41 protein-coding genes and 1 pseudogene (1 of these 42 cut by a window edge) are annotated in these 43,348 nt (G+C 57.3%); 15 read left to right on the top strand and 27 right to left on the bottom strand.

Features of this window, described 5'->3' with window-relative positions; genetic code table 11:
- The first annotated feature begins 154 nt into the window (after positions 1-154).
- The 3 genes from K0F88_RS04660 (at position 155) to K0F88_RS04650 (ending at position 1,828) form a co-directional block, all read left to right on the top strand.
- On the top strand, positions 155-457 hold the full coding sequence (locus K0F88_RS04660) for a helix-turn-helix transcriptional regulator (protein ID WP_219094273.1): 303 nt from the start codon (positions 155-157) through the stop codon (positions 455-457).
- 61 nt (positions 458-518) lie between these two features.
- Positions 519-1,493: a zinc-dependent alcohol dehydrogenase family protein gene (locus K0F88_RS04655; protein ID WP_219094272.1), complete on the top strand. Its 975-nt coding sequence runs from the start codon at positions 519-521 to the stop codon at positions 1,491-1,493.
- A 41-nt stretch (positions 1,494-1,534) separates the two neighbouring features.
- Positions 1,535-1,828: an antibiotic biosynthesis monooxygenase gene (locus tag K0F88_RS04650; protein WP_219094271.1), complete on the top strand. Its 294-nt coding sequence runs from the start codon at positions 1,535-1,537 to the stop codon at positions 1,826-1,828.
- Between the two features lie 9 nt (positions 1,829-1,837).
- On the opposite strand, the pseudogene K0F88_RS04645 reads toward K0F88_RS04650, so the two are convergent.
- Both K0F88_RS04645 and K0F88_RS04640 read right to left on the bottom strand, forming a co-directional pair.
- Positions 1,838-2,035: pseudogene (locus K0F88_RS04645) on the bottom strand (IS5/IS1182 family transposase); the annotation flags it as partial.
- 125 nt (positions 2,036-2,160) lie between these two features.
- Positions 2,161-3,351 (bottom strand): MFS transporter, encoded by a 1,191-nt coding sequence (locus K0F88_RS04640; RefSeq protein ID WP_219094270.1) that lies wholly within the window; start codon positions 3,349-3,351, stop codon positions 2,161-2,163.
- Positions 3,352-3,463: 112 nt separating this feature from the next.
- On the opposite strand from K0F88_RS04640, the gene K0F88_RS04635 reads away from it, so the two are divergent.
- Positions 3,464-3,874, top strand: coding sequence for a helix-turn-helix domain-containing protein (locus K0F88_RS04635; protein WP_219094268.1), 411 nt, complete (start codon positions 3,464-3,466; stop codon positions 3,872-3,874).
- A gap of 127 nt (positions 3,875-4,001) precedes the next feature.
- Here K0F88_RS04635 and K0F88_RS04630 read toward each other — a convergent pair whose 3' ends face one another.
- The 4 genes from K0F88_RS04630 to K0F88_RS04615 form a co-directional block, all read right to left on the bottom strand.
- A complete protein-coding gene (locus tag K0F88_RS04630) occupies positions 4,002-4,346 on the bottom strand; it encodes a hypothetical protein (protein ID WP_219094266.1) in 345 nt (114 codons plus the stop codon).
- 169 nt (positions 4,347-4,515) lie between these two features.
- Positions 4,516-5,964, bottom strand: coding sequence for an ethanolamine permease (gene eat / locus K0F88_RS04625; protein ID WP_219094264.1), 1,449 nt, complete (start codon positions 5,962-5,964; stop codon positions 4,516-4,518).
- 82 nt (positions 5,965-6,046) lie between these two features.
- Positions 6,047-7,567 carry an aldehyde dehydrogenase family protein gene (locus K0F88_RS04620; protein WP_219094262.1) on the bottom strand — a complete coding sequence of 507 codons (1,521 nt, stop codon included), beginning with the start codon at positions 7,565-7,567 and terminating at the stop codon, positions 6,047-6,049.
- A 55-nt stretch (positions 7,568-7,622) separates the two neighbouring features.
- Positions 7,623-8,933: an aspartate aminotransferase family protein gene (locus K0F88_RS04615; protein WP_219094260.1), complete on the bottom strand. Its 1,311-nt coding sequence runs from the start codon at positions 8,931-8,933 to the stop codon at positions 7,623-7,625.
- A gap of 253 nt (positions 8,934-9,186) precedes the next feature.
- Here K0F88_RS04615 and K0F88_RS04610 point away from each other — a divergent pair, with 253 nt between their 5' ends.
- Positions 9,187-10,197, top strand: a complete 1,011-nt coding sequence (locus K0F88_RS04610) for a phosphotransferase enzyme family protein (RefSeq protein ID WP_219094258.1) — start codon at positions 9,187-9,189, stop codon at positions 10,195-10,197.
- A 182-nt stretch (positions 10,198-10,379) separates the two neighbouring features.
- Positions 10,380-11,474, top strand: a complete 1,095-nt coding sequence (locus K0F88_RS04605; RefSeq protein ID WP_219094294.1) for an AraC family transcriptional regulator — start codon at positions 10,380-10,382, stop codon at positions 11,472-11,474.
- 21 nt (positions 11,475-11,495) lie between these two features.
- On the opposite strand, the gene K0F88_RS04600 is transcribed toward K0F88_RS04605, so the two are convergent.
- A complete protein-coding gene (locus K0F88_RS04600) occupies positions 11,496-12,548 on the bottom strand; it encodes an AraC family transcriptional regulator (RefSeq protein ID WP_219094256.1) in 1,053 nt (350 codons plus the stop codon).
- A 613-nt stretch (positions 12,549-13,161) separates the two neighbouring features.
- Here K0F88_RS04600 and fabG point away from each other — a divergent pair.
- Positions 13,162-13,935, top strand: a complete 774-nt coding sequence (fabG, locus tag K0F88_RS04595; protein WP_219094254.1) for a 3-oxoacyl-ACP reductase FabG — start codon at positions 13,162-13,164, stop codon at positions 13,933-13,935.
- Positions 13,936-13,963: 28 nt separating this feature from the next.
- Positions 13,964-15,499, top strand: coding sequence for an APC family permease (locus K0F88_RS04590; protein WP_257605185.1), 1,536 nt, complete (start codon positions 13,964-13,966; stop codon positions 15,497-15,499).
- Between the two features lie 402 nt (positions 15,500-15,901).
- On the opposite strand, the gene map is transcribed toward K0F88_RS04590, so the two are convergent.
- From map to K0F88_RS04565, 5 genes are all read right to left on the bottom strand, one after another.
- Complete coding sequence (map, locus tag K0F88_RS04585) at positions 15,902-16,690, bottom strand: type I methionyl aminopeptidase (protein ID WP_219094249.1); 789 nt, start codon at positions 16,688-16,690, stop codon at positions 15,902-15,904.
- On the bottom strand, positions 16,687-16,953 hold the full coding sequence (locus tag K0F88_RS04580) for a ParD-like family protein (RefSeq protein WP_219094247.1): 267 nt from the start codon (positions 16,951-16,953) through the stop codon (positions 16,687-16,689). The genes map and K0F88_RS04580 overlap by 4 nt, the downstream gene beginning before the upstream one ends.
- A gap of 155 nt (positions 16,954-17,108) precedes the next feature.
- A complete protein-coding gene (locus K0F88_RS04575) occupies positions 17,109-18,218 on the bottom strand; it encodes an alkene reductase (protein ID WP_219094245.1) in 1,110 nt (369 codons plus the stop codon).
- 95 nt (positions 18,219-18,313) lie between these two features.
- Positions 18,314-19,264 (bottom strand): alpha/beta fold hydrolase, encoded by a 951-nt coding sequence (locus K0F88_RS04570; protein WP_219094243.1) that lies wholly within the window; start codon positions 19,262-19,264, stop codon positions 18,314-18,316.
- Positions 19,265-19,335: 71 nt separating this feature from the next.
- The gene (locus K0F88_RS04565) at positions 19,336-19,977 is read right to left on the bottom strand and encodes a hydrolase (RefSeq protein ID WP_219094241.1); all 642 of its coding nucleotides are present in this window, start codon (positions 19,975-19,977) and stop codon (positions 19,336-19,338) included.
- Between the two features lie 305 nt (positions 19,978-20,282).
- Between K0F88_RS04565 and K0F88_RS04560 the strand changes: the two genes are divergently transcribed.
- Complete coding sequence (locus K0F88_RS04560) at positions 20,283-20,444, top strand: hypothetical protein (protein WP_219094239.1); 162 nt, start codon at positions 20,283-20,285, stop codon at positions 20,442-20,444.
- A gap of 2 nt (positions 20,445-20,446) precedes the next feature.
- Here K0F88_RS04560 and K0F88_RS04555 read toward each other — a convergent pair whose 3' ends face one another.
- A complete protein-coding gene (locus K0F88_RS04555; protein WP_219094238.1) occupies positions 20,447-21,322 on the bottom strand; it encodes a LysR substrate-binding domain-containing protein in 876 nt (291 codons plus the stop codon).
- A gap of 193 nt (positions 21,323-21,515) precedes the next feature.
- On the opposite strand from K0F88_RS04555, the gene K0F88_RS04550 reads away from it, so the two are divergent.
- Positions 21,516-21,806 carry a hypothetical protein gene (locus K0F88_RS04550; protein ID WP_219094237.1) on the top strand — a complete coding sequence of 97 codons (291 nt, stop codon included), beginning with the start codon at positions 21,516-21,518 and terminating at the stop codon, positions 21,804-21,806.
- 42 nt (positions 21,807-21,848) lie between these two features.
- Here the strand turns inward: K0F88_RS04550 and K0F88_RS04545 are convergent, their stop codons facing one another.
- The 5 genes from K0F88_RS04545 to K0F88_RS04525 all read right to left on the bottom strand — a co-directional run bounded on the left by K0F88_RS04545 (position 21,849) and on the right by K0F88_RS04525 (position 28,255).
- On the bottom strand, positions 21,849-22,625 hold the full coding sequence (locus K0F88_RS04545; protein ID WP_219094236.1) for a cytochrome c oxidase assembly protein: 777 nt from the start codon (positions 22,623-22,625) through the stop codon (positions 21,849-21,851).
- A 57-nt stretch (positions 22,626-22,682) separates the two neighbouring features.
- Positions 22,683-24,659: a primary-amine oxidase gene (locus K0F88_RS04540; RefSeq protein ID WP_219094235.1), complete on the bottom strand. Its 1,977-nt coding sequence runs from the start codon at positions 24,657-24,659 to the stop codon at positions 22,683-22,685.
- Between the two features lie 186 nt (positions 24,660-24,845).
- A complete protein-coding gene (locus tag K0F88_RS04535; RefSeq protein WP_219094234.1) occupies positions 24,846-26,252 on the bottom strand; it encodes an APC family permease in 1,407 nt (468 codons plus the stop codon).
- A gap of 85 nt (positions 26,253-26,337) precedes the next feature.
- A complete protein-coding gene (gene ucpA, locus K0F88_RS04530; RefSeq protein WP_219094233.1) occupies positions 26,338-27,132 on the bottom strand; it encodes an SDR family oxidoreductase UcpA in 795 nt (264 codons plus the stop codon).
- An 82-nt stretch (positions 27,133-27,214) separates the two neighbouring features.
- Positions 27,215-28,255 carry a helix-turn-helix domain-containing protein gene (locus tag K0F88_RS04525; protein ID WP_219094231.1) on the bottom strand — a complete coding sequence of 347 codons (1,041 nt, stop codon included), beginning with the start codon at positions 28,253-28,255 and terminating at the stop codon, positions 27,215-27,217.
- 385 nt (positions 28,256-28,640) lie between these two features.
- Here K0F88_RS04525 and K0F88_RS04520 point away from each other — a divergent pair, with 385 nt between their 5' ends.
- Positions 28,641-29,540: a LysR family transcriptional regulator gene (locus tag K0F88_RS04520; RefSeq protein ID WP_219094229.1), complete on the top strand. Its 900-nt coding sequence runs from the start codon at positions 28,641-28,643 to the stop codon at positions 29,538-29,540.
- Between the two features lie 39 nt (positions 29,541-29,579).
- On the opposite strand, the gene K0F88_RS04515 is transcribed toward K0F88_RS04520, so the two are convergent.
- Positions 29,580-30,329, bottom strand: coding sequence for a glucose 1-dehydrogenase (locus K0F88_RS04515; protein ID WP_219094227.1), 750 nt, complete (start codon positions 30,327-30,329; stop codon positions 29,580-29,582).
- A gap of 395 nt (positions 30,330-30,724) precedes the next feature.
- On the opposite strand from K0F88_RS04515, the gene K0F88_RS04510 reads away from it, so the two are divergent.
- Complete coding sequence (locus K0F88_RS04510) at positions 30,725-31,162, top strand: nuclear transport factor 2 family protein (RefSeq protein WP_219094225.1); 438 nt, start codon at positions 30,725-30,727, stop codon at positions 31,160-31,162.
- Between the two features lie 404 nt (positions 31,163-31,566).
- Here the strand turns inward: K0F88_RS04510 and K0F88_RS04505 are convergent, their stop codons facing one another.
- From K0F88_RS04505 to K0F88_RS04490, 4 genes are all read right to left on the bottom strand, one after another.
- Positions 31,567-33,189, bottom strand: coding sequence for an acyl-CoA synthetase (locus K0F88_RS04505; RefSeq protein WP_219094223.1), 1,623 nt, complete (start codon positions 33,187-33,189; stop codon positions 31,567-31,569).
- A gap of 123 nt (positions 33,190-33,312) precedes the next feature.
- The gene (gene gcvPB, locus K0F88_RS04500) at positions 33,313-34,869 is read right to left on the bottom strand and encodes an aminomethyl-transferring glycine dehydrogenase subunit GcvPB (protein WP_219094221.1); all 1,557 of its coding nucleotides are present in this window, start codon (positions 34,867-34,869) and stop codon (positions 33,313-33,315) included.
- On the bottom strand, positions 34,866-36,269 hold the full coding sequence (gene gcvPA / locus K0F88_RS04495) for an aminomethyl-transferring glycine dehydrogenase subunit GcvPA (RefSeq protein WP_219094219.1): 1,404 nt from the start codon (positions 36,267-36,269) through the stop codon (positions 34,866-34,868). Before gcvPA ends, gcvPB begins: the two co-directional genes overlap by 4 nt.
- 35 nt (positions 36,270-36,304) lie before the next feature.
- The gene (locus K0F88_RS04490; RefSeq protein WP_219094217.1) at positions 36,305-37,471 is read right to left on the bottom strand and encodes an ATP-NAD kinase family protein; all 1,167 of its coding nucleotides are present in this window, start codon (positions 37,469-37,471) and stop codon (positions 36,305-36,307) included.
- A gap of 160 nt (positions 37,472-37,631) precedes the next feature.
- On the opposite strand from K0F88_RS04490, the gene K0F88_RS04485 reads away from it, so the two are divergent.
- Positions 37,632-38,312, top strand: coding sequence for a TetR/AcrR family transcriptional regulator (locus K0F88_RS04485; RefSeq protein WP_257605184.1), 681 nt, complete (start codon positions 37,632-37,634; stop codon positions 38,310-38,312).
- Between the two features lie 71 nt (positions 38,313-38,383).
- Here the strand turns inward: K0F88_RS04485 and K0F88_RS04480 are convergent, their stop codons facing one another.
- Positions 38,384-39,298 carry a LysR family transcriptional regulator gene (locus tag K0F88_RS04480; RefSeq protein ID WP_219094215.1) on the bottom strand — a complete coding sequence of 305 codons (915 nt, stop codon included), beginning with the start codon at positions 39,296-39,298 and terminating at the stop codon, positions 38,384-38,386.
- 140 nt (positions 39,299-39,438) lie between these two features.
- Here K0F88_RS04480 and K0F88_RS04475 point away from each other — a divergent pair, with 140 nt between their 5' ends.
- Positions 39,439-39,834: a RidA family protein gene (locus tag K0F88_RS04475; RefSeq protein ID WP_219094213.1), complete on the top strand. Its 396-nt coding sequence runs from the start codon at positions 39,439-39,441 to the stop codon at positions 39,832-39,834.
- Positions 39,835-40,063: 229 nt separating this feature from the next.
- Here K0F88_RS04475 and K0F88_RS04470 read toward each other — a convergent pair whose 3' ends face one another.
- The gene (locus tag K0F88_RS04470; protein WP_219094211.1) at positions 40,064-41,014 is read right to left on the bottom strand and encodes an alpha/beta fold hydrolase; all 951 of its coding nucleotides are present in this window, start codon (positions 41,012-41,014) and stop codon (positions 40,064-40,066) included.
- A gap of 61 nt (positions 41,015-41,075) precedes the next feature.
- Positions 41,076-42,281, bottom strand: a complete 1,206-nt coding sequence (locus K0F88_RS04465; protein ID WP_219094209.1) for an MFS transporter — start codon at positions 42,279-42,281, stop codon at positions 41,076-41,078.
- Positions 42,282-42,386: 105 nt separating this feature from the next.
- On the opposite strand from K0F88_RS04465, the gene K0F88_RS04460 reads away from it, so the two are divergent.
- The gene (locus K0F88_RS04460) at positions 42,387-43,037 is read left to right on the top strand and encodes a TetR/AcrR family transcriptional regulator (RefSeq protein ID WP_219094207.1); all 651 of its coding nucleotides are present in this window, start codon (positions 42,387-42,389) and stop codon (positions 43,035-43,037) included.
- 208 nt (positions 43,038-43,245) lie between these two features.
- Here K0F88_RS04460 and K0F88_RS04455 read toward each other — a convergent pair whose 3' ends face one another.
- Positions 43,246-43,348: the 3' portion of a polysaccharide lyase family 7 protein gene (locus K0F88_RS04455; protein WP_219094205.1), read on the bottom strand. Its footprint extends 563 nt past the window's final position; the window shows 103 of its 666 coding nt (coding positions 564-666); the start codon falls outside the window, past its right edge; it ends in the stop codon at positions 43,246-43,248.

Genomic DNA, 43,348 nt, shown 5'->3' with positions numbered 1-43,348 from the left:
TGGCCGCAATGAGTAGCACTCGGCCCTCTTTTAAAGGCACCGATCGGCCAGAAGCAGACACTCGGTCTAGTCTACGAAAGCGCCAGCAATCGAAGCCCAAGATTGTTCTAATCTCTCGCATTGACATATCGGTAAATCTCGATATCATCAGCTTATGGAATTGATCGAAATATTCAAAGCCCTCTCAAACCCTACGCGTCTTGAAATCTTGAAAGGTTTGAAGGACCCCGCAAAGAACTTCCCTCCGCAGAATGAGGGTGACGTTCTCACGGTCGGCGTCTGCGTCAGCAGTATTCAAGAAGGTATCGGACTGTCGCAGTCAACGGTGTCCAGTTATCTGGCCACGTTGCAGCGAGTGGGCCTGGTCGAAGTCAGGCGCATCGGTCAGTGGACCTACTACAAGCGCAATGAAGCAACCATCAGTGCTCTTGCCGAGATCATCGGGAAAGATCTGTAATTTTTTACCGCAATATATCGAGATATCTCGATATTCCTTTTTATAGATGCGAGGATTTACTATGAAAGCGATGATACTTAGATCATTTGGCGGCCCGGAATCGTTCGAACTCTGCGACGTGCCCAAGCCGGTGCCGGGTGCGGGACAAGTCCTGGTGCGGGTGCACGCAACCTCCATCAACCCCTTGGATTATCAGGTTCGGCGTGGAGATTACTCCGACCTGGTGCCACTGCCGGCCATTACCGGACACGACGTATCCGGCGTTGTCGAAGAAGTTGGGCCAGGCGTGACGACCTTCGTTCCAGGAGACGAAGTCTGGTACACCCCGCAAATTTTCGACGGGCCAGGCAGTTATGCCGAGTACCACGTGGCGGCCGAAAGCATTATCGGGAAGAAGCCGCCATCACTGAGCCATCTTGAGGCAGCAAGTCTGACCCTGGTTGGCGGGACGGTGTGGGAAGCGCTGACCGTGCGTGCAGCGCTCAGAGTGGGAGAAAGCATTCTGATCCACGGCGGCGCGGGAGGCGTAGGTCATGTAGCGATACAGGTAGCAAAATCCATTGGAGCGCGAGTCTTCACGACCGTGCGCGAAGCAAACTTTGAGTTCGCACGCCGCATGGGGGCCGATGTACTCATCGACTACGAAAAGGAAGATTACGTCGACGCCATCCTGCGGGAAACCGGCGGCCACGGCGTGGATGTGGTGTTCGACACCATCGGCGGCAACACACTGTCGCGCAGCCCCGACGTGCTCGCTCAACTTGGCCGGGTGGTCTCGATTGTGGACATTGCCCATCCGCAAAACCTCGTTCAGGCGTGGGGCAAGAACGCGAGTTATCACTTCGTTTTCACCCGACAAAACCGCGGCAAGCTTGATGAACTGAGCACACTGGTAGAGCGCGGTCAGCTGCGCCCACACGTTGGCGCTGTCTATTCGCTTGCAGACCTTGGGCTCGCCCATGCCCGGCTGGAGAGTCCCAACAACGGCATTCAAGGAAAAATCGTGATTGCCGTCGAGCCATCGCTCATCTCGTAAGTGCGTACTTTTAATCGTTCAAGTCAATTTTAAGGAACATCATGATCTATGAAATCGCTCTGCTCCCCGTTCACAAAGAACGGATTGATATGTTCCGACATGCATTTGCCGAGGTCGCTCCTTTGCTCACCCGCGCAAAAGGTTACGGCGGCCACTTGCTCGCGCAAGGGATCGAAAGCCCAGAGATGTTCAACCTGATCGTGCGCTGGGCTTCACTTGAGGATCACACGCCGGGCTTCGAAGCGAGTGAGGACCATCGGCTGTTCATGATAGGCCTGGAGGAATATTTTTCGGACGAACCGAAGGTCTTCCATATTGAGGGGGGAAACTTTTAGGACTGACGAACCGTAGCAATAGCCCACGCCCAGCATGCGGATCATCAGCTCAGGGTCAAAAGAAGGACGCCCAATTGGGCTGTAAAAATCGATGAGGTAATGGAACAAGTCGCTCAGATAGAGACATCGATCAATGCTGCACAGAAGGTGATTCGCAGGGATGTGGTTTTCAAGGTTGAACGAGTAAAGCAGTCGCTCTTGCCCCACTCGATAACTATCCCATCATGCTGCGTACTTCCCTGCTGGCCAATGTAGAGACTTTGCCGCAAGCCAGACAGGGGAGCTACTTTTTCAACAGAATCGGCCATGAGCAGCCAATGGAGGATATTGGCTCAACCCACAGAATGCGCGAGGGCTCCCTTGCGCTTGGCAAGATGAGAAACGGTGAGCCAGCCAGAAGCCAACGCCAGTAGCAATGCACTCGTCGACAGAATCCCGCCTACCCAATTAGGCGCTGCATAACCCAAGCCTTGGGCGATCACCCAACCGCCCAGCCAGGCGCCGATCGCGTTGCCCAGATTAAACAACCCGATGTTCACGGATGCCGCCAGGTTGGGCGCACCGGCGGCACGCGCCTTGTCCATTACAAGACGCTGAATCGGCGACACACTGGCAAAGCCGAAGCCGGCCATCAGGAATACACACAAGGCTGATGCAACGCGGCTTTCCACGACGAAGAAGAACGCGAACAGCACCAGCGCCTGCCCCGCCAGGGTCACGTACAACAACGGCATCAGCGCGCGGTCAGCCAGTTTTCCGCCCAGCAAGTTGCCGATGAACAGCCCCAGACCGAACAAAAAGAGGATGCCGGTCACCCCGTGATCGGTGTAGCCCGTCAACTCCGTCATCATGGGCGAAATGTAGGTGATTGCTGTGAAGAATGCGGCGGGGCCGAGCACGGTAATGCCCATCGCCAGCAAAACATGCACGTCGATGAAGGCTGAAAACTCGTGGCGCAAACTGGGAGCCTGATGCTGCTTGACCTTCGGTACCAGCATCGCCACCGCCAGCATCGCCACGACACCGATCACCGTGATCGCCAGAAAGGTCGCGCGCCAGGACACCATCTGTCCCAGCCAGGTGCCGGCCGGCGTGCCGATCAGATTCGCCAGCGTCAGACCGCTGAACATGAAGGCAATGGCACTGGTGCGGCGGTTAGGTGCCACCAGCTCTGAAGCGAGGATCGAGCCGATGCCGATAAAAGCGCCGTGTGTCAGCGAAGTAACGACTCGACCGGTTAGGGCCCAAGCAAACGTCGGAGCGAGCGCCGTCAATAAATTGCCCACGATAAAGAATCCCATGAGCGACACCAGCATGGTTTTCTGAGGCAACCGCGCGCCCAGAATGATCAGCAGTGGCGCCCCTACAAACACCCCCAGTGCATAACTGGTCGCCATATAGGCGGCAACGGGTATGGAAAGGTTGAACTCGGCAGCGATCCCGGGTAACAAACCGACGATGACGAACTCGGTGACACCAATGCCGAACGTAGCAATGGCCAGAGCCCAAATGGCAGCAGGCATGACAAGTCCCTCTCAATTGAAGTGCGTAGTCGATGGGGGACTGTATAGGCATAGTTCCTGAATGGAAATTAGGTACTATAAAGGGACATAGATACCAATTGGTAACCATAAAATGCCGAAAATCGATGATATTCATCTGGTGTTTGACGCCAACTGCGCACCCCGCCGGATCATGGGGCTCTTCGCTGTGAAGTGGGTCAGCATCGTGCTGCACGCCCTTGATCGCTGGCCGGGCGGACGTTGTCGTACCGGGCAATTACAGAGGGCGTTACCCGGTATTTCCAAGAAAATGCTGGTACAGACATTGCGCGACGTGGAGGCCCGGGGCTTGGTCACGCGGCACATTCACACCGTCGTGCCGCCCAAAGTGGAATACGAACTCACGCCCTTGGGTAAAACCTTTGCCGAAGCCGTGGAAATGCTCTATCGCTGGGGAGAGGAACATCAGCACGCACTGGACGACGTTGAAGCGAACCTGGCCAGCGCCCTGGTCAATCTCGACCCTTCGTTGGAAAAAAGTTGAAAGGCCTCCTTCTCAACGGTATGGAAGGCGGCCCGGCAGATTTACCGCGACGCGTCTTGGCTGAACTGCCCAGCCATGATCAGCTTCTTGCGACCGGTCTGCTTGACCGCACTATTTAATTTCATGCTTATGACTTTTGGCCGATGCCCAAAGCCTGTTCACGCTCGCACGCGTCGAAAGCATAACTGTTCAGATACTCAGCGCTGGCCGCATTCGCTGCCTCGATCGCATCGGCCAACGCCCCCTCCCCGACCAGATTTGTGATTGCGCGTACAAGCCGATCGGCAAAGATTTGACTGTAAATCGTGACTAAATTTTGCGCCTCGCCGCGGTATCCCTTCTCGGCTACGCCTGCCGCTACCCGATTCGCGTAGGCCTTGTAGTGCAAATAATCTTCCAAGGCATCGACTTCATAACCACTGAGTCCCAGAGATATCGGGGTATTGCGGGGCTTCTTCAGTTCGTCGCTCATTGTCATTGCCTTGATGTTAGCGGACGCGAATCCCGCACCCTGGTACTGAATATGCCGCCGACCGATGGTGGGCTGTTTGCAAGCAGCGCTCCAGTTAGCTGGCTAGCAGTAGTAAAAGAAAGCTCACGTACTATTCGATGCTGCATGGCCGGTCTTTCAATAGGGGTCACTAAAGAGGCGTTTCTTCGGTTTTCTGGATGGCTGCGAACTCTTCCTCGGGAGTGCCGGACACCAAATGGTGGCGGCTGTATAACGCAAAGTAGGCAATGAACAGGGCGTAGATTGCCGCCGTACCCAACATCACTTTCGGATCTACCAGGAAGCCGGCGACCAGGGCGACCGCGGCCAGTACCAGGGCGAATGATGAGGTGACGATGCCACCCGGTGTGCGATACGGACGCTGCATGTCCGGGCGACGTATGCGCAGGGAAATATGCGCCGCCATCATCAGCACGTAAGACAATGTCGCGCCGAACACCGCTACCAGGATCAGCAGGTCACCTTGTCCCGTCAGCGACAGACCGAAACCGATGATCCCCGGTACTACCAGTGCGTAGACCGGTGCCTTGTTGCGGTTGGTAACCGACAGTTTGCGTGGCAGATAGCCCGCTCTCGACAACGCGAAGATCTGCCGCGAATAGGCATAGATCACCGAGAAGAAACTGGCAATCAGGCCGGCCAGGCCAACCAGATTGACGAACTGGCTCATCCAGGTCGAACCACCATAGACCGCCTCCAGAGCCGCCACCAGCGGGTTTCCGGAATCCAACAGTGCCTTGGCACCCGCAGCACCCGGGCCTACCGTCAGAATGAGCGCGGCAAAGATGAGCAGCACCAGCATGGCGCCGATCAAGCCTCGTGGCAGGTCGCGTGTTGGATTCTTGGTTTCCTCAGCGGCCAGAGCTACCCCCTCTACGGCGAGGAAGAGCCACATCGCGTAGGGAATGGCGGCCCAGATTCCGACATAACCAAATGGCAGGAAGCTGCTGGCCCCCTTCGCTTCGGTCACCGGGATATCGAAAAGGTTGGCGACTTCAAAGTGTGGAATCATCGCCACAATGAACAGGCCAAGCGCAATGGCCGCCACCGCCGTAATGACGAACATCAGCTTCAAGGCCTCTCCTGCGCCGAGGACATGGATACCGATGAACACCGTGTAGAACGCCAGATAGACCGGCCAGCCGCCAACGCCGAACAGTGATTCACAGTAGGCACCGATGAAGCAGGCAATTGCTGCTGGAGCGATGGCGTACTCAAGGAGGATCGCAGCCCCGGCGAAGAACCCACCCCAAGGTCCGAAGGCTGTACGGACGAAACCGTAGCCACCACCTGCGGTCGGAATCATCGAAGACAGCTCCGCCATGGAGAAGCACATGCACATGTACATGGCGGCCATAAGCAAGGTGGCGAGAAACATTCCACCCCAACCGCCTTGGGCCAAGCCAAAGTTCCAGCCTGCAAAGTCCCCGGAGATTACGTAGGCCACACCGAGGCCGATAAGCAGCACCCATCCTGCGGCGCCTTGTTTCAACTGTCGACTCTGGAAGTATTCTGCATTGACACTTTCAGTCCCGACGCCGTGCGCGAGGCTGACTGTGTGGTTTTTTTGAATGGACATGAGCAAGGCCCTCTTCTTCATGACGACCGCCGTGAAACCGGACGGTGGCGTGAGGCGGATTCGTTAGTGGCTAAGGCAGTACTTAGAAAAATCCCATTGGGTTGATGTCATAGCTGATCAGCAGGTTTTTGGTCTGCTGATAGTGGTCAAGCATCATCTTGTGAGTCTCACGCCCAATGCCGGACTTTTTGTAACCGCCGAACGCGGCATGCGCCGGGTACAGGTGGTAGCAATTGGTCCAGACACGACCGGCCTTGATCGCCCGGCCCACGCGGTAGGCGCGGTTGATGTCGCGGGTCCACAGGCCGGCACCGAGGCCGAACTCGGTGTCGTTGGCGATGGCCAGGGCTTCGGCTTCGTCCTTGAACGTGGTGATGCTCACCACCGGGCCAAAGATTTCTTCCTGGAACACACGCATTTTGTTGGTGCCCTTGAGCAGGGTCGGCTGGATGTAATACCCGGTCGCCAGGCTGCCCTCGAGTTTCTCGATCTTGCCACCAGTCAGCAGTTCGGCACCTTCGCCATTGGCGATTTCCAGGTACGAAAGAATTTTGTCGAATTGCTGCTCGGACGCCTGAGCGCCGACCATGGTGTCGGTGTCCAGCGGGTCGCCACGTTTTATCGACAGGACTTTTTTCATCACCACTTTCATGAAGTCGTCGTAGATCGACTCTTGCACGAGCGCTCGGGATGGGCTGGAGCACACCTCACCCTGGTTGAAGAAGGCCAGCACTAAACCTTCGGCGGCTTTTTCGATAAAGGCGGGCTCGGCGTTCATGATGTCTTCGAAGAAAATGTTCGGCGACTTGCCGCCAAGTTCCACGGTCGACGGAATGATGTTCTCTGCGGCGCACTTGAGAATGTGCGATCCCACTGGGGTGGAGCCAGTGAACGCAATCTTTGCGATACGCTTGCTGGTGGCCAGGGCCTCACCGGCTTCGCGGCCAAAGCCTTGGACTACGTTGAGCACGCCCGGCGGCAGCAGATCGCCAATCAGCTCCATCAACAGGGTAATCGACAGCGGCGTCTGTTCGGCTGGCTTCAAAATCACACAGTTGCCGGCGGCCAGGGCCGGAGCGAGTTTCCAGGCCGCCATCAACAACGGGAAGTTCCACGGGATTATCTGGCCGACCACGCCCAGTGGCTCGTGAAAGTGATAGGCGGCGGTGTGTTCGTCGATCTCGGCAGCGCTGCCTTCCTGGGCACGGATGCACCCGGCGTAGTAACGAAAGTGGTCGGCTGCTAGGGGGATGTCGGCGTTCAGGGTTTCACGTATGGCCTTACCGTTGTCCCAGGTTTCGGCCACGGCCAGTAGTTCGAGGTTGGCTTCGATGCGGTCGGCAATTTTCAGCAGCACCAGCGCGCGTTTTTGCACCGAAGTTTTGCCCCAGGCGTCGGCGGCGGCATGGGCGGCATCCAGGGCCAGTCCGATATCTTCGGTACTGGAGCGGGGGAATTCACCGATTACTGAGGCATCAACCGGGCTGGTGTTGGTGAAGTACATACCTTTGACCGGCGCAATGAATTCGCCACCGATGTAGTTGGCGTACCGTGGCTTGAGTTTGACAGCAGCATCTTGTGTTCCGGGTTTTGCGTAGATCATGTTTTTCTCCGTGACATTGTTATTGTGATTGTCGAGCGCAGTTCCGCTGCGCCGGTCAGAGTCGCTCGATCACTCGCTCCAGGCTGTTGAGGAAAATCTCTGCGTGCTCACGCTGGAATACCAACGGTGGCCGGACCTTGAGGGTATTGGCGTGTGGACCGGCGGCGCCGATCAGCACTTTTTCCTCTCGCAGACCGTTGACCACTTTTGCCGCGGTCGAGGCATCAGGAGTGCCGTCCGGGGCCGTGAAGTCGACAGCGGCGTACAGCCCCATGCCGCGAACATCACCGATGACCGTGTGGCGTGCGGCCAAGCTCTTGAGGCCATCGAGCATGAACTTGCCGGTCTCACCGGCATTGGCGATGAGGTTTTCCCGCTCGATCACCTCCAATACCGCCAGCCCGACAGCGGACGAAACCGGATTGCCGGCAAAGGTGTTGAAGTAGCCGGACTCGCTGGCGAAACGATGCAGGATTTCAGGCTTGATGGTGAGGCCAGCCGTTGGGTGACCGTTGCCCATCGGCTTGCCAAGGGTGACGATGTCCGGGATCAGGTCATGACACTGAAAGCCCCACATATGGCGACCTGATCGCCCGAAGCCCGGCTGAACTTCGTCGGCGATATACAGGCCACCGACCTCTCGCACAGCCTCAACGGCTTCGCGCAAGAAACCTGGCGGCTCGAAGAATCCGCCGTCACTGGTAAAGAATGTATCCAGTAGCAGGGCCGCTGGTTTGATACCGTGCCGGCGCATATCGGCCAGGGCCGCACGGACGTCGGCGGCAAATCGACGGCCGACTTCTTCGGGGTTTTTCGGGTTATGAATCGGTGCCGCAACCGTGCGCGCATCACGGTTCGCTGCGATCTGCGGAAACTGCGAGGAGGACAGTTCCGCAATACTGGCGGTCAGTCCGTGATAGGCGTAGTTCGTAACTATCACACCGGTACCGCCGGTGTAGTCACGGGCGATACGCACGGCCAAATCGTTGGCCTCGCTGCCAGTGCAGGTGAACATCGCCTGACTCAGTTCACCAGGCATGGTTCCCAGCAGTTTTTCGGCGAAATCCAGCACGTTGTCGTGCAGGTAACGGGTGTGCGTATTAAGGAGGCGAGCCTGACGACACAAGGCATCGACTACATGCGGATGGCAATGTCCGACTGACGGCACGTTGTTATAGACGTCCAAGTAGCGCTGCCCTTCGACATCGTAAACCCAGACACCTTCACCACGAACCAGGTGCAGCGGGTTCTGATAGAACAGTTGATAGCCTGGGCCGAGCAAACGCCGCCGCCGCTCGATCATCTCTCGGTTGCGTGGCGAGAGTGTATGACTGTTTTCCTGCGAAAAAGCGTTGGTTTTCAGCATGGTGCCTCCCTAGGCATGCAAAGAGTGCGATGCGCGGCATCCGCGTATCAGATGCTTGCCAGAGATAGTGCCGCTGGTTTCTTCGCACGACTTGACCTGGGGAGATTCGTTATCTGGTCTGCGGTCAACTTTTAGTCCGGGAGCCTGTAATTGTCCTCTGCAGTCAAATTCACTCATCCTGCGGTCAAGCGCATCCACAACAGTCTCTCCATCCTGATTCTGACTTTTCATCAGAACACTCTGGAGCTGACCTATGAGCACGGCAAAACAAGAAGAAATCGGCGTTCAGACCCTGCACGATGTGGCTGTCCGCACGCTCGCCCGTTGCTATCCACCCCGTGTGCAAGGGCAAGTAACGTTACTGTGTCATTCAGAGAACGCCACCTATCGTGTCGATACGCCGGGTGGGCAACGATATGCCTTGCGCGTGCACAAGCTGGGTTATCACCGAAAGACCGATATCGAGAGCGAGCTGAACTGGCTGAATGCTCTGCAAGAGTCAGGCATCCAAGTCCCGCGCCCCGTTGCTGGCCTTGATGGGCATTATGTGCAGCAAGCTCAGGTTAGTGTCGACGAAGACCTTAATCTGGTGCTGTTCAATTGGGTTGATGGGGCCGAGCCCACAGCAGATGTCGACCTGAGTGCTTTCAAGCGGCTAGGCGCCATCACCGCAAAGTTGCATCAGCACAGCCAGGAATGGCAGCGCCCAGCTGATTTTTGCCGAATTATCTGGGATCACCAAAGCATGGTCGGACCTCAGGGACAATGGGGAAACTGGCGAGATGCGGTCAATCTGGACAGACGCGATTTGGGCCTGATAGAGGGCGCGTTGCAACGCGTGGATCGCGAGTTGGCAAGCTATGGTCAGGACGATAAGCGGTACGGTTTGATCCATGCCGATCTGCGTCTGGCCAATCTGCTAGTCGATCATGAGCAGACGCATGTGATCGATTTCGACGACTGCGGTTTTGGCTGGTACATGCATGATCTGGCCGCAGCCCTGAGCTTTTACGAGCACCACGAGCGGCTGAATGACTGGATCGAACACTGGCTGGCCGGCTATGCGACCGTCAGGCTTTTGAGTGCACACGACATCGCCATGATTCCGACCTTTATCATTCAGCGGCGAATCCAGGTTCTGGCCTGGACCGGCACCCACGCTGACACGCTGCAAGCGCGTAGCCTCAGTGCGGACTGGGCGCAGCAAAGTGTTGACTTGTGCCGGCGATATTTAATGGATGAGCTCGCTCAGGTCGTCGTTTGATGAAGACTCACGAGGGAGAGTAGAAGTTGCTAAAGAACTCACTACTGACCTAAGGTGGGTACAGACACCGTTGGATACCATTGTGCAGCACGGTTGAGAGTCAAAATATTTGGTCTTGAGCGGTTTTTGTCTTTTGGTGTGATAGTCGCGTATTAACGCGGTTCATATGAGGAAAGGTCATGATGGGCTCATACCTCGCTCAAGACTCCGATCTGTCCAGGCAACTGGCATCAACGGTTGGCAACCGTAACACTGGCGTTTTGGCAGCGGCAGCGACGGGTCTCTGTACGTTCATCAAGGAGCATGGCGGAGATGCTGACCGAATTCTGGGAATGTCAGGCATCAACCCGGAAGACTTGCAACATCCGACCCAAAGCCTGGGCTTGGCGAACTACTGTCAGGTCTTTGAAGAGGCCGCCCATCAGTCGCGCTGCGATAACTTTGGCCTTTACTATGGCCACCAGTTCCAACCCCAGGCCTTGGGGCTTCTTGGTTATATCGGGCTGTGTTCACCTACGGTCGAGCAGGCATTGATCAATGTAGCCCGCGCTTTTCCCTACCATCAACAAAATAGCCTCATATGCCTGGTCGACGAGGGCGAGTGTTACCGGTTTGACTATCAAGTGCGACACCGCGCCATTCTCAGCAAGCGCCAGGATGCAGAGCTGTCCCTGGGGATCATAAACAACCTGATACGGCATGTGCTGGGCAGCCAGTGGGCCCCTCGCGCGGTGCACTTCGAGCATCCACGACCCGAGTCCTGGCACGAACACTGCCGCCTGTTCAATGCCCCGGTCTATTTCGAGCAGCCATGCAATTCTCTGATCATTCCCAAGCTAAATCTGGGGCGCAGAATGCCAGCCAGCGATCCTACGCTGCTAATCGTTATGCAGGACGCCATTCGTCAGTTGAACACTCAGGAAAAGACGCTCCCCAATATCGTGGACGACACTATCGTGCAGGTACGCAACCAGTTGTTAAGTGGTGAGCCGGTCATGGAAGTTGTTGCAGAAAAGATGGGGTTGAGTAGTTGCTCTTTGCAGCGTCGTCTGCGCGATCAAGGTGTGTCCTTTACCGTCATAGTGGACAAGACCCGTTGTGAACTGGCAACGCATTATCTGTTGCAACATCATTTGCCGATCTCCGAGCTTGCTCCTTTGCTCGGCTACTCCGAAGCTAGCGCCTTCTCCCGGGCGTTCCGCCGCTGGTTTGGCATTAGTCCACGGCAGTGGCGACAGCATAGAGAGCCCGTTGAAAAGCGCAGCCTGGCGCATTAAATAGTCACTAGACAATACGGATTATGAGCCAGACTTACGCCACTGATTCGGACTCACTCCGTTCCATCGGCGGAAAGCTCGTGAGAAAGCACTGACTTCTGAATATCCAAGGAGAAGTGCGAGTTCCGAAATTGGCAATCTTGTCTGAGTCAAATAGTACTGAGCTTGTTCTTGGCGCACCTTATCAACCAGGCTAGAAAAGGTTAACCCTATCTCGCCAAGCCGACGTTGCAGGCTCCAACTTGTAGTTTTCAGTAGTTCTGCCACTTGATTAAGACTAGGGTCACCCTTAGCGAACTGAATTCGGATCTGCGCCTGAACATCATTAATGATGCCATGCCCTCCCTGCCTTTCGCCCCCCTGCCGCGCCAGCAAGTCCATGCTTTCCATGACGATGGCTAAAAGCCGACTATCACGACCGGGCATCACTTTATCAAGGGCACTCCTCCTGAACACCAGTGAATTACACGGCTGACCAAAGAAGACCGGAGCATCGAAGGCTTTACAGTGCTCGTGCCAGGCCTCTGGCTGGGGGTGTTCAAAATGAACACGCTCAGGTGCCCACCGTTGCCCGATGGAGTGACGCATCAAGTTGGTGAACATTCCCAGAGAAAGTTCGGCGTCCTGACGCTTGCGAAAGATTGCGCCGTACTGAACCTGGTAATCGAGACGACACCACTCACTCTCCACCTCAAGTCGCAGCAGACTGCCTTGCTGATGTATAGGAAACACCTTCACTACATTGCGCAACGCGTCTCCCAGGGTTTCCGAACACATGCCGACATATCCGAGCATACCCAGGCTGTCCGGTTTGAACTGGTTGCCGTAACGCAAACCAAAGTTGCCATCTTGAGTCTGGCGAGCGGCCTCTTCGAAAACTGCACAATACTGATCAAGATCCAGTCTCAAAGTGGGATGCTGCAGATGCTCCGGATTGAGCCCCGCATGACCAAGAATTCGGTCTGCATCCCCGCCTTTCTGCCGAATAAACTCAATCAAACCTGTTGCGGCCGAACTGAGAACTCCGATTGATTGAGGCTGATCGGCGAGTCGCCGTGTTGTGGCGAGTTGCATGGCAACCTCTCACACAGTTGCGGATGGGGGCGTTATGACCTTTTGGACAAGCACAATACTCAAGCAAATTCCATGCCGTTCTAGAGGCGCGCGCTCTGAGCACTCCGAGCAGCACTCCGAGCAGCACTCCGAGCAGCACTCCGAGCAGCACTCCGAGCAGCGCTCGATTGCGTGAGAGCGCTGTTTCATAGTGCACCCCAAACGGTTTGGGAGGTTGTTGGTGCACACATGAGTACGCGGTAGGGGTTATGAACTGATCACTTCAATCTGCTCAATCAGCGACTACTGATTTCTTTGCAAGTGCGGCGCGTGTTTCCAATGACCCCAATGGGCGACCACTAGTTTTTTGCAAGCGCGGCGCATGTTCCCAATAACCCCAATGGGCGTATACACGGCATAAGTGGCATTTTCTGATCGCCAAGGAAGATTGACTTTCCCCCCTGTTGAAAATTATCGCTGGCACCTCGAGGCAAGTCGTTGACTGGCGAGCACAAACCAAAACCCTTTTATTGATGATTTGATGGTTGGGTACAAAAAATGTGCTCGGCGGTCAAGTCGTACATGAAGGCTTAACTCACTATCAAGCCTCCCTCATTTGATAGGAGCTGCGCAGATGTTCACGTCCTTAAGTGGTAAGAGTGTCCTGGTCACTGGTGCCAGCACCGGCATAGGCCTTGGAATTGCCAGGCAGTTTGCTATTCAGGGCGCAAAAGTGCTGATTACCGCCCGCAACGCAGACAAGGTCGAAGCAGTCGCTGCCGGTATGCGCGCTGAAGGGCTTCAAGTACAGGGGCTGGCCTCCGATGTGGCTGATGCCGCTTCTGTGGTGGCGCTCATGCGCACCCTGGAGGTGATGCACGGCGGCCTCGATGTGCTGTGCTGCAATGCTGGCATTTTCCCCAACTCTGCATTGGAAAGCTTGACTGAGGCAGAGTGGGATCGGGTGATGGGCACCAATGCCAAAGGCACATTCCTGTGCGTGCAAGCCGCTCTGCCCCTCCTGCGACTTGCCGAATACGGTCGGGTGATCCTCACCTCATCTATTACAGGCCCCATCACCGGGTCTCCTGGCTGGGTACATTACGGCGCGAGCAAGGCGGCGCAGTTGGGGTTCATGCGTACTGCGGCGATCGAGTTGGCCAAGGACGGCATCACCGTCAACGCGATACTACCTGGCAATATTGTCACTGAAGGCTTCCTGGACGTGGATGCTGAGTATCAAGCGGGCGTGGCGGCCTCCATCCCGCTCAAACGGTTGGGCACTTCCGAGGACGTTGCCAGCGCTGTCCTGTTCTTTGCCAGCCGCGAAGCCGGCTACATCACGGGGCAAAGCCTGATCATCGACGGTGGCCAGGTCCTGCCCGAATCACTTCAAGCCCTTGTTTGAACAACCACCCTGAACAAGGAATATGCCCATGAACACAATTATCACTGCTTCTCCACCGGACCTCACGGCATCTGCCGGCGTGCAGCGCTTACGCAAGAACTCCGTAGGGTTGTTTGGCGTGTTATTCATGACGATCGCCACGGCGGCGCCGATCACCGCCATGCTGGGTAATGTGCCGATTGCCGTGGGTAGCGGTAATGGACAATTCGCCCCCGCAGGTTACCTGGTGGCGACGGTCATCTTGGCGTTGTTCGCACTGGGCTATTCGCAGATGGCCAAGTACATCACCGCGACTGGAGCCTTTTACGGCTTCATCTCCCATGGGTTGGGCCGGGTTGTTGGTATGTCATCGGGCATTACTGTCACCTTGACCTACATTGTATTTGAAGCCGCGCTGGTGGGGATTTTTGCCTTTTTCTGCCAGGAGTTCGTGCAGAGCGTACTCGGCTTTCAAGTCCATTGGCTGGTATTCGCGCTGTTGATGCTCGCGGCGAATGGCATCCTTTGTTATTTCGACCTCAGTCTGGCAGCCAAGCTGCTAGGCGGCTGCCTGATCCTGGAAATTCTTATGTTGGGGGTGACTGCGTTCGCGGTGCTGCTACATGGCGGCGATGCGCAGGGCTTGCACGTGGAGTCGATCAACCCTCTCAACGCATTCAAACCGGCCGAGGGCGTTGTCGGCGCTAGCGCGGGTCTGGGATTGTTTTTCGCTTTTTGGTCATGGGTCGGATTCGAGTCCACCGCCATGTATGGTGAAGAGTCCCGAGATCCCAAGCGCATCATTCCCCTGGCCACAATGATGGCGGTGATCGGCGTGGGAGTGTTCTATGTCTTTGTCTCCTGGATGGCCATCGCTGGAACAGGCCCAGCCAACGCCATTCAACTGGCCCAGAATCCGGCAACTGCTGCCGAATTGTTTTACGGTCCGGCGCGTACTTATCTGGGGGAGTGGGCGGTGACCTTGTTCAAGGTGTTGGTAATCACCGGTTCCTTCGCCTGCGCCATGGCTTTTCACAACTGCGCGTCGCGCTACCTGTACGCGCTTGGGCGCGAAAATCTGTTTGAATGCCTAGGCCGTAGTATTGGCCATACTCACCCAAAACACGGCTCTCCGCACGTGGCGTCTACTGTGCAGACTGTAATCGCCACGCTGATCGTGTTTGCATTCTGGCAGCAGGGCAAGGATCCCTACGCGGACATGTTCACCTTGCTAGCCATTCTTGGCACCATGGGCATTATGATCGTCCAGGCGCTCTGTGCTTTCGCGGTCATCGCCTGGTTCCATTTCGATCCTGCGAACCGCCAAAAGGCGCACTGGTTCAAGACCTTCCTGGCACCACTAATTGGCGGTCTGGCGATGCTGTACGTGGTCTATCTGCTCTGGATCAACATGGGCTTCGCCGCTGGTAATGCCGTCAACTCGCTGCTCTACCAACTCATTCCCTACATCGTGCTGGCCAGCTTCCTGCTCGGTGCTGGTATTGCCTTGTATTTCAAATACTTCGATACCGACAAGTATCAGGTCATCGGCCGTATTGTCATGGACGAGCAACGTCACGTTTGAGGAGTTTGCGATGTTAAAAGTCAATGCCTTTGATCGTAACCAAGCGCCATGTTACAGGCCGACCAGCGTCGTTAGCGTCTGCTGCCGGTAATAAGCCTCGGCCCACGTTAATTGTGTGATGCGGTGAATCACACGGATATCGATGGGTCGCTACTATTTGCATTAAAAGCGCTGCTAGAAGTGTGCAACGTCACACGAGAGGCGACCTCGTTAGGGATCAGCCAAGCCTGGATCATCTCGCTGCTTGGTCCTTGCGACTGTCCGCTTTGACCCCTGCAATGCTGCACGACTCAACCGCGAACCTTTCAGAGATTGCCCTCCCCTACGATTTCAATTCCCAGGGGCGCAGGCAACCGCCTTCAAGCAACACCCTGGTGTGAGTCCGGCGCAGTTGCGTAGAGGTTAGATGGCAGGAAATTCATCGATATTGTCGGGCCAGGCAGACAGCACTTGAAAGCCGTCCTCCGTGACCGCAACCATGTGCTCCCACTGTGCCGAGAGTGAGTTGTCCCGAGTGACCACTGCCCAGCCGTCCGCCAGGGTTTTCACATGACGCTTGCCCGCGTTCAGCATGGGCTCGATGGTGAAAATCATGCCCGCTTTGAGCTTCAGTCCCTGGCCCGGATAGCCGTAATGCAGGATCTGCGGCTCATCGTGATAGACCTTGCCAATCCCGTGACCGCAGTATTCGCGGACAACGCTGAATCCGTCTTTTTCCGCAACCGTTTGAATCGCATGACCGATGTCGCCCAGCGTTGCACCGGGGCGAACGACACGAATGCCGGCGCACATCGCGTCGTAGGTCGTCTTGACCAGACGTCGCGCCTCCTGGCTGGGCTCGCCGACAAAGTACATGCGACTGGTGTCGCCGTACCACCCGTCCTTTTTCACCGCGATGTCGATGTTCACAATGTCGCCATCCTGCAACACTGCGGCCGACGGCAGGCCGTGGCAGACCACGTGGTTGACCGAGGTCAGCACGGTTTTCGGGTAGCCGAGATAGCCAATATTGCCCGGAATGGCTTTCTGCACATTGACGATGTAGTCGTGGCAGAGCCGATCTAATTCGTCGGTGGTCACCCCCGCTTTCACATGGGGCTTGATCATGGCCAGCACCTCGGCAGCCAGCACTGCGGCAACACGTGACTGGGCAATTTCCGCCGAAGACTTGATCGGAACATTCGTCTTCATTGCTTCGCTCCGCCAGCTACATGAAGCTGAGGGCTTGGGGAGCTGTCCGCAAGGGCGCAGAGCTTTTCCAGGTCAAGACCACCTTCCAGCTCTGCACGAACCAACATGCGGCAGATGTCGCTGTGATCGAGGTTGGGGTGCAGTTCCGCAAGCATCCCGATACGCATCCAATGCTCTGCCTGGGCATTGATCGAACGGCTCAACGCATTGCTGGCGACACGCAAATGCTCATGCATGTCTTCTGAGATTTTCACGATTCCCATGGCCACCAACTATATGAAATGTACATAGATCGTATATTAGCGAGTTTGATCGCGAAATCAAATTTGCGGGTTTGTGTGGCCGGTCCCTTTACTAAGAACGAAGCCATGAGTGGCGCGAGGCGGCTCAACGGCACCACGCGCTGATCGTTAGCCGGCTAGTTGGATAATTCGGCATAGACTGGATAATCCACGTAGCCCTCCTCGCCGCCGCCATAAAGCGTCGGGCGGTCAGGTGAGGCCAAAGGCAGATCACGCTGTAGCCGGTCAACCAGGTCCGGATTGGCGATAAAGGGTTGTCCGAAGGCTGCCAGATCGATCAGGCCCGCCTCCAACATCTGCGTCGCGTGCTCACGGGTCAAACCGCCTGCAAGAATGACGGTGCCGCCGAAAGCTGTCTTGAAGCGTTTAAGGAAGTCGTGGGTCAGCAGCGATTCCCCTTGTCCCCGGTTGTCCACCAGATGAACGTAGGCGATGCCGCGCTTGCCCAGTTCCGCTGCGAGGTAGAGATAGGTTGCCTGGTTTTCCGGGTAATCCGGCACGAACAACTGGCTGTTGGGCGAGAGCCGAATGCCAACCTTATGGGCACCAATATTGGCCACCACCTGATCTACCGTTTCCAGGGTAAGGCGTGCGCGGTTCTCAACCGACCCACCATAGCGATCCTGACGAACGTTCAAGTCGGCATTGAGGAACTGCTCCAGCAGGTAGCCATTGGCACCGTGGATTTCGACGCCATCAAAGCCTGCCTTCATGGCATTGATAGCGGCGTTGACGAAATCTTCTTCGATGGCGGGGATTTCAGCGGTGGAAAGCGCACGGGGCGGCGTCGGGTCCGCTGGCCCACGGCCGCCCTCGGGAAGGTTGATGAACACACGGTTGCCGGGACTGCTTTCTACTGGCTTATCGCTCGGGCCGACGGGAGCAGCTGCGTCAGGTTGAAGAGTGGCATGGGACATACGCCCCACATGCCAGATTTGCGCGAAGATGATGCCACCCGCTTCATGCGCAGCCTCGGTGACGAGGCTCCAGCCCTCGACGTGTGCATCGGAATAGATTGCCGGAACGGCCAGGTAGCCCTGTCCTTGCGCAGAAATGGGCGTGCCCTCGGTGATGACCAGACCTGCACTGGACCGCTGCCGGTAGTAGCGTGCATTGAGCGCGTTGGCCACAAAACCCTCGCTTCTCGAACGGGTCATGGGCGCCATCACGATGCGGTTACGCAGCATCTGGCCTGCCAGTTCGTAGGTATCGAATAATTGGCTCATAGGATTTCTCTGAGGCATTCCTATGTCATTTCCATAGGATGCAAAAAGTAAGAAAGGTGTGCGCGAAGCACATTCATCGCGTTCGCGAACGAAAGCTAAACGCCGAACTGATTGCCTTGTTCGTCGAAAAAATTCAGCAGCTGCTCGGTGACGAACTCCGGCTGCTCCATGACGATGAAATGACCGCTGTCTTCCACCTTCTCCAGGCGGAAGTCCGTTGCATGCTGCGCAGTGATCTGCAGCCAGTGCCAACCGGTGTGTTCAGCGCCAAGCCCGAGCACCGGCATTGTCAACCTGGCATAGGCTTTCTGGTCGTTGATGTCTCGTGGCCAGGCCCGATACCACGCATGGCCGGCCCTGATGCCGTCGGTGCTCGAGTACGCATCGCCATAGACGGCAAGATCGATCGGATCGATCCGGGAACGGTTCGCCAGCATGTAGTTGAAAAGCCAGGCGATGTAGTTGCGCATTCCATTGCCGCTGAGGAGGCTCTCACCCAGCCCTTGAACCTGATGAAATGCGAACCACCACGGGTAGGGAGGATGTTCGGCATCGATCTTGTCGCCGAATGTTCCCTCTCTCGGCAACATCGAAAATTCGAACCAGCTTTCGTCCGGATGCGGCACGTCGAGCAGCGCAAGCCGTGTCACCACCTCCGGATGGTTCGCGGCCAGGCTGAAGGCGACCATCGCCCCGATGTCATGCCCTGCGATGTTGACTGCCGTGAAGCCGAGGCTTGCGATCAGCTGAAAAATGTCCTCGGCCATGGTTTTCTTGTCGTAGCCTCTTTCGGGGGCTTGCGAACTGCCCATGCCGCGTATATCGACCACGATGACTTGATAGCTTTTGCTCAAGGGTTCCATGACGTTGTGGTACGCCCACCACGTCTCCGGGTGGCCCGGGAGCAGGATGAGCGGTGGCCCCTTCCCGCCAATCACGTAATGAAGCGTGACGCCATTCACTGTGGCGAAGCGGCTTTCAAAGCCAGGAATGCGCTTGACCAGCGCATCGTCGGAAGTGTCGAACTGCACGTTATCTTCGAGCATGACAGTGTTCCTTTTTTCGTTAGAAATTCATGACGCGCCCGAGGCAAGGGCGTTGCGCCGTGCAAGGTCCATCATTCGACCCGGTCGTAAGAGAACTGGATGCCGGCAGTTCCGCCGGTCTGGATGAACAGATCGAGGAAGCCGGGCACCGTCTCGCTCCGGCTCCAGTCGCGTTGCAGTTCGCAGAACAGCTGCACCGTCGAGATCAGCTTGCCACCCGCCTGCTCGATACGCCGCAGGGCGGCCTCGTGCGCCAGCTCCGAGGTGCCTCCGATCGCGTCGATCGGTATGTAGACCTCGTAGCCTGCGGCGAGAGCGTCGAGCGCGGGAAAGAGTACGCAGGCCTCGGTCCACAGCCCGGCCATGACCAATTTTCTACGGCCCGTGGCTTCGACTGCCTGACGGAACCCGACATCTTCCCAGCTGTTAATGCTGGTGCGGTCGTAGGTCGGGTAGTCCTTCAACACGCTGCGGACCTGCGGCACCGGCGGCTGATTCAAACCGGTCTCGACATTGACCGTCGTATGGACGATGGGCATGCCATAGAGGATGGCGGCTCGGGTGCAACCGACGATGTTGTTGATCAGCAGTTGCCGATCCATCGAGGCGATCGAATTGACCTGCGGCGGCTGATAGTCGATGACGAGGAAGGCTGCATTCTGTGCGGTCAGCAGGTGGTCAGCCTGAGGGTCGCGACGGGGTTCGCTGGACATGAGAGTGATTCCTTGAGTGTGGCGCTTGGTGGCCACTGCTGGGGGACTTGCAATTGGAAGCAGCGGTGACTTGGTCGAAGCTTCTGGAAACGATCATGCTTGTCCGCCTTAAATACATAAAATATATTGATTTGATAAATCGATCAGATTCGATGATCAATCTATGTAACTGCGTCACCTCCGCTCCTTCCTGACTGTCGCCGAGTAAGCCGCCGAGCTCCTGGTGGAGCAAGCACGCCGCACACGGGGCCAAATGCAACGGGCCAAGGACCTGATGCAGCTCGGCACGCGGGGCGATCGGTTCGATGCGATTCGGTTTATCTGGAAACGCATCCTTCGGTGGAATGCTCGCCGGTGACGTTCGGGGAGAGGAACATCAGCAAGCGCTGGAAGATGTTGAAGCGAACTTGGTCAGCGCCCAGGTAAATCCCGACCTCGAAGAACGAGCCGCCGTGACGCTGGATTGAGACTAAGTTCTGGCCAGGGTCAGGAACTGTTTGACTGCACCGGATGTTTCCTTCGTGCGATAAATCAGCACCAAATCCGCCGTCGCGCTGACGCCCGCCAGGGGTCGGTACTGGATGTTTTGAAAAACCAGTGTGCTCAACGGTGCGGGCACCAGGCCGAGTCCCAGGCCGGCGGACGCGATGGTCAGGACTGCCAGGGTGCTGCCAGCGTAATGAGCGACCTTGGGCTCCTTTCCGAGAATGTGCCGCAGGAAAGTCAGCTGCGGGGCCTCGGCACCGTGGGCCGAGTAGACCACGAAGGTTTCATCCATCAGGTCAGCACAGCGCACTGCCTTGCGCTTGGCCAACGGATGCTCACCGCTCATGGCGACGACCCAGGGCCATGCGCCGATTCGCTCGACGCGCAGGTCGGCATGTACGCCAAGGTCAAACGTCGGGCAATAACCGACATCCAGTTCGCCGGCGAGAATGGCCTCCGCCTGCTGTTGTGCAGAGGCTTCTCGCAACGTGATTTCCGCCTCGGGAAACTGCCGGTGAAAGTTGCCAAGGTCGCACGAGAGCTTGCCCGCAAAGGACGCGTTACCGGAAAAGCCGATGCGCACGGAACCAATTTCGCCACGGGCTGATTTCTGCACGACGTCCTTGGCTCGCTGCGCCTGGTCCAGTGTGCGGCGCGCCTCGATCACCAGGATCTCGCCAGCTTCGGTCAACATGACCTTGCGGCTTGTCCGGGTGAACAGCGGCGTGCCCAATTCCTCTTCGAGCGAGCGAATTTGCATACTCAATGCCGGCTGCACGATATGCAGCTTCGCCGCCGCACGACCGAAGTGCCCCTCCTCGGCGACCGCGAGGAAATAACGCAAATGACGAAGCTCCATAGATCGATCATCCATAATGATTAACGAATAATATCAATATATTGGAGTGATCTATTCCGTTCAATCACATTAGGTCCATCGATCAACCCGTACCGATTGATCCTTGACCCAGCTTTGGAAGCGGTGAATACGCCAGCACTGCTCTCGTCGGTAAGCGACCTCTTTTCTATGGCGGTAAATGCGAGCACTCATCATGTCCAGCGAACGCACACGTGATCCTGTATTCGATCAACTCCTGGTGCCTCAAAACGCCGCTTCCCTGGTGATCGACTATCAACCGCCACGCGTGGACCCGATTTTCTCCATAGATCGCCAAGGGCTGATCAATGTCGGCGGTTTAAGCAACGTAGAAACCCTCTTCGGGCTCCCCGTAGTAGACGCGACAAACATCAACCCGGGCCTCAATGAGCCAGCGTCCGCGCACGTCAAAGAGATCAAACGTGACCATCCAAAGCACGACCGGGCCAACATTAATAATTGGTAACCGACGCGGCGTATCGCTGGGGCTTCACCGACCCGAGTTGTTTCAGCCAGGAGTACAAGCGCTTGTTCCGGCATTCACCGTCGCGGGACAGGCGCTGCTTCTGCGACGCGACTTGCGCTGCATGACGCGATCGGCCCACAGCATCAGCAGCGCCGACAGGCCCATCAGTGCGCCACCGATTGACTGGTCCAGTTGCGCGCTCATGCCGCCAACCGTCATTTCCATCCCGTGCAGGTGCGCCATCGGCTGGACGGGCATCGGATACAGCGGCGCACTGAACACCAGCATCAGCCCCACCAGCAGCTGCGGCAGCGCAACGGCAAGGCTGAACGACCACTGCTTGTACGAAGGGATATCCGCGCGCTGGCAGTAGCAACCCATGACCTTACAGAGCCACAGTCCGCTTACCGCCATACCCCATTTCATCAGCGCATACAGCGTGGCATCGTCCATCAGTCGTTGATGCAGTTGTGGCAGCATCCATACAGCGCTCATTGCCCCGAAAGCCACGACCACCCACACTCGCAGACCCCGCCTCCCCCCCACGAATCTCGCTTGGCTGACTGGCTCCCGAGCGACTGCAAACAACAGAAGTATGGGCGCCAGGTGATGAATCAACGCGCTTTGCAGGCAGTGCAACCACACACTGTGACGCGCAGCCAGGTCCAGCGCTGGCTGCATCCCGAGAAAAAACACCAGCGCGGCTCCGCCCAGCAATACAGGTTGACGGTTCCACCCCTTCGGTCCCCCGCTCACCCAGCAAACAAACACGGCTATCGTCACCCACTCCAGCCAGGCCCAACCCGATAATTCAGACATGACAACACTCTCCGCCCAAGCGCCGGAGCACTTGGGCATTCATCGATTGAGGCCTGATCAGGCGTTGTGTTTGCAGCAACTGGCCGCTTGGCCGTCCTGGACACTGGCGTGGTCCCTGCTCGCCGGTAAATCCATGGCCGGGTTGCCGTTGAAGAAGTTGTTGGGCTTGAGCTTGAAGCCGACGTATTCCACAGGCATCACCGGAAAGTCCTCCGGCTTGCAGATGTGGGTGTGGCCGAAAGTGTGCCAGACCACCAGGTCATGGTTGTCGATCTGGCGATTGTTTTGCGTGTACACCGGCAGTCCGTCACCACGGTGCTGGTTGGGGTAGTCGCCCGAGCCGTAACGCTCGTTCGCGGCGTAAGGCGTCACCCACAAGTGCTTGCTGGCAAACCCGGCGCGGCGGCCGAACGAGCTGTCTGGCTGGGCGAGCATGACCGGGTTGTGCTCTGCCATCAGCTTGTAGCCCGGATGATTGCCAACGGCGTTCCTGACGTTCGGATTGATGATCTTCCAGAAACGTCCGGATTGGCCGTTAGCCTCCCGTGCCGCGTCCTGTTCATGGGTAAACGTGGTGGTGATACTGTCGAAGACGTTACCCCAGGTGTTGCCCTTACCTTGCGGGCGCGATTGAAAATTGGTTTCGGTAACGGAGTTGTGCTCGCCGTCCACCATCATGTGCAAGCGCGCACTGAAGAAATGCTGGTGAGTCGGGCCGTAGAACTCCGGAGTCACCATGCCGCCGCCACTGCCCGGGCGTTGACCCGGTGCCAGCGCAGCGGTCTGGATGATCCCGGTCAGCTTGGCTTCAAGCTCGATGGTACCGTCCTGGTAGAGGTACCAGAAAAAGCCGTAGTCGTAGTTGGCCACGGTGCAGAAGAAGCTGATCACCAGACGCCGGGACCGCCGCATCTCGAATACGCCGGTGCGAAATTCATAGTGCTTCCACAGCGTGCCGTAATCTTCCTCATGCATGCAGATGGCATTCTTCATCACAAAGGGTTCGCCCTGGTCATTCACCGAGGGCACATCGAAGTAGCGAATCGCACCCAGGCAGTCGCAGCCCAGCTCCAGTTGGTTGGCCAGCCGACCGAGCCCGTATTCGCCACCGTCGAAGGCGCATTTCCAGTAATGATTCAGCTCGTTATCCGAATAGGGCACGCCCATGTCGGTGACACTGGCGCGATACAGGATCGGCCGAACCACCTCGCCGTCCTTGTAGCCCAATTGATGCAGGACCAGCCCTTCACGGGGGGTGAACCCGACGCGAAACTCCCAGTTCTGCCAACTCACCTTCCAGTCGTCGACCGTGAAACTCACGCCTTCGGGCTGGGTAATGTGCAAAGGCTTGAGCCCCTCGCGCGGCTGGCCCAAGGAGGCGGAATCGTAGTTGATCGTGGCTTTGGGTATCGGCGTCAGACGGCCGTCATCCAGCAGTTCGATAACCTTTCCGGCATTAAGATCAATGATCGCGACCAGCCCTTCGATCGGGTGGGCGTAGCCATTATCGGTGAGCTTGTCGCGGTAAAAGGCGACACCGCGCATCAGGCGCTTGCCTCGGTAGCGCTCTTCGTCGCCAAAATGGCCGAATGACCACGGATCGATTTGCACATTTTCAATATCGGCATCGGTCAGGCCACGACGTTTGACCGCCGCGCGCCAGGCCGGATCTTTTTGCACGGCCTCCACGCACAGGTCGAACTCCTCGATCATGATGGGGGCATGCCCTTGGGTGTCGAGGTTGAGTGGCTGCCAGCTGACAAGTGTCTGGCTATTGAGATCGACCAGCGCCTCGAATGTATGCCCGGTCAACTTATCCAGGACCAGTGCAAATGCGCGCCGGGAAATGGGTTGGCCCGGAACATGGGACAGCACTTGGTGTTTATCTGGCTCGGCCAGATGCAGATAGGGAAAGCGACACTTATCGCCAAGGTTCTTTTCCCGCTTGAGAATGCTACTCGCCAGAGCAAGTTCCTGGAGCGACAGTGGATCAAGGGGGTGTGATGCACTCGTCAAGTTTAAATTCACGGTCATGTTTGTATTCTTCCAGTCAAATGGGCTGTTCACTTAAAAAGCGTGCGCACGCTGATCACTGCGGTACTGCGGTAATGACGACACATAGAGGCTGCGGCCAACTTGCGCTGGCGCATTAACACAAACTGGCAGAAACGGAGTGGGCGAAGTCCTGGGCGGTGTTACAACGTCCGACAGGCGTTTGCATCAAACACGTTTTGAATGGCCTTTGATCAGGCCATAGAAGAACAGCACCAGCAGAAGAATTGGCGAGCCATTCACCCATACCGAATCACTTCCGGTCAGCAACCCGTAGTTTGCGCAGATCAGGTAGACCGCTACGCCCAGCCCGCCAAACGCAAAGAGCGGGCTGATCAATATTCTGAAATAGCGCCGATCACTGACTTTCTTGAAGTGGGCGATGACCGCCAGCGAAACAAACGCCTGGAGTCCAATCAAACCAATCGTGCCCAGTGCCAGGGTTACCGGAAAAAGAAACACGAACGGGTCATAACCCAATGACGCTGGAACGGCGATGCATATCGCAACCAATACGGTGACGAACAGACTTGCGTTGGCTGGAGATTTGTTTTGCAGATGGGTGTTCGCCAGAACGCTCGGTAGATGTTTGTCCTGGGCCAGTACATGCACGTAACGAGTGGCGGCGTTATGCAGCGATAACAAGCAGGCAAAGTTGCTGGTACACAACATGATCGAAACAATTGTTGCAACTGTCCCGCCCAGATGCCTGGAGAACAAGTTGATCACCAGTTCGCCCTGAGCGGTTGCGGCCTCCTCCTTGATCGTGTCGACACCAATATCGCCCACGACTAACCAGATCACCACAAAGTAGGTGGCGGCGACTAACGCCACGGCGAGTCGAGTAGCACCCGGAATGGATTTTTCCGGGCGCCGGGCTTCCATTGCATAGAGCGCAGCAGACTCGACACCCAGGAACGCCGCCAATGCGATCATCAAGCCGACCCCCATTCCAGGGGCTGTTATGGCACTGACCGAAATTGCCTGCAATGGCAACGCAGCGCTGCCCTTATCCATGACAATGGACAAGCCCAGAACAAACAGCATGAGGAACTCTGCCAGCACCAGCGGCACCAGCACTTTGGCGGCAAAATCGATGTTGGCACGGCCTAAATACGCCGTCAGTGCGATAACCAATACCGTCCAGGTTTTCCAGCCCCAATTGATGCCCAGGGACTGCATGGTCAAATCGGTGAAATAACCGGTGACGGTAGCCAGAGAAATTGCTATCGCCAGGTAAGACGCCAACGCCACCCACGCCGCGCCGGCGCCCACTCTTGCGCCAAAGACCACCGACAGATACTTGTAAAAAGCGCCCGCACCGGGAATCGCGCGAATAAGTTCACCATAGCCGACCGAGAAACACAGCATCATCAAGCCCGCCACCAGGAACGCGCCCGCGAGCCCAGGCCCGTTGCCGACCATGAAGCCGATAGGTGCCGCACTCACCACCGCCCCTAAAGGCGCTGCGGCTGCGATGACCAACAAGGTGATTTGAAAAATACCCAGATTGCCGCGCAGTGCCACGGAAGTTCGAGGCTCGTTGTGACTCAGTGCGTCAGTAAACTCTGTCATGACAGATGCTCCACGCTATTTGTTGTTATGGATCAAATGGAACGGATCGAATGAAAGAGCGTCCTTGCCAAGTGTTGAATGCCGATCAAATACCGACGCTGACGGTTTCGGTAATGCTGCTGGCACCGTCGATAACAATTTGCGCGCCATTGATGTAACTGGACTCCTCGGACGCCAGGAATGCCGACAACTCACCGATTTCATCCGGCCTGGCCAGGCGTTTCATGGGAATCGCCTTGGCCAGCTCAACCAGCACCGACTCGGGATCGTCCGGGTTGACTTGGCGTGCGACCTGATCGGCCATCGGCGTCAGCACAAAACCCGGGCAGATGGCATTCACTCGAATGTTGTAGGGCGCCATTTCGACCGCCAGCGCTTTGGTGAAACCGATCAGGGCCGATTTCGATAGCGCGTAGGCCACTTCACCGGGGTCTGCGGTCATGTCGCCGGTGATGGAGGACATGACCACCACGGCACCGCCGCCGGATTCGATCATGTGCGGAAGAACCGCACGAGCGGTATGCCAGGCGCCCTTGATATTGACGTTGATGTGCAGGTCGAGCTCGGCATCGCTGGAATCGAGAAACTTGGCGAAACGGCACACACCGGCGTTGCAGACCAGTGCGTTCAACTTGCCGAAGCGCTGCATGCCCTTGTCGGCAATCAGTCGCATGGCTTGCGGATCGGTGACATCACAGACCTGGGCAAGCACTTCCACGCCATATTGCTTTTGAATATCCGCGGCCACTTCGTGAACTGATTCATCCAGATCAACCAGAATCAAGTTAGCGCCATACTTTGCATAAATAGTGGCATGGGACTTACCCATGCCTTTTGAGGCGCCCGTAATCAAGGCTACTCTTCCAGTTAACTTGCTCATGGTTCTCTCCGGTATTTTGGGCAAACGTGACCCTTCACACGCCCGGGTAATATGTCCTGGCCTGTTGTTTACAACTAACGTGTTAAATGACTGGCGTTGAACGGTAGACTTTCAGCGTTTGCGAAGGTCGTTCGCCAAACAGATTTTTGTAGTAGACGCTGAACATACCCATGTGCCAGAAGCCCCACTTGGACGCGACGTCACTGACCAGCGTCGACTTATCGCTGGCGATAAGGTCCGCCCGGGCGCCGTTCAGACGCACATAACGCAGATACGTCACCGGGCTGATACCCAGGACTTTGTTGAAAGCGTAATGCAGCGAACGATGGCTGGTGCGCAGGCCTTCACACAAATCGGTCACCGTTAACGCTTCACTTTTTCTTGAAAGAATATATTCGTGCGCAGTGTCGACCACATGACGGTGAATGAATTGCTCTGCGTAGGTTTTCTTCGACAGCGGCAAGTCCATTGTCATGTTCAATAGCAAGTGCATGATATCGAACGTCAGTTGTTTCCTCGCGGAAGCGGACTGAAGAATAAGCGGGTTGGTCTCGACAGCACGGAAGAAACTATCGAAGCCAAGTCTGAACGCGGCGCACTTTTGTGGTGCCAGCGCACTGACTTCTTTGATTCTGCTGATGACATTTCTGTCTTCGAATTCATCATTCAAAGCATATTGGCTGAATGCCTCGATATCCACCGAGGCGCCGTAGATATCCGAGTAACCTGGGGTCTTGAACTTAAGTTCGGAATCCGGACGAAGAAAGAACACGGAATCAATGCAATCAAGCTCTTTACCACACCAATAACCCCGGCCGCGCAGGGCAACGGGAATGCCCAAGGCAAACTTGCCCGGCAAGGTCTGCCCATGCTGATCAACCGACTGATTGATCACTTCGCGAAAGATCTGCACCACTCCGACGGAAATTTCGCTGACCGAACCGGCGAACGGTCCTGGGCTGATCTGCAAGTATTCCTGCTGCCACTCCGGTAACGATTTCGCCAGTACATTCGCATCGGTGACGGAAATGCACTTCAAGCCTGCTTTGGCAGCCGAAAGTGGAACACCACCGGGATGGTTTGCCACTTGATGAGATTTTTGCTGGATCGATTGCGATCTCATGCCATATCTCCTGGGCGCGTACTGTTCTTTTTATCATTCGAAGTGCGCTGTTCAGCGCCCGTCGAGCCTGTACCCCGCGTCCTTCGCTCAATGGCTACGGTTTCAATCTACACCATACTTGGCGGGCCTGGGGACGGGGGCCCGAGATTGCGCATTTATTTGATAGCGGGTCACCGAAGGCCGCGGACTGAGCCGTGCTGCCGCACACTTGAGAGAATCCGGGCGATCTTTGATGGGATCTGCATAACCCTGCGAATTGACCGCGCTCAGTATCGAAATCACTCGCCAATCGAGGTTTATCGCGCGCGCTGGACATGTGGATACGGTTATCGGCCGGTGACGCATTACACTGCGGAAGAACTCACCCTTCAGGACTGCACGCGATATGAACCAAATTTTAGCCATTCGTGTGTTTGCCCGAGTCGTCGAAACCGGGTCATTTGTAAAGGCCGCGGACTCTCTGGATATGCCCAAGGCGACAGTGAGCAAGCTGATCCAGGACCTGGAAAGTTTTCTGTGTGTGCGCTTGCTGCAGCGTACAACGCGAAGTGTGACGGTCACCGTAGACGGGGCGAAATACTACGAACTAACCGCAAGGGTCATCCAGGATCTGGAGGAGATCAATGCCGGTTTTCAAGGCGCGCAATTCAATCCTCGCGGCAAAATCCATGTCAATGTCGGTGGTTCCGTGGCGACCGCGCTGATCATTCCCGCCCTGTCTGAGTTCTATGCACGGTTTCCCGACATCAAGATCGACCTGGGTGTAAGCGATCGGACTGTCGACCTGATCAGCGACAACGTCGACTGTGTCATCCGCGGCGGTCCCATCGCGCAGCAGTCATTGGCGGCAAGGCTCTTGGGCAAGGCCTCCTGTACCACCTGCGCAAGCCCTGCGTATCTGCAACGTTTCGGTGAACCCAATCATCCACGGGAGCTGGAAAATGCGCATCGCATTGTCAGCTATCACTCGGCTGGAACCAATCGACTGATCCCGGCAGCGTTTCAGCGCGACGACGAGAAAGTCGAAGTGATCGGCAACAGTGTGTTGAGCGTCAATGAAAGCAACGCACACATTGCTGCCGGGTTAGCGGGTCTAGGCGTAATCCATACGTTCACGTATGCCGTGCAACCCTACATCGAGAGCGGGGCGCTGGTCCCCATCCTGCAGGACTGGCGTCCAGCCCCCTACCCCTTCCATGTGGCTTACCCACCCAACCGACATCTCAACAATCGGGTTCGTGTGTTCATCGATTGGCTGGTTGAACATTTTTCCACGTTGAAGTGAAGCACCCACACAGGGTGTGTTTGGCTCATGCCTTCGCCATCAGATTTGCGCGGCACCACCGTCAACGAACAGTTCGATGCCGTTGATGAAACTGCTGTCATCCGACGCCAGGAACAACACAGCTTTGGCGACCTCTCTTGGATCACCCATACGCCCCATCGGAACCAGGCTGGCCAGATGAGCGTGCAGGCCATCGAGTTGTTCGGCTGGCACCATACCGGCCACACCCGGCGTGGCGACCGGGCCAGGACTGATCGCGTTGACACGAACATTGCGCGGCTTCAGATCCAGCAACCAGGAGCGGGCGAAGTTACGCACAGCGGCCTTGCTCGCACTGTAGACACTGAAGTTTTCGGTGCCTTTGGTGGCGGTGGTGGACGCATTCAGGATCACCGAACCGCCATTTTTCAGGAGCGGCAGTGCCTTCTGTACGGTGAACAGCAGGCCTTTCACGTTGATGCCGAAAATGTCCTCGAAATGCTCTTCAGTGATCTCGCCCAGCGGCGCCATGTCACCAACGCCCGCGTTGGCAAACACAATATCGAGATGCCCGGCCTGTGCCGCGATCAGCGAGAACACCTGATCCAGATCAGCCAGGTTGGCCACGTCGCCCTTGATCCCGACCGCCTTATTGCCGATCAGCGCGACCGCGGCATCCAGTTCAGCCTGACGGCGCCCGGTGATGAACACCGTTGCGCCCTGCGCAGCAAACTCCTGGGCCGAAGCCAGACCAATGCCGGTGGAGCCACCGGTGACCAATGCAACTTTACCTGCCAATTTATTGCTCAACGTTGAATCTCCGATTGACGCCGTAGTGGGTTTATCAGCTCGGTGTTTCGAGCCGGCGAAGCCACTCTAAGCCGGCGGATTACGTAGAGAAACGGGCTAAATCCAATTTGTGTATCCATGTCTATGGACAATCAAAATCCGCGAAAGGAGGAGTGATTACGTCTGGCGGAAAGTGCGGGTGTGCATCAACTCCCCGCCCCAAGGTCGGCTGCGTTTGCAATGGCATGTCTGATCTAGCCGACTGGGGACATGTGGCATGCTCGCACCTTGACATACGCAGTGTATGCAAAATAACATGAATACATACGGAGCGTATGAACTACCTGTTGCAATGGACGCACATATCCCGTCAACCGAAGACAACCCCAACACTGCGAAAGCAATCAGGAGCATTTATGATCGACCGCCTCGCCGGATACCAGTCGCCGTCCATGATCACCGACACGGCAACCCGGGAATCTCTCAATGGGTTTATCACGAAGGTTTTGCAGGGGTTTTCCACCCCAGGCTCGGACGTCGCCCAGTATTTCGCCGATCCTGACGTCGCGATCGCCGGCTCCGGCCTGGACGAGAACTTCATGGGGGCCGAGGCAGTGCAGAATGGAGTGACCTGGGTGACCACCTTGAACATCCGCTGGGAACCACGGCTCGTGGTGTCCTGGATGCGCGGAGACATTGCCTGGGCCCAGATCCGCATCGACGGCCACACGATTGAAAACGAAGAGCCAACGGTCGTCCAATATGTGGCGACGGGGGTTTTCCAGCGCAACGGTGACGGCTGGACGTGGCTGTATTGGGGTGGCAGTGAACCGCAGAAAGATGCACGGCTGTAGTCAGCCAGCCGCTGTTCATCAACCTGTCATCAGGATTGCACCGGAGGCCAGAGATGCCTTTTTTCAGAACGTATGCCTTTCATCTTGACGGTGCTTCTATCGAGAAGTGCCGACCCGCCGATTTTCTTGCCTGCGATACCTTGATACAAGAGGACACCGACGCGGGTGACGCTACGGAATCCAATGAACTCCGCGAACTACCGACATCCGCTGCGCGCCCACGACAAGGTTCCCCTGTGGCGTCACCTGATTGCTGCTGAACGATAGCGGGATGTTCCGGACACTCGGTGGAACCCTGTAGACCGAGCCGGCATGTCCCCGGCCCTCCTCCGTTGCCGGGGGTGGGCCGATCCCGCCTATGTGCAACCTACGATCCGCGCAGGTGTTTCCAAGTGGCGCTCTTGTCAGAGTGCCTTGGCCGAGTCGCGCAGCAAATACTTCTGGATCTTGCCCGTCGAGGTTTTCGGCAGCTCGCCGAACACCACGGTTTTGGGTAGCTTGAAACCCGCCAGATGCTCACGGCAGAACTGAATGACGTCGGCCTCTCGTGTGTCCTCATGCCCGACTTTGAGCGTGATAAACGCGCAGGGTGTTTCGCCCCATTTGTCATCCGGGCGGGCAACCACTGCCGCTTCCAGGACCGCCGGGTGGCGATAGAGCACACCTTCGATTTCGATGGTGGAGATGTTCTCGCCGCCCGAGATGATGATGTCCTTGAGGCGGTCCTTGATTTCGACATAGCCGTCAGGATGTCGCACCGCCAGGTCGCCGGTATGGAACCACCCCCCCTTGAAAGCTTCGGCTGTAGCTTCGGCGTTTTTCAGATAGCCCTTCATCACTGTATTACCGCGCATGAAAATCTCACCCATGCTGGTGCCATCGCAAGGCACGGGTTCCAGGGTTTGCGAGTCGGCGACCATCAGGCCTTCAAGGGTCGGGTAGCGCACGCCCTGGCGCGACTTGATCTTCGCACGCTCATCCAGTGACTGCTGATCCCATTGCTCATGCCAAGCGCACACGGTCACCGGACCATAGACTTCGGTGAGCCCGTAAACGTGGGTAATCTTGATGCCCATGGCCTCCACCGCACCAATGACCTTGGCAGGCGGTGCCGCACCCGCAACCATAGCGTTGACCGGATGATCGATGGCGGTCTTCGCCGAGTCCGGCAGGTTGACCAGCGCATTGAGAACGATGGGAGCACCGCACAGATGGCTGACCCGATGTTCGTGAATCAGTGAGAGAATTTTTTGCGGGTCGACCCGACGCAGGAACACATGAGTCCCGGCCAACGCGGTGACGGTCCACGGATAGCACCAGCCATTGCAGTGGAACATCGGCAACGTCCAGAGGTACACCGGGTGATTGCCCATGGCCCAGGTCATCTGATTGCCCAGGGAATTGAGGTAGGCGCCGCGGTGGTGATAAATCACGCCCTTGGGGTTACCGGTGGTGCCGGAGGTGTAATTGAGGGAAATCGCTTGCCACTCGTCCTCGGGCCATTGCCAGGCGAATTGCGGGTCACCCTCAGCGAGGAACGCTTCGTAGTCCAGCGCGCTGACGGCACTGCCTTCGCCGTACTCTGGATCGTTCACATCCACCACCAGTGGCGGATTGGAAAGCCCGCTCAAGGCCTCACGGATCACCTCGTGGAACTCACGGTCGGTGATCAACACCTTGGCTTCGCCGTGTTCCAGCATGAAGGCAATGGCCTGCGCATCCAGTCGTATATTCAGGGTATTGAGAACCGCGCCGATCATTGGCACACCGAAGTGCGCTTCGAGCATTGCCGGGATGTTGGGCAGCATGACCGCCACCGTATCGCCCTTGCCGATACCCCGCCCGCTGAGCGCACTGGCCAGGCGCCTGCAGCGTTCATAGGTTTGTTGCCAGTTGCGCCGTACAGCGCCGTGGATCACCGCCGGATACTGACCGTAAACAGAGGCCGTACGCTCGATGAAGCTCAGTGGCGAAAGGGCAATATGGTTGACTGACGAGGGCGCCAGGCCCGTTTCGAAAATCGACATGACGTTTTCCTGTGGGGAAGCAGCCAGCCGTGTAGCGATGCTGGCAACCTCCAATGGCTGATTGTTAGCTCTGATCAGGTTTCGATAACGCCCCCGCCTCATCGACGGGGGCGCTGCAATGGCTCAGGCAGTCTGTTTGTTGTTTTTGCGCACAAACGAGCGCCAGGTCATGGCCCAGTGTTGCGGGTCTTCCAGCGGCGCGCTTTTCATCCGGTGAATCGCCTGGTTATGCGGCGAAGTCTTGACGATCTCCGGGTTCGAGTAGGCCTCGTCGCAAATGTGCGCGAGCACGGCAATCCAGGTATCCAACGCCTCCTTGCCATACATTTCGCCCGCCTCAGGCGTGAAAGGCTCCGGCACCAACCACGGGTGATGACTGCTCCACATCGGATCAATGCCGAAATCGCTCATGCGATTCTGCACGTCATGGACGTCGACCCCGGTGTCTTCCTTGAGTTGCTCAAGGCTGTAGCGCGTCATCTCCATCCGCGGACTGGTGGCCTCGGGGTGGGAACGGGTTACGCCGCGTATCGCCAGCAAACCTTTTTCCATGTAGTTGTTGGCCAGCACCGAGATATCGGACGCTTCGGCCATGCCATCCGCGCCCATGGCGCGCGACCAGGCGTAGGCCTTGAGGATGACGGGAACGTTGCCCCAGAACTCACGTATCTTGCCGGCGCTCTGCGGCCGATCGTAATCAAGGCTGTAGCGCTCACCGTCGAACGCCACCACCGGTGCCGGCAGGAACGGCGCGAGTTCCGCCGAACAACCATAGGCACCCACGGCCGGGCCGCCTACTCCACTTTTCGGTGCGCCGAATGTTTTGTGCAGCATGAACATGCACGCATCGAAACCGAGTTCGCGAGCACGAATCTTGGTCATCGCGCCGTTGAAGTTGGCGTGATCGTAGAAGCACAGGCCGCCTGCCTCGTGCACCACCCGCACCCACTCGCGTATTTCCGGGTTGTAGACGCCCATGTCATCGGGATTGTTCACCATCAGCGCTGCGGTGCGATCAGACACGGCGGCCTTGAGTGATTCGAGCGACGGGTAACCGTTCTCCTCGATCATCAACGTGATCACCTTGAACCCGGCCGCAGCGGCGGTCGCCGCACTGCTCGGGTGGGTCTGGATCGTGGTGATGATCTCGTCACGCTGTGCCAGTTCGCCACGGGACGCGTGGTAAGCACGTGTCACGGCGCAGTTGGTGTACGCTGCGTCGGCACCGCCACCCGCCTGGAAGATGAACTGATCCATCCCGGACAACTCGCGCAGGATCGTGTCCATGCCATGCACCACTTCCAACGCGCCTTGCAGGGTGTCCTCATCCTGATACGGATGCACATGAGTGATTTCCGGCCGCCAGGCCATCGCCTCGTTGATCTGGGCGTTGTACTTCATGGTGCAGGTGCCGAACAGGCTGATGTTCATCATGCCCAGAGTCTGTTGCGACAGGCGCAAGTAGTGATACAGCACTTCGGGCTCGGACATTTCCGGCAATGCCGGTTTGCGCGTGCGGCGCATATTCGCGGGAATCAAGCCGTCGGCACTGCCCACAGCAGCTTGCACATCGGCTTCCACGTCAGAAAAAATCACTCCGCGACGGCCTGGATAGCCCATCTCCAGAATGACCGGTTCGCTCCAGACGGGAGCGTGGTATTCCTTGAGTGTAATGTTCATTGTGCGATTACCTTTTTGAGTGCAGCGGTCAGACGCTGGAGATCGGCCTGGGTGTGAATCTCGGTGACGCAGTAAAGGGCGCTGGCGCCCAGCTCCGGGAAGTCCTGTGTCAGGTCTTTGCCGCCGAAGATCCCGAGTGCGAGAAGCCGCTTGTTGATGTCCTTCACACTGAGTCCGGTCGCGTCGAAATTCACCACGAATTCCTTGAAGAAACCGCTCGGAAACGTCACGCGCACGCCTGGAATGTCAGCCAGCAGCTTCGTGGCATAGTGAGCCCGTTGCAGGATGACGTTGCCCACGTCTTCAAATCCCTGGGGCCCCATCATTGCCATGTACACGGCATTGGCGATGGCCCACATGTACACCGAGTGCCCGGTCCAATCGTTGCCCTTGTCACGCAAGCCGTATGAAGATTGCTCGAACAGGCTCAGGCCAAAACCATATTCACCCGGCTTGGTGGTTTCGCCGATGCTGATGAACAGCGTTGGGTATTGGTGGGCGTACAGTTCTTCGTCGCGCGTCGCGATGAAACCGCTGACGCCGCCACCGCAATTCATATGCACCCCGAGCGGCTGAGTGGTACCCACCACGATGTCCGCTCCGAAATCGATCGGCGCGGCCAGCACGCCAAGCGAAATAGGGTCGACACCGACGATCACTTCGGCACCCGCCGCATGGGCAATGGCGGCAATTTCGGCGCCTTGCTGTTCGATCACCCCGAAGTAGGACGGGGTTTCGAAATAGACGGCAGCGGTTTGCTCGCCAATCGAGGCGCGAAGGTGATCAAGATCGAGCAAGCCGGTTGCCGGGTCATAGTCGACGAGTCGCACGACGATGTGGCTCGGCATGTCGACCGGTTCACAGTAGTTGCGGATGATCGAAAGCCGCTCCGGGTCAATGGCGCGGACCACCGCTACTTCGTTGCGCCCGGTAATGCGCGTGGCCATTCGAATCGCGTGGCCCGCAGCGCATCCCCAACTGCGCACCGGCAGTCCCACCAGGTCCATGTTCAGCAGCTCGCCGAGCTGGCTGCAGAACTCGAACCAGGCCTGGTTGCGGCCATGGTCGGAGCTTGGCTCGCCGAATACCGACGTCAGCCACTCGTTGCGGCGCACAACCTCGTCGCACGCTGCCGGAACGTGATGCTGCCAACAGCCGGCGCCCAGAAAGTTGAGGTTCTGCTCGCACGTTTTGTTCTTCGACAGGGTACTGACCAGGTGCCGACGCAGCTCGCTCTCGTTCAGTGCCGGCGGCAGGTTGATCGGACGTTGCAGGCGGTGGCCTTCGGGAATTTGCTGGAACAGTTCCTCGATGCTGTCGACACCGATCGAGTCGAGCATCTCCTGCTTGAGTGCGGGAACAGAGTTCGCCATGTAGGGGTGGGCGACATGATTACTCATGGGGTTATCCTCGTTTTTTCGGATGGAACAAATGATCAGGATCGAACCCTGAAAAAGACGGACCGGTCGGGTCCTGTATGCACGCGTATATGGCCACTGAGCATGGCGTCGATTTCGGCGTCACCGGTGTCGACGCGCAGGCAGCCGGCGTCGAGGGCAATCAGTTTGTCCATCGAGGTGATCACGATGATGTTTTCGCGCCCGGTCCGGCGGATCACCTCGGCGCTGATCTGCTGATTGCCGCGACCAAACAAGCTGCCATGGCCGCCCAGCACGCCGACGATGATTCGGGTCTCATGGCCTTCCATGAGGCAGATCAACGCTTGCTCGTTGAGGTCAGCACCAGCCAGCGCGCCGTCCATGACCGCGTCGACGCCAAGCAGGGTCGCCGGCAGGCCGAGCTCGGTCATCACCCGTCGCGTCGTGGTGCCGGGCCCCAGCAGGTAAAGGCAGCCGGCCTTCATCTGACGGACGACCTGCCGGGCCACGGCGTCGAGCGCCAGGTTTTCATTAAGGACGGAACCGGCCTTGGCGTTTTGCACCAGGTGGCGTTCGTGCGGGCTAAGTGCGTAGCCATACAGGCGCGCCGACATCTGATCGCTGCGCATGGCGGCCTCATCGATGTCCATGACCTCAGCCTCGCGAAAGCGCACCTTGGACTCGCCGGCAATAACGCGTGCCGCGAGGCTCCCGGCGTTCTGCGGATTGGTAGCGAAGACGGCGGAGTACATTTTCACGCCTGTCGGGATACCGAGGATGGGCACGCGATCGCCGACCATTTCCAGCACGTCACGCGCGGTCCCATCGCCCCCGGCGAAAAGCAGCAGATCGACGCAGGCGTCTGCCATGACAAGGGCCGCCTTTCGAGTGTCTTCGGGCCGGCTCGATCCAGAAGATGGTCGGTATACGACGACCGGGGCGAGACCGGCGGCGCGAGCGACGTCTTCGCCCAGGTCGCCGGCGCCGGTCATCAATCGAAATGGCGTGGCCGAGGCCGCCAGGCGCTTGAGCGCCAGGGTGGCCCGTTCGCTTGAGACCGGCCGCGCGCCACGGCGTATCGCTTCCTGCAGAACTTCAGGACCATCGGTGCCTTTCAAGCCAACACGCCCGCCCATGCCGGCGACAGGGTTGACAATCAGCCCGATGGTTTTGCCCTGGCTGGCGTCAAGGCGTGAAATATCGGAATCGCGCTGCTCACGCATTGCTCGGTATCCTGTGCTGAATGACGGCGTATCACAGCCTGAGCAGCACACTGCTCAGATATATTGCATACGCCTCGTATGTCAGTCACAATACGACATACGCTGCGCATGTCAACTAACATACGTCACGAATGTTAATTTTTTGATAAGGAAGAGGTCGATGGCACAGAAGCGTGCGGACATGATTACCGAGACCCGCGGCAAGCTGATCAAGGCGGCGCGGGACGCATTCGCAGCGAAGGGCTATGCGGACAGTTCTATGGATGATTTAACCGCTAAAGCCGGGCTGACCCGAGGCGCGCTTTACCATCACTTTGGTGACAAGAAAGGTTTGCTACAGGCGGTCATCGCACAGATAGATGAAGAGATGATGGCGCGGTTGTCGCTCATCATTGCTGAGGCCAGCACGACTTGGGAGGGCTTTATTGATGAATCCATCGCTTACATCAAGATGTCCCTGGAGCCTGAAATCCAGCGCATTGTGTTCCTCGACGGCCCGTCGGTACTGGGTGATCCATCACAATGGCCAAGCAAGAATGCGTGTATCCGCAGCACTCAGCGCAGCATCCAGAAGCTGATCGATGAAGGCACGATCCGTGCGGTCAACACCGAAACGACGGCACGCCTGATCATGGGTGCCCTGCTCGGCGCTTCCTTGTGGATTGCCAATGCCGAGGATCCCCAAACGGCTTCCGAGCATGTAGCCGAAAGCTTCCTGGCATTGGCTTCCGGATTGCTGGTGGAGAATAAAACGGCGGATCAATATCAATCAGTCAATTCGGCGGACGCAGTTTCTACGCAAAACGGTACCGCTTACGAAGCCTTTGCAAACCGGGGCTAAACACTCAATCACCCTTCGTGACTAGCAGAAACCGGCCAATGGCAGACGTTTAGAATGGTTTTGCACCTGTTTCACTCAACCACCGGCGCATGCTCGGCCATCAATTCCATTACCCAGTCGATAAATACCCGCACCTTGGCGCTGACATGGCGATTCGGCGGGAATGCCAGGTAAATCGGCATTGGCGCCATGTGCCAGTCCTCAAACAGCGGCAGCAACTCGCCGCTGACCAGGTGCGGTTTGGCCATGTACTGCGGTAACCAGAGCATGCCCAGACCAGCCAGGCCGGCGGCGAGGTACGCATTGCCGTCGTCGACCGTCAGTTGCGGGCGGCCCTGAGCCTCGATGCGTTCCTCATCCCGCTGCATGGCGTAAGGCAGGGTTTTGCCTGTACGAAACCAGAGGAAACCGACGGTGCTGTGCCTGCTCTCCTCCAGCTCACGGGGGTGCGCCGGCGTACCGCAGCGCTGCAGATAGCCGGGCGCGGCATAAATGCCGAGTTTCAAATCGCCCACATGTCTTGCCACCAGGGACTGATCGGTGATCTCGCCGCCACGCACCACGCAGTCGACGTTTTCGCCAATAATGTCGACCATGCGATCGCTCACACCCAAGGTCAGCTGGATTTCCGGGTAGCGTGCAAAGAACCCCGGCAAGGCGGGTACCAGCAGCATTCGCGCCAGCGGACTGGGCACATCCACCCGCAGTCGCCCGCGCGGGGTCATCGACGCGCTGGACAAGCTGGTCTCGGCGTCGTCCATATCGACCAGTAGCCGGATGACGCGATCGTAGTAGGCCGCGCCATCGGCGGTGACGTTGACCTTGCGTGTGGTGCGGTTGAGCAGGCGCACGCGCAGTCTCGCTTCCAGTTGCTGAACCAGCTGCGTCACGGTGGTCTTGCTCATGTGCAGGGTGGCTGCCGCCTTGGTGAAGCTGCCAGTTTCCACCACTCGGGCAAAGGCCTGCATTGCATCGAAACGGTCCATTTCACGCCTCACTCGGGTCTGGATAGTTTGGATTCTACAAACAGTCATGACCAGAGTTGCTTGTTTATTCAGGTTGGTCGTCTTTTTACAGTGGCTCCATCATCAACAGCGGGCCGCCATGGCCCCGAAGGAGATACGCAATGACCAGCAAACGTGATGTCGTTTTCCCGCCTGACCGCCATGCTCTGTACGAGCTCCACCGCTACTCGCCGGCGATTCGCTCCAACGGTTTTCTGTTCGTATCCGGTCAGGTCGGCAGCCGCAAGGATGGCTCGGCCGAGCCGGACCTCGGGGCACAGGTTCGCCTGGCCTTCGCCAACCTCAACGCAATCCTGGCCGAGGCCGGCAGTAGTTTCGAGGATGTGGTCGACACGACCATCTTCATGGTCGACCCCGACTCGACATTCGAAACCATCTGGGAAGTAGCGGCCGAGTACTGGGGCGAAGCGCCCTACCCGACGGCGACCGCTATCGGCGTGACCTGGTTGTCCGGCTTCGACTTCGAGATCAAGGTGATCGCCAAACTACCGCAGTAGAGCCGGCCAAACCCTCCTCCGACTGCCAAAGGGAATCCTCTTGTTTTTCCTGGAGCGCCCCTCCACTTTGGGTCGGTTTCTGCCTGATGTCACCGTCCGCTTCTGCCGTTTCCTGCTTGTCTCGATCGGCAGGAAACAAGCAAAAGCCGACATTGGCCAAGCCCCGACCACTGCTCACATTAGAAGCCACCGCGTTTCAAGCAGCCACCTTACGCATCAAGAACATCCGTCAGTTATTTAAGAATTTGATCACCAAAGGATTCAATTCAGCGGAGCACTCCTCCGGCAACCAGTGCCCACAATTGGGCAAGACTTGGCCTTCTACATTGGTCGCGTACTCTTTCATCTGATCCACTTGAAATTGCCCCATTCCGCCGTGCCCTCCACCGCCGATTGCCAGCACGGGCATGTTCAGGGGAATCTTTGACAGCTCGACGTTTTCAGTGACCGATTGGTTAAGCGCTCGGTAGTATTCGAACGACGCGTTCAACGTATGGGGCTTGGCGTATGACGTGGCGTAAAGATCCAGCAGCTCGGGCGTAAAGGCATCCTTGTTGGTCGCGTGTTCTTTGATGAAGTGCGATAGGAACAATTTTTCATGCCCGGTGATCAACTTTTCGGCCAATTGGTGGCCTGCGGCAAAGAAGCTGAAATGCCAGACCAGAGACTCACCCTGTGGTGAGAATGCCGGAAAATCGTAAATGCGCTTGTCGGGAATCGGCGCCTCCATGTACACCAGTTTCCTTATCTGACTTTGGTGGGTTACTGCCATGGGATAGGTGTTCCAGATACCGATGTCATGCGCAACCAAGTCAAACGGTTGGTTCCCGCTTAGCTGTGTCGCGAGGGCGAACAGATATTTCGAGACGTCAGTGCCGGAGTAACTGGTCTTGGGCGGTTCCGACTCGCCCAGGCCCGGTAAATCCACCGCAACTACGGTGTGAGTCTTCGCGAGTTCGGGCATCAAGCTGTGCCACTCATACCAGGCTTGACCAAATCCGTGGACCAGGTAAACCAAAGGCCCGGAACCGCCCTTCACATAGTGGAGCCTAACGCCGTCTATGGTTTTGAATTCACTCTTGAATCCTGCTGGAACAGGAAACTCTGCCGCTTGAGCCAAGCATGGCAAAGCCAGGGTGATTGCGACTGCGGCGAGGGACAATCTAAAGCGCTTTTTCATTTATTTATCCATCGAGTCATGACTGAAAATTACGACCATGCGCAGGCGTGCTATCCCCCGATCAATGACCGAGGATCGCTTGGGTGGTGTGCCGTTGACCTTGCGGAAAACCATGCGCCCGTGCCCGAAATGCAATGGCCAGGCTGATCAATAGCAACGCCAGCAATACGCTAGGAAATGCACTCGTTCCCCATTGGCCGAGTAACACGCCACCCAGCAGTCCACCGCCGGCAATAGCACTGTTCCAGACCACTACGTTCATAGAGAGCGCAACGTCAGAGCCCTTGCCTGCGGCGTCGGCGAGTGCTGTTTGCAGCAGGGTGGCCGCGCCACCAAAGGTCAGCCCCCAAATGAAGACACCCACGTAAATGGCCGCGGCGGAGCCTGAGAACACTCCGAGGAAAATCGAAACCGCTGCGAATATTGCAAGGCTGGCCAGCACGGTTGTTCGCAGGTGCCGGTCAACCAGTCGGCCCGTGAGCCAGATGCTGGCCAGCGCTGCGACACCAAATGTGAGCAATACCAAATCGACGTCACTGTTCAGCCCAGCCTTGGAAACGAAGGGCGCGACATAGGTGTAAAGAATGTTGTGGGCCAGCATCCAGGTGAAGACGACAGCCAATACCGAGCGGACGCCTGGGGTGAAAAACACCTGACGTAATGGCATGCGCTGTGAGGATGATTGGCCTGGGTAATCCGGCACTTTGATCAGCACCCAAACGATCAATACCAGGGTCATGCCAGACATCAATCCAAAGGCCATGCGCCAGCCCATGAATCCACCCAACCAGGTACCCATCGGCACCCCCAACGACAACGCGATGGGCGTACCCACCATCGCCACCGCCAATGCGCGCCCCTGCAAATAAGGGGCGACCATGCGCCGTGCGTAGCCCGCGATAAGGCTCCAGGCCAGCCCCGCTGAAACCCCGGCGAAAAACCGTGCAATCAGCGTCAGCCAGTAATCGGAAGACAGCGCCGTGAGGGAGTTGAATACCAGGAAGCCGACAATGGTCACCAGCAGTACCGTTCTGCGGCGCCAGCTTTGCGTGGCAATGGTCAGCGGGATGGCCGCCAGCAACGACCCCAGCGCATAGACAGTCACCATCTGTCCGGCCAGAGCTGCAGAGACACCCAGGCCACTGCCAATTTCGGGCAGCAAGCCCGCTGGCAAGGTCTCGGTGACAATGCAAATGAAGCCCGTCATGGCCAGGGCAAGTAATGCCCCAAGCGGAAGCTTTCCGCCCTGTCGCTTATCTTTAGTCATTTGCCACCTCACATATATACCGATCGATATAATATGAGGGTGTGCCGCCATCTAGTCAACGACATATATATCGATTAGTATTTAAGTATTCGAGAGGAGGCTCACATGGCACAGATGGGACGCCCACGCACCTTTGACCGTGGCGTGGCGATTACTCAGGCGATGCATTTGTTCTGGGAGCACGGCTATGACGCAACATCACTCAGCCAGCTCAAGGCAAATATCGGCGGCGGCATCGCCGCACCCAGCTTCTACGCTGCATTCGGCTCAAAGCAGGCGCTGTTCAATGAAGTGATGGAACATTATCTGAACACTCACGGCCGGGTGACCGATAGCCTGTTTGATACCACGCTCTCCCCGAGAGAGTCGATCGAACTCACGCTGCGGCGCTCCGCGAAAATGCAGTGTGAACCCGACCACCCCAAAGGGTGCCTGGTGGCGCTGGGTCTGCTGAGTGCCTGCACGGATGAAAGCAAAGCCATATCCCAGCCGCTGGCTGACGCAAGATCCGTGAACCGTGCAGGGATGGTGGCGTGTGTCGAACGCGCTATCGCATCCGGGGAGCTGCCAACTACGATCGTGCCCGAGGCATTGGCCACGGTGTTTGACAGCTTTCTGTTGGGGATTTCGGTACTGGCCCGAGACGGTGTGCCCCTCCACCATATAGACGACGCGGTGACGCAAATCATGACGGTATGGGATGCGTCGTGTATCGGTCGTCCGGCTATTGGTTTAGGCATCCCTAAACGGCAGTAAACAGCGACGCTCGTACCCAGCAAACGCATCGGTATCGATGCTAATGAGACCGAAAGGCGCTCTTGGGCAGTTGGTGAGCGTGTTGTACCTGAAGAATGTCCGCTTTGTCGTTTTCTGCCTTTCGCGATAGACGAAAATTGGCCAGTAGCGGCCCCCCGGTCGAGGTGGTGAAAAATGGCCTTGTCCCGCCCGCAATCACGAGCCCTGTTCATTTTTTCTGATGGCCAGTATCCAGTTTATAGAAAGTCGCCCTAGCGCCCTCATCGCTATAGCCAGTGTTGTCCTGGGTATAGACGCCCGCCTTGAAGTAC

This window comes from Pseudomonas sp. UMAB-40, from assembly GCF_900095275.1.
Classification (GTDB): domain Bacteria; phylum Pseudomonadota; class Gammaproteobacteria; order Pseudomonadales; family Pseudomonadaceae; genus Aquipseudomonas; species Aquipseudomonas mandelii_B.
Note: the sequence above shows the minus strand (reverse complement) of the source record. Positions and strands in the feature narration are given on the sequence as shown.

Bases quoted from the DNA above. Each gene is read 5' to 3' on its own strand.
- K0F88_RS04505 (WP_219094223.1), bottom strand. From the start codon at position 33,189: ATGTCGATTTTCGAAACGGGCCTGGCGCCCTCGTCAGTCAACCATATT.
- K0F88_RS04640 (WP_219094270.1), bottom strand. From the start codon at position 3,351: ATGCCTGCTGCCATTTGGGCTCTGGCCATTGCTACGTTCGGCATTGGT.
- gcvPB (WP_219094221.1), bottom strand. From the start codon at position 34,869: ATGAACATTACACTCAAGGAATACCACGCTCCCGTCTGGAGCGAACCG.
- K0F88_RS04570 (WP_219094243.1), bottom strand. From the start codon at position 19,264: ATGCTCGAAGATAACGTGCAGTTCGACACTTCCGACGATGCGCTGGTC.
- K0F88_RS04610 (WP_219094258.1), top strand. From the start codon at position 9,187: ATGAGCACGGCAAAACAAGAAGAAATCGGCGTTCAGACCCTGCACGAT.
- K0F88_RS04560 (WP_219094239.1), top strand. From the start codon at position 20,283: ATGCGATTCGGTTTATCTGGAAACGCATCCTTCGGTGGAATGCTCGCC.
- K0F88_RS04590 (WP_257605185.1), top strand. From the start codon at position 13,964: ATGAACACAATTATCACTGCTTCTCCACCGGACCTCACGGCATCTGCC.
- K0F88_RS04605 (WP_219094294.1), top strand. From the start codon at position 10,380: ATGGGCTCATACCTCGCTCAAGACTCCGATCTGTCCAGGCAACTGGCA.
- map (WP_219094249.1), bottom strand. From the start codon at position 16,690: ATGAAGACGAATGTTCCGATCAAGTCTTCGGCGGAAATTGCCCAGTCA.
- K0F88_RS04620 (WP_219094262.1), bottom strand. From the start codon at position 7,567: ATGATCTACGCAAAACCCGGAACACAAGATGCTGCTGTCAAACTCAAG.
- K0F88_RS04630 (WP_219094266.1), bottom strand. From the start codon at position 4,346: ATGAGCGACGAACTGAAGAAGCCCCGCAATACCCCGATATCTCTGGGA.
- K0F88_RS04650 (WP_219094271.1), top strand. From the start codon at position 1,535: ATGATCTATGAAATCGCTCTGCTCCCCGTTCACAAAGAACGGATTGAT.
- K0F88_RS04575 (WP_219094245.1), bottom strand. From the start codon at position 18,218: ATGAGCCAATTATTCGATACCTACGAACTGGCAGGCCAGATGCTGCGT.
- eat (WP_219094264.1), bottom strand. From the start codon at position 5,964: ATGTCCATTCAAAAAAACCACACAGTCAGCCTCGCGCACGGCGTCGGG.
- K0F88_RS04535 (WP_219094234.1), bottom strand. From the start codon at position 26,252: ATGACAGAGTTTACTGACGCACTGAGTCACAACGAGCCTCGAACTTCC.
- K0F88_RS04540 (WP_219094235.1), bottom strand. From the start codon at position 24,659: ATGACCGTGAATTTAAACTTGACGAGTGCATCACACCCCCTTGATCCA.
- K0F88_RS04580 (WP_219094247.1), bottom strand. From the start codon at position 16,953: ATGGGAATCGTGAAAATCTCAGAAGACATGCATGAGCATTTGCGTGTC.
- K0F88_RS04555 (WP_219094238.1), bottom strand. From the start codon at position 21,322: ATGGAGCTTCGTCATTTGCGTTATTTCCTCGCGGTCGCCGAGGAGGGG.
- K0F88_RS04485 (WP_257605184.1), top strand. From the start codon at position 37,632: ATGGCACAGAAGCGTGCGGACATGATTACCGAGACCCGCGGCAAGCTG.
- K0F88_RS04480 (WP_219094215.1), bottom strand. From the start codon at position 39,298: ATGGACCGTTTCGATGCAATGCAGGCCTTTGCCCGAGTGGTGGAAACT.
- K0F88_RS04565 (WP_219094241.1), bottom strand. From the start codon at position 19,977: ATGTCCAGCGAACCCCGTCGCGACCCTCAGGCTGACCACCTGCTGACC.
- gcvPA (WP_219094219.1), bottom strand. From the start codon at position 36,269: ATGAGTAATCATGTCGCCCACCCCTACATGGCGAACTCTGTTCCCGCA.
- K0F88_RS04635 (WP_219094268.1), top strand. From the start codon at position 3,464: ATGCCGAAAATCGATGATATTCATCTGGTGTTTGACGCCAACTGCGCA.
- K0F88_RS04490 (WP_219094217.1), bottom strand. From the start codon at position 37,471: ATGCGTGAGCAGCGCGATTCCGATATTTCACGCCTTGACGCCAGCCAG.
- K0F88_RS04470 (WP_219094211.1), bottom strand. From the start codon at position 41,014: ATGAAAAAGCGCTTTAGATTGTCCCTCGCCGCAGTCGCAATCACCCTG.
- K0F88_RS04465 (WP_219094209.1), bottom strand. From the start codon at position 42,281: ATGACTAAAGATAAGCGACAGGGCGGAAAGCTTCCGCTTGGGGCATTA.
- ucpA (WP_219094233.1), bottom strand. From the start codon at position 27,132: ATGAGCAAGTTAACTGGAAGAGTAGCCTTGATTACGGGCGCCTCAAAA.
- K0F88_RS04510 (WP_219094225.1), top strand. From the start codon at position 30,725: ATGATCGACCGCCTCGCCGGATACCAGTCGCCGTCCATGATCACCGAC.
- fabG (WP_219094254.1), top strand. From the start codon at position 13,162: ATGTTCACGTCCTTAAGTGGTAAGAGTGTCCTGGTCACTGGTGCCAGC.
- K0F88_RS04545 (WP_219094236.1), bottom strand. From the start codon at position 22,625: ATGTCTGAATTATCGGGTTGGGCCTGGCTGGAGTGGGTGACGATAGCC.
- K0F88_RS04655 (WP_219094272.1), top strand. From the start codon at position 519: ATGAAAGCGATGATACTTAGATCATTTGGCGGCCCGGAATCGTTCGAA.
- K0F88_RS04460 (WP_219094207.1), top strand. From the start codon at position 42,387: ATGGCACAGATGGGACGCCCACGCACCTTTGACCGTGGCGTGGCGATT.
- K0F88_RS04520 (WP_219094229.1), top strand. From the start codon at position 28,641: ATGAACCAAATTTTAGCCATTCGTGTGTTTGCCCGAGTCGTCGAAACC.
- K0F88_RS04600 (WP_219094256.1), bottom strand. From the start codon at position 12,548: ATGCAACTCGCCACAACACGGCGACTCGCCGATCAGCCTCAATCAATC.
- K0F88_RS04550 (WP_219094237.1), top strand. From the start codon at position 21,516: ATGTCCAGCGAACGCACACGTGATCCTGTATTCGATCAACTCCTGGTG.
- K0F88_RS04660 (WP_219094273.1), top strand. From the start codon at position 155: ATGGAATTGATCGAAATATTCAAAGCCCTCTCAAACCCTACGCGTCTT.
- K0F88_RS04615 (WP_219094260.1), bottom strand. From the start codon at position 8,933: ATGCTGAAAACCAACGCTTTTTCGCAGGAAAACAGTCATACACTCTCG.
- K0F88_RS04525 (WP_219094231.1), bottom strand. From the start codon at position 28,255: ATGAGATCGCAATCGATCCAGCAAAAATCTCATCAAGTGGCAAACCAT.
- K0F88_RS04475 (WP_219094213.1), top strand. From the start codon at position 39,439: ATGACCAGCAAACGTGATGTCGTTTTCCCGCCTGACCGCCATGCTCTG.